This window comes from Mongoliitalea lutea, from assembly GCF_014652135.1.
GTDB classification, from domain to species: Bacteria; Bacteroidota; Bacteroidia; order Cytophagales; family Cyclobacteriaceae; genus Mongoliitalea; species Mongoliitalea lutea.
Genome location: NZ_BMYF01000020.1, coordinates 1 through 57,671 on the forward strand (window position 1 = coordinate 1; position 57,671 = coordinate 57,671).

54 protein-coding genes, 2 tRNA genes, 1 pseudogene and 1 CRISPR repeat array (1 of these 58 running past the window's edge) are annotated in these 57,671 nt (G+C 40.5%); of the genes and pseudogenes, 31 read left to right on the forward strand and 26 right to left on the reverse strand.

What is annotated here, in order from left to right; translation table 11 throughout:
- The 7 genes from IE080_RS14950 to IE080_RS14980 all read right to left on the reverse strand — a co-directional run.
- Positions 1-534 (reverse strand): carboxypeptidase-like regulatory domain-containing protein (locus IE080_RS14950; protein ID WP_189584356.1); only part of this gene is annotated, 534 nt, incomplete at its 3' end.
- Between the two features lie 37 nt (positions 535-571).
- Complete coding sequence (locus tag IE080_RS14955) at positions 572-1,717, reverse strand: hypothetical protein (RefSeq protein ID WP_189584359.1); 1,146 nt, start codon at positions 1,715-1,717, stop codon at positions 572-574.
- A 69-nt stretch (positions 1,718-1,786) separates the two neighbouring features.
- A complete protein-coding gene (locus IE080_RS14960) occupies positions 1,787-2,047 on the reverse strand; it encodes a hypothetical protein (RefSeq protein ID WP_189584362.1) in 261 nt (86 codons plus the stop codon).
- Between the two features lie 186 nt (positions 2,048-2,233).
- A complete protein-coding gene (locus IE080_RS14965) occupies positions 2,234-3,004 on the reverse strand; it encodes an ABC transporter substrate-binding protein (protein WP_189584381.1) in 771 nt (256 codons plus the stop codon).
- A gap of 191 nt (positions 3,005-3,195) precedes the next feature.
- Positions 3,196-5,664 (reverse strand): bifunctional UDP-N-acetylmuramoyl-tripeptide:D-alanyl-D-alanine ligase/alanine racemase, encoded by a 2,469-nt coding sequence (locus IE080_RS14970; protein WP_189584384.1) that lies wholly within the window; start codon positions 5,662-5,664, stop codon positions 3,196-3,198.
- Positions 5,665-5,672: 8 nt separating this feature from the next.
- Positions 5,673-6,728, reverse strand: coding sequence for a lysylphosphatidylglycerol synthase transmembrane domain-containing protein (locus tag IE080_RS14975; RefSeq protein WP_189584387.1), 1,056 nt, complete (start codon positions 6,726-6,728; stop codon positions 5,673-5,675).
- A 1-nt stretch (position 6,729) separates the two neighbouring features.
- On the reverse strand, positions 6,730-7,479 hold the full coding sequence (locus IE080_RS14980) for a segregation and condensation protein A (protein WP_189584390.1): 750 nt from the start codon (positions 7,477-7,479) through the stop codon (positions 6,730-6,732).
- A 178-nt stretch (positions 7,480-7,657) separates the two neighbouring features.
- On the opposite strand from IE080_RS14980, the gene dxs reads away from it, so the two are divergent.
- The 3 genes from dxs to IE080_RS14995 all read left to right on the forward strand — a co-directional run bounded on the left by dxs (position 7,658) and on the right by IE080_RS14995 (position 12,374).
- On the forward strand, positions 7,658-9,571 hold the full coding sequence (gene dxs, locus IE080_RS14985; protein WP_189584393.1) for a 1-deoxy-D-xylulose-5-phosphate synthase: 1,914 nt from the start codon (positions 7,658-7,660) through the stop codon (positions 9,569-9,571).
- A 10-nt stretch (positions 9,572-9,581) separates the two neighbouring features.
- Positions 9,582-9,650, forward strand: coding sequence for a DUF2442 domain-containing protein (locus tag IE080_RS19755; RefSeq protein WP_189584580.1), 69 nt, complete (start codon positions 9,582-9,584; stop codon positions 9,648-9,650).
- 138 nt (positions 9,651-9,788) lie between these two features.
- On the forward strand, positions 9,789-12,374 hold the full coding sequence (locus IE080_RS14995) for a M14 family metallopeptidase (protein WP_189584396.1): 2,586 nt from the start codon (positions 9,789-9,791) through the stop codon (positions 12,372-12,374).
- Between the two features lie 465 nt (positions 12,375-12,839).
- Here IE080_RS14995 and IE080_RS15000 read toward each other — a convergent pair whose 3' ends face one another.
- Both IE080_RS15000 and IE080_RS15005 read right to left on the reverse strand, forming a co-directional pair.
- Complete coding sequence (locus IE080_RS15000; RefSeq protein WP_189584399.1) at positions 12,840-13,343, reverse strand: hypothetical protein; 504 nt, start codon at positions 13,341-13,343, stop codon at positions 12,840-12,842.
- Positions 13,344-13,401: 58 nt separating this feature from the next.
- Positions 13,402-13,911 carry a regulatory protein RecX gene (locus tag IE080_RS15005; RefSeq protein ID WP_189584402.1) on the reverse strand — a complete coding sequence of 170 codons (510 nt, stop codon included), beginning with the start codon at positions 13,909-13,911 and terminating at the stop codon, positions 13,402-13,404.
- A gap of 75 nt (positions 13,912-13,986) precedes the next feature.
- Between IE080_RS15005 and tpiA the strand changes: the two genes are divergently transcribed.
- Genes tpiA through IE080_RS15030 form a run of 5 tightly spaced genes read left to right on the forward strand, consistent with a single transcriptional unit; the run spans position 13,987 to position 16,343 of the window.
- Complete coding sequence (tpiA, locus tag IE080_RS15010; RefSeq protein ID WP_189584405.1) at positions 13,987-14,748, forward strand: triose-phosphate isomerase; 762 nt, start codon at positions 13,987-13,989, stop codon at positions 14,746-14,748.
- Between the two features lie 41 nt (positions 14,749-14,789).
- Positions 14,790-15,041 carry a type II toxin-antitoxin system Phd/YefM family antitoxin gene (locus IE080_RS15015; RefSeq protein ID WP_189584408.1) on the forward strand — a complete coding sequence of 84 codons (252 nt, stop codon included), beginning with the start codon at positions 14,790-14,792 and terminating at the stop codon, positions 15,039-15,041.
- Positions 15,041-15,301, forward strand: a complete 261-nt coding sequence (locus tag IE080_RS15020; protein ID WP_189584411.1) for a Txe/YoeB family addiction module toxin — start codon at positions 15,041-15,043, stop codon at positions 15,299-15,301. The genes IE080_RS15015 and IE080_RS15020 overlap by 1 nt, the downstream gene beginning before the upstream one ends.
- 8 nt (positions 15,302-15,309) lie before the next feature.
- Entirely contained in the window at positions 15,310-16,140 is an 831-nt protein-coding gene (prmA, locus tag IE080_RS15025) for a 50S ribosomal protein L11 methyltransferase (RefSeq protein ID WP_189584414.1), read from the forward strand.
- Positions 16,137-16,343: a hypothetical protein gene (locus tag IE080_RS15030; RefSeq protein ID WP_189584417.1), complete on the forward strand. Its 207-nt coding sequence runs from the start codon at positions 16,137-16,139 to the stop codon at positions 16,341-16,343. The genes prmA and IE080_RS15030 overlap by 4 nt, the downstream gene beginning before the upstream one ends.
- Before the next feature lie 54 nt (positions 16,344-16,397).
- Here IE080_RS15030 and IE080_RS15035 read toward each other — a convergent pair whose 3' ends face one another.
- The gene (locus tag IE080_RS15035) at positions 16,398-17,180 is read right to left on the reverse strand and encodes a polyphosphate kinase 2 family protein (RefSeq protein WP_189584420.1); all 783 of its coding nucleotides are present in this window, start codon (positions 17,178-17,180) and stop codon (positions 16,398-16,400) included.
- Positions 17,177-18,022, reverse strand: coding sequence for a polyphosphate kinase 2 (ppk2, locus tag IE080_RS15040; RefSeq protein WP_189584423.1), 846 nt, complete (start codon positions 18,020-18,022; stop codon positions 17,177-17,179). Before ppk2 ends, IE080_RS15035 begins: the two co-directional genes overlap by 4 nt.
- 302 nt (positions 18,023-18,324) lie before the next feature.
- On the opposite strand from ppk2, the gene IE080_RS19680 reads away from it, so the two are divergent.
- Both IE080_RS19680 and IE080_RS19685 read left to right on the forward strand, forming a co-directional pair.
- Complete coding sequence (locus IE080_RS19680) at positions 18,325-19,374, forward strand: TonB-dependent receptor (protein ID WP_444543307.1); 1,050 nt, start codon at positions 18,325-18,327, stop codon at positions 19,372-19,374.
- 5 nt (positions 19,375-19,379) lie between these two features.
- Positions 19,380-20,345: pseudogene (locus tag IE080_RS19685) on the forward strand (TonB-dependent receptor domain-containing protein); the annotation flags it as partial.
- Positions 20,346-20,521: 176 nt separating this feature from the next.
- On the opposite strand, the gene IE080_RS15050 reads toward IE080_RS19685, so the two are convergent.
- Entirely contained in the window at positions 20,522-20,773 is a 252-nt protein-coding gene (locus IE080_RS15050; RefSeq protein ID WP_189584426.1) for a hypothetical protein, read from the reverse strand.
- Positions 20,774-20,843: 70 nt separating this feature from the next.
- Here IE080_RS15050 and IE080_RS15055 point away from each other — a divergent pair, with 70 nt between their 5' ends.
- Positions 20,844-21,629, forward strand: a complete 786-nt coding sequence (locus IE080_RS15055) for a cation efflux transmembrane domain-containing protein (protein WP_189584428.1) — start codon at positions 20,844-20,846, stop codon at positions 21,627-21,629.
- 129 nt (positions 21,630-21,758) lie between these two features.
- Here the strand turns inward: IE080_RS15055 and IE080_RS15060 are convergent, their stop codons facing one another.
- From IE080_RS15060 to mutS, 9 genes are all read right to left on the reverse strand, one after another.
- Positions 21,759-22,346 (reverse strand): hypothetical protein, encoded by a 588-nt coding sequence (locus tag IE080_RS15060; RefSeq protein ID WP_189584430.1) that lies wholly within the window; start codon positions 22,344-22,346, stop codon positions 21,759-21,761.
- An 83-nt stretch (positions 22,347-22,429) separates the two neighbouring features.
- Positions 22,430-24,040, reverse strand: coding sequence for a beta-helix domain-containing protein (locus IE080_RS15065; RefSeq protein WP_189584432.1), 1,611 nt, complete (start codon positions 24,038-24,040; stop codon positions 22,430-22,432).
- 35 nt (positions 24,041-24,075) lie between these two features.
- The gene (locus IE080_RS15070; RefSeq protein WP_189584434.1) at positions 24,076-26,889 is read right to left on the reverse strand and encodes a TonB-dependent receptor; all 2,814 of its coding nucleotides are present in this window, start codon (positions 26,887-26,889) and stop codon (positions 24,076-24,078) included.
- Between the two features lie 198 nt (positions 26,890-27,087).
- Positions 27,088-28,059, reverse strand: a complete 972-nt coding sequence (locus IE080_RS15075) for an AAA family ATPase (protein WP_189584436.1) — start codon at positions 28,057-28,059, stop codon at positions 27,088-27,090.
- A gap of 147 nt (positions 28,060-28,206) precedes the next feature.
- Positions 28,207-28,866, reverse strand: a complete 660-nt coding sequence (locus tag IE080_RS15080) for a pseudouridine synthase (RefSeq protein ID WP_189584439.1) — start codon at positions 28,864-28,866, stop codon at positions 28,207-28,209.
- 88 nt (positions 28,867-28,954) lie between these two features.
- A tRNA-Leu gene (locus tag IE080_RS15085) sits at positions 28,955-29,038 on the reverse strand.
- Between the two features lie 62 nt (positions 29,039-29,100).
- Positions 29,101-29,173, reverse strand: a tRNA-Gly gene (locus IE080_RS15090).
- A gap of 136 nt (positions 29,174-29,309) precedes the next feature.
- Positions 29,310-30,110 carry a LuxR C-terminal-related transcriptional regulator gene (locus IE080_RS15095; RefSeq protein ID WP_189584444.1) on the reverse strand — a complete coding sequence of 267 codons (801 nt, stop codon included), beginning with the start codon at positions 30,108-30,110 and terminating at the stop codon, positions 29,310-29,312.
- Positions 30,111-30,160: 50 nt separating this feature from the next.
- The gene (mutS, locus tag IE080_RS15100) at positions 30,161-32,764 is read right to left on the reverse strand and encodes a DNA mismatch repair protein MutS (RefSeq protein ID WP_189584447.1); all 2,604 of its coding nucleotides are present in this window, start codon (positions 32,762-32,764) and stop codon (positions 30,161-30,163) included.
- 85 nt (positions 32,765-32,849) lie between these two features.
- Here mutS and IE080_RS15105 point away from each other — a divergent pair, with 85 nt between their 5' ends.
- Positions 32,850-33,386: an RNA methyltransferase gene (locus IE080_RS15105; RefSeq protein ID WP_229800669.1), complete on the forward strand. Its 537-nt coding sequence runs from the start codon at positions 32,850-32,852 to the stop codon at positions 33,384-33,386.
- A gap of 48 nt (positions 33,387-33,434) precedes the next feature.
- On the opposite strand, the gene IE080_RS15110 is transcribed toward IE080_RS15105, so the two are convergent.
- A complete protein-coding gene (locus IE080_RS15110; RefSeq protein ID WP_189584450.1) occupies positions 33,435-33,803 on the reverse strand; it encodes a hypothetical protein in 369 nt (122 codons plus the stop codon).
- Positions 33,804-33,879: 76 nt separating this feature from the next.
- Between IE080_RS15110 and IE080_RS15115 the strand changes: the two genes are divergently transcribed.
- Positions 33,880-34,215 (forward strand): tRNA-binding protein, encoded by a 336-nt coding sequence (locus IE080_RS15115; protein ID WP_189584453.1) that lies wholly within the window; start codon positions 33,880-33,882, stop codon positions 34,213-34,215.
- Between the two features lie 143 nt (positions 34,216-34,358).
- On the opposite strand, the gene IE080_RS15120 is transcribed toward IE080_RS15115, so the two are convergent.
- Positions 34,359-34,688, reverse strand: a complete 330-nt coding sequence (locus IE080_RS15120; RefSeq protein ID WP_189584456.1) for a Rieske (2Fe-2S) protein — start codon at positions 34,686-34,688, stop codon at positions 34,359-34,361.
- 53 nt (positions 34,689-34,741) lie between these two features.
- Here IE080_RS15120 and IE080_RS15125 point away from each other — a divergent pair, with 53 nt between their 5' ends.
- Positions 34,742-35,485: a hypothetical protein gene (locus IE080_RS15125; RefSeq protein WP_189584459.1), complete on the forward strand. Its 744-nt coding sequence runs from the start codon at positions 34,742-34,744 to the stop codon at positions 35,483-35,485.
- 96 nt (positions 35,486-35,581) lie between these two features.
- Here IE080_RS15125 and IE080_RS15130 read toward each other — a convergent pair whose 3' ends face one another.
- Positions 35,582-35,884, reverse strand: a complete 303-nt coding sequence (locus IE080_RS15130) for a DUF4286 family protein (RefSeq protein WP_189584462.1) — start codon at positions 35,882-35,884, stop codon at positions 35,582-35,584.
- Positions 35,885-35,975: 91 nt separating this feature from the next.
- On the opposite strand from IE080_RS15130, the gene IE080_RS15135 reads away from it, so the two are divergent.
- The 12 genes from IE080_RS15135 to IE080_RS15190 all read left to right on the forward strand — a co-directional run bounded on the left by IE080_RS15135 (position 35,976) and on the right by IE080_RS15190 (position 47,800).
- Entirely contained in the window at positions 35,976-36,650 is a 675-nt protein-coding gene (locus IE080_RS15135; RefSeq protein ID WP_189584465.1) for a carotenoid biosynthesis protein, read from the forward strand.
- A gap of 31 nt (positions 36,651-36,681) precedes the next feature.
- Positions 36,682-37,128 carry a sterol desaturase family protein gene (locus tag IE080_RS15140; protein ID WP_229800670.1) on the forward strand — a complete coding sequence of 149 codons (447 nt, stop codon included), beginning with the start codon at positions 36,682-36,684 and terminating at the stop codon, positions 37,126-37,128.
- Between the two features lies 1 nt (position 37,129).
- Positions 37,130-38,026, forward strand: a complete 897-nt coding sequence (locus tag IE080_RS15145; protein WP_189584468.1) for a MerR family transcriptional regulator — start codon at positions 37,130-37,132, stop codon at positions 38,024-38,026.
- 215 nt (positions 38,027-38,241) lie between these two features.
- Positions 38,242-38,754: an RNA polymerase sigma factor gene (locus tag IE080_RS15150; protein WP_189584471.1), complete on the forward strand. Its 513-nt coding sequence runs from the start codon at positions 38,242-38,244 to the stop codon at positions 38,752-38,754.
- A gap of 4 nt (positions 38,755-38,758) precedes the next feature.
- Positions 38,759-40,240, forward strand: coding sequence for a bifunctional phytoene desaturase/3,4-desaturase (gene crtID / locus IE080_RS15155; protein ID WP_189584586.1), 1,482 nt, complete (start codon positions 38,759-38,761; stop codon positions 40,238-40,240).
- Positions 40,241-40,261: 21 nt separating this feature from the next.
- Complete coding sequence (locus IE080_RS15160; RefSeq protein ID WP_189584588.1) at positions 40,262-41,104, forward strand: phytoene/squalene synthase family protein; 843 nt, start codon at positions 40,262-40,264, stop codon at positions 41,102-41,104.
- 72 nt (positions 41,105-41,176) lie between these two features.
- Positions 41,177-42,022, forward strand: coding sequence for a 4-hydroxy-3-methylbut-2-enyl diphosphate reductase (locus IE080_RS15165; protein WP_189584474.1), 846 nt, complete (start codon positions 41,177-41,179; stop codon positions 42,020-42,022).
- Positions 42,023-42,045: 23 nt separating this feature from the next.
- Positions 42,046-42,753 (forward strand): fatty acid desaturase, encoded by a 708-nt coding sequence (locus IE080_RS15170; RefSeq protein WP_189584477.1) that lies wholly within the window; start codon positions 42,046-42,048, stop codon positions 42,751-42,753.
- 91 nt (positions 42,754-42,844) lie between these two features.
- Positions 42,845-45,253 carry a TonB-dependent receptor gene (locus IE080_RS15175; RefSeq protein WP_189584480.1) on the forward strand — a complete coding sequence of 803 codons (2,409 nt, stop codon included), beginning with the start codon at positions 42,845-42,847 and terminating at the stop codon, positions 45,251-45,253.
- A 45-nt stretch (positions 45,254-45,298) separates the two neighbouring features.
- Positions 45,299-46,432: a BamA/TamA family outer membrane protein gene (locus IE080_RS15180; RefSeq protein ID WP_189584483.1), complete on the forward strand. Its 1,134-nt coding sequence runs from the start codon at positions 45,299-45,301 to the stop codon at positions 46,430-46,432.
- 5 nt (positions 46,433-46,437) lie between these two features.
- Positions 46,438-47,082 (forward strand): TatD family hydrolase, encoded by a 645-nt coding sequence (locus IE080_RS15185; protein ID WP_189584486.1) that lies wholly within the window; start codon positions 46,438-46,440, stop codon positions 47,080-47,082.
- On the forward strand, positions 47,075-47,800 hold the full coding sequence (locus IE080_RS15190) for a tRNA threonylcarbamoyladenosine dehydratase (RefSeq protein ID WP_189584489.1): 726 nt from the start codon (positions 47,075-47,077) through the stop codon (positions 47,798-47,800). Before IE080_RS15185 ends, IE080_RS15190 begins: the two co-directional genes overlap by 8 nt.
- 39 nt (positions 47,801-47,839) lie before the next feature.
- Here IE080_RS15190 and IE080_RS15195 read toward each other — a convergent pair whose 3' ends face one another.
- Entirely contained in the window at positions 47,840-48,619 is a 780-nt protein-coding gene (locus IE080_RS15195) for a superoxide dismutase (protein WP_308428176.1), read from the reverse strand.
- A gap of 192 nt (positions 48,620-48,811) precedes the next feature.
- Here IE080_RS15195 and dapF point away from each other — a divergent pair, with 192 nt between their 5' ends.
- The 5 genes from dapF (at position 48,812) to IE080_RS15220 (ending at position 55,825) form a co-directional block, all read left to right on the forward strand.
- On the forward strand, positions 48,812-49,591 hold the full coding sequence (gene dapF, locus IE080_RS15200; protein ID WP_189584492.1) for a diaminopimelate epimerase: 780 nt from the start codon (positions 48,812-48,814) through the stop codon (positions 49,589-49,591).
- Positions 49,592-49,706: 115 nt separating this feature from the next.
- Positions 49,707-53,087, forward strand: coding sequence for a preprotein translocase subunit SecA (gene secA / locus IE080_RS15205; protein ID WP_189584495.1), 3,381 nt, complete (start codon positions 49,707-49,709; stop codon positions 53,085-53,087).
- A gap of 9 nt (positions 53,088-53,096) precedes the next feature.
- Positions 53,097-53,675, forward strand: a complete 579-nt coding sequence (locus tag IE080_RS15210; RefSeq protein WP_189584498.1) for a hypothetical protein — start codon at positions 53,097-53,099, stop codon at positions 53,673-53,675.
- Complete coding sequence (locus IE080_RS15215; RefSeq protein ID WP_189584504.1) at positions 53,635-54,828, forward strand: M20 metallopeptidase family protein; 1,194 nt, start codon at positions 53,635-53,637, stop codon at positions 54,826-54,828. Before IE080_RS15210 ends, IE080_RS15215 begins: the two co-directional genes overlap by 41 nt.
- Positions 54,829-55,045: 217 nt before the next feature.
- Positions 55,046-55,825, forward strand: a complete 780-nt coding sequence (locus IE080_RS15220) for a S1/P1 nuclease (protein ID WP_189584507.1) — start codon at positions 55,046-55,048, stop codon at positions 55,823-55,825.
- Positions 55,826-56,214: 389 nt separating this feature from the next.
- Positions 56,215-57,174: a CRISPR direct-repeat array (repeat unit 36 nt; unit sequence GTTGTGTTTACCCTTCAAACAAAAGGCAGTTACAAC).
- 146 nt (positions 57,175-57,320) lie between these two features.
- Here IE080_RS15220 and IE080_RS15225 read toward each other — a convergent pair.
- Positions 57,321-57,671, reverse strand: partial view of a hypothetical protein gene (locus tag IE080_RS15225; RefSeq protein ID WP_189584509.1) — the final stretch only. Its footprint extends 3,360 nt past the window's final position; only the last 351 of its 3,711 coding nucleotides appear in the window; its start codon lies off the right edge, out of view; its stop codon occupies positions 57,321-57,323.

A 57,671-nucleotide genomic window follows, 5' to 3' on the forward strand; every position in this document is an offset into this window, starting at 1 on the left:
AAACGTATTGTAATGAACATCCCCATCGCCAGAGTCTTTATTTTTTTCAAAAAAAGAAGGATCATAGCCCGCATAATGCATATATCCCGCAGCCCTTGCAAAACCAACGTACCTACCATCCTCTTCTATTACTTCCTGGTAAAAGACATCAAACTCTAACGGATCCGGGTAGAAGGTATTTGACATATTTTCCAAAAATTTTCTCATTAAGTCCTTCACCGGATACCCCAGTACAATGGCAGCATTTAAAACCTTTTCTGTTTTTTGTAATCGGATCTGTAAGTTGGAGTCTTTCTTTAAATTCCCAACTTGATAGACCCTCGATTCATATCCCATAAATGACACCCTTAAGGTATCTGTTGCCCTTACATCAGACGGAAGCATAAAGGAAAAGGCTCCCTGTGAATTCCCAACCGCTACCTTAGATTGCCGTACCAATACCAAATTGGCGTGTGCAAGTCCCTCTCCTGTCTCAGCATCCATCACAATCCCTCTTAGGGATACCTGCTGTCCTATGACTGGAAAAATCATCATAAAAGAGCATAATAGGAGAAAAGTGATTTTTATCAACTTAGAACGATAATACATAAAACCCTTGCTTTTCGGCTGTTTCATCATAAAATCCATCTGCTATGTAACGTCTGTCTGCAACTTTACCAATCAATCTAAATTTGACAGGAACAGCTATATCCGAAACCAACTGCTCTGCCTCATAAATCTGTAACCGAAGCGGATTTTCCGACTCTTCACCAATTGTCTGATTGTTGGTTCCTGTTCTATACGTGCGGAATACGAGATTTGCCTCTTCATCCACAAAAATATCCTTGTAAAAGCCGTCCTTAAATCGGGATTGCCTATACAGGTCAGTATCAAATGCCACATCCAAGGTCCTGGTCTCTGGATAGGATGTACGCATATTTACTCCTGGGACTCCAAAGGTACCAACTAGACTTTTTGATGCATCATAAACATAAATGGTAGGATCTATCTCAAAGGTCAACCAATGCTTGCCAGAACTCCCTATATGGAAATCAAAAAAGATATGAAAAGGTACAAAACGGTATTGCTGATAAGTTTCTGGAAAATGATACAGCAATTCCTCCATTTTACCATCTCTTCGACTGATTTTGGCCACTAAAAATGCCTCTTTATAAAATGATGGATTGATAAATGCATTGAAAGTAGGGTGTTCACAGTCCACCTTTGCATAAAAATAGTCTCCCGACACAGGAAAATGGTCATTGTAATGCTGCAGTTCATACATCATAGTGGAACTGGCTACAGGATTTTGAATTAATTGATCTACTTCATAGGCTGCATCCGCATAGACGGTGTACTTTCTCTGAAACTTCCACTCTTTATCATGCTCATAAAATGTCCAACCCTCTCCTTTGACTGTAAAACCATATTCATGGGCACTAACCGAACTGATACTAGCCAATTCCTCTGGTCCTTGAAGGATTCTCAGTTCACGCTTGATAAAATTGCCCTCAGGAGAATAGGATTCTATAAACCCGTACAAATGGTCAATATATAAGACTTCACTGCCTGTCCATTCAAATCTTCCTACTTGCGAACTTCTTGAAGGTTGGATTAAAACCGTATCCAACTTTACCGAAAATTGATCATCAACACCTGTGACTAAAGCTGTGTTCTCTTTTTTACCACATCCATATAAGAACAGAAACGCTATGATATTAATGAATACTTTTCTCATACTGACTAATAATTGAATCAGTGAAAGTGATTATCACCCTCACTGATCCATAATTTAGATTTTTTTAATTTATTTCTCACAATCTGATAAACTGCCGCATGCTTTTCTAAATGAAATACATGCAACTGGTATACAGTCAAGGTTTTTACAACGTTTCTGCAGAGCACCTGATTCTCGAAGATTGTCACAACCTTTATCAATACCCTCTGCAATCACTTTAGCGAGTGATATGGCATCACTCAATGGATTAGGATCAGCTTGAACTTGCTGACTTGGAAGGAACGCGGTAAAGAATACTCCCAAGACGATAAGAAATGATAGTTTTTTCATTTGAAACGATAATTTGGTTGAAAACTTGACGACAGCCAACCGTTGACTGCCCAAGAAAAATAATTTTTCGGCGCCAATCTTTATCTTTCTGAACTAAAAATACCCCCCCAAACTATAAACGCAAATGCAGTTTGAAAATTTTTTACACTATTTTATCAAGTTGCTAATTTTCAATGAAAAAAAATTTTACACAACCCTATTTACCACATAATCAACAAAATACCGTAACCTACTCCCATACCAGGAAAACATTTCTCCATCAACCAATTGTACATGCGTTTGCGGTAAATGAGCGGCAAATTCATCGATGTGTTTTTGTTTGAAGGGAAAGGGTTCGGAACTTAGCAAAAGAAAATCAGGGGAAAGGGTTTTTAAATCCTCCAAGGAAAGTTCAGGATAACGAGGCTCCTGTACCAAGTTGGTAAATCCTGCTCTTCCCAACATATCATGGATAAACGTTTGGGTTCCTGCTGCCATAACCGGATCCTTCCAAATTAGATACACAGCTGTACCCTTGTTTTGCGGAGCAAGAGCAGCCATCCCTTGAAAGATTTCATTAATCAAAATATCAGCCTGAACAGTAGTTCCAGTAATCTTCCCTATTCCCCTCATCATCTCCAAAGCATCCTCCAAGGTATAGATATCACTCATCCAAACGGGATACTTCTTTTCTAAAAATTCTATTCCCTCTTGATAATTCTCCTCTTTATTGCCGATAATCAGATCGGGTTGAAGAGCGTTTATTTTGTCAAAATGAAAATTCTTAGTCCCTCCAATAATGGTTTTTTGCTTTTTGAGCCCTTGAGGATGCACACAAAACTTTGTTACACCCACAATTCTATCCTCCAAACCTAAATCCACCAACAATTCCGTCTGCGATGGCACAAGCGAAACAATCCGCTGAGGATACGCAGGGATGTGGATGGAGCGCTTCATTTGGTCGGTATAGATAGGCATATGGAATTTAGAATGAAGAATGAGAAATTAGGAGTTAAGAAATTGGTTTATTGGTTGATTAAGTGATTTGTTAATTAGTTGATTCTTAACTTCACTCTTTGGACAGAAATTTTCTATTCGAGTTTTTTTGCGTTTTCCGTGTGTTCTGCGAGCTTTTCTCTATCTAAACTCTCGTTTCTCGTATCTCGCCTCTAATCTAAATAATACACCCGTTTTACCCTTGTACTGATATTAGTCAAGAGTTCATAAGGAATCGTGCCTATAGCATTGGCAAGCGCCTTAAGGGAAATATCGGGTCCATAGATGATGACTTCATCTCCCTCCTGTGCATCGATATCGGTGACATCCACCATACACATATCCATGCATACATTACCCACTACAGGTGCTTTTTTGCCATGGATCAAGACAAAGCCTACGCCATTACTGAAGCGTCGGTCATATCCATCTGCATACCCTATGGCAATCGTGGCGATCTTCCCGCCTTTTGGTAAAATACCCTTTCTACCATACCCTACACTTTCATCGGGAGCAATGCTTTTGATTTGGGAAATGGTCGTTTTAAGACTCGAAATGGATTTTAAGGAAGTATCGTACCGTCCATTGACCTCTACCCCATACAAACCAATCCCAAGCCTCACCATATCGAATTGATAATCCGGAAACCTTATGATTCCTCCCGAATTTAGCGCATGCCTGAAAGGTTGAGTTCCTGTCGAATGAGCTATTTCTTCTGCCATTGCTTGAAATAAGATCAATTGCATCCGGGAGAAATCATCGTGAACATCTTCATCTGTGCCCACCAAATGTGTATAAACACTTGCGATGGTCAATTCCTGAAACTCCTGAATCATCGCTATTAATTGCGGTAAGTCTTCCTTTTTAAACCCTAAGCGATTCATTCCTGTATCCAAATCCAAATGAATGCGGATACTCGCTTGCTGATGTCGGCAAAACAAGCCCAAGTCTCTCATAAATTGAGGACTGTACACTACGGGTTCTAAGTTGAACGCCAATAATTGCCCGAAAGATTCTTGTACGGGATTGAGCACCATGATAGGAAGACGAATACCTGCTTCTCTAAGCATGATCCCCTCATCGCTGTAGGCTACCGCTAGGTAATCAGCTCTCAGTTGCTCGAGATGGTTGGCAATTTCTACAGCCCCTCCTCCATAGGCAAATGCCTTTACCATAACCATGACTTTGGTACTTGGTTTCAGCAGGGTTTTGTAAAAATTATAATTATGTGTCAGGGCATTCAGGTTGATTTCCAATACAGTCCCATGCACGCGCTGTTGAAGGCGGGCAATGATCGTTTCAAAAGCAAAAGCCCTGGCTCCGCTCACTAAAATCAGATCGTTTTGAAATTCTACAGAAGGCAATGCCTGTAGAAAATCTTCTGTATTGGTATGCGTCAGCATTTTTCCCGCCCAAGAGCTCCTCACCGCCTGAATTTCTTTACCAATCGCAATGAAAAGATCAATTTGATAAAAGTCGAGCAATCGACCTACTTCCTCATACACAAGGCTCGGATTGCCAACTTGTAATAAATCCGATAAAATAACTATGCGTCGTCTTTTTTGACGTTGGGCAGCCATAAAATCCAAAGCCAAGCGGAGACCTGCCAGATCATTATTATACGTGTCATCAATCAGCAAACAGTCACGAATGCCTGCTTTCAAAGTCAATCGCATTTCAACAGGTCTCAAATGAGTCAATTCCTGTTGAATCTGACCTGCCTGCAACCCCAAAACCAGCCCAGCAACGATGGCATGTCGGATATTTTCCAGGGAAGCTTCATCTGTAAATGGCACGGAAAAAGTAAACATACTCATATCCGGCTTAAGCAGAATGATTTTTGAGGAATTGGATTCCTTTTTCACTGATAACGTATAATCTGTTCCAGGATAGTCCGACCACGCAATCAATCGCTCATGGGCCATCACTTGTTCGAGATAAGAGGCTATGGCAGCATGCTCCTTCCGATAGATAAGGAATTTTGATTCGGCAAAGAGACTGGCTTTCTCTTGTAATTTTTGTGCTTGGGAATCAAATCCTTCTTCATGAGCTGTGCCAATAGTGGTAAAAATCCCAATATCTGGCCGAAGCATCGACTGAAGGCGGCTCATTTCTCCTTTTTTGGAAATACCCGCTTCCATCACAGCTACCTGATGATAAGGCTTGATTCCAAAAATCGACAAAGGTACACCTACTTGAGAGTTGTAACTTTTGGGACTTTTGGCCACGGCATAGTGCGCACCTAGGAGCTGTCCCAACCATTCTTTAACGATGGTTTTTCCATTACTTCCCGTAATAGCAATTAACGGTTTTTGGAATAGTGCTCGTTGGAAAGCTGCTAATTGCTGCAAGGCTTGATGGGTATCATTCACAGCAAATAGATAGATATCTTCAGAAATTCCTGTTGGCACTTCTTCTCCATGCCTGACTAAAAAGCCTTTGACTCCTTGATTGACTAGCTGTTGGATAAATTGATGTCCATCAAATTTGGCACCTTTTAATGCTATAAATAAGGTTTCTGATGGCTGATGAATGGTTCTCGAATCTGTACTAACCTGTGAAAATCGGCCATTCATCCCACCATTAATGACAGTAGCCGAGGTAATTTGTACGATCTCTTGAACACTGAAATCCTGTAACATGCTGGAATTTAAGATTCTTTTTTGACAAAGAACACCTGCTTAATCCACCGAGGTAAGAAAATCGCTCCCAATAACAAATACGGATAATAGGACAGCAACCTCCACAAAATACTTGTGACGAAGGTATATCCACCCAAAAACTCGGTGAAGAATTGGGTGAAAAAGAATTCCGCAGTACCACTACTTCCCGGTGTAGGAGAAATCATCATCACAATCCACATGATTACTTGCCTAGCAAATACAATGACGTGTTCATAGAAAGTCAAGGAATCATATGCTGAAATCAGCGCATTCAACATTAAATATCGGGAAGACCAAATAAAGATAGTTGCTCCCACGATTGGCGCCCAGTACTTGATGGTTTTTCCCTTCAACTCTTTGGATGCCTCGATGATTTGATTTCCATATTCATGCGCATCATATTTCCACTTTCTTAACCATTTGATGGAAAATAGTTTCACCAAAATCCATTTGAATACCCGAGGGCGGTAGAATAAGGCCGCCGCCATGACAATGGAATAGATGGCATACAGGGCATAGCTTGACCAAAACAAGACTTCCAAACTTTTACCTAGACGCATTTCCATCAGTCTACTTTCAGGAAATATATTTCCTTGGGCGAAATAAAGAATAATTGGAGCACCAATGACAAAGAATAAATTATCCAAAATGGCCGTGACCATGACATAGGCCATTGCTTTACCCAATTTGATGCCTTCCTTATTGAGAATAAATACTGCTACCGCTGTACCTCCAACAATGGACGGAGTCACTGCAGAGGCAAATTCCCACAAAATAATGACATATAAGGCCCGAGTCCATGTCAACTGCCTGTCAGTAATTTCACGAATTCTATATATATAGCCAGCATCTCTCCCCAAAATCACCAGAATGGCCAGGAAAATCCCGATGGGCGCTGCATCAAATACCCCTTTCAGTGTTTTGGCATTCACATTGGGGTCAGCGTAAAAGAGTCCAAAGACAATAGCAATCCCTATCAGTACCGGCACCCAAACCTTATTAGGATTTAAGGTTTCGAAAATCTTTTTGTTATCCAACTTCATATTAAGCAGCAGGCACTGTTTCTATTTTTTCTACCCAGAAATTATTAAAACCCTCTCCAATCACGATAGTAACCAAAGAAAGTTGCAGGAGTTCAAGAATTGCTAAGAAGGTATAAATGACGAATATTTTATCGGGCTTATAGCTAATAAAGTCCGAAAATGGAATTTTATTTTTAAAACTGATTTTTTCCAACACAAATTCTTTTTGCTGCTCTATGGTGTAAGGGTATTGAATCACCGTATGTTTGGTTTCATCTGTCCGGGAAGCATACTTGGACATCACCCGTTGAAATACCTTGAGTAATTTATACAGATCGATATCCTGCATCTCCGCTTCCACATCCTCTACCTTTGATAATTCCTTGAGCTCGGCAGCTATATTTCCTCTTTTTTCTTTGGAAAGGCGTAGTTCTTCCAAATTTGCCAAGTCTCCAATGACAGATTTGTATTTTTTGTACTCCAATAAATGCCGCACCAATTCTTCCCGAGGATCTATTTCCTCTCCTTCCTCATTGAGTTCTGGACGAGGTATCAGCATTTTAGACTTAATTTTCATCAACGTGGCCGCAAACAAGATAAATTCACTTGCCACCTCTATTTCCAACTTTTCCAATTGATGGATATAATCCAAAAAATCCTGGGTGATTTTTGAAATAGGAATGTCATGTATATCCAATTCATCTCGCTCGATGAAGAAGAGCATGAGGTCAAAAGGACCCTCGAAAAGCGGTAATTTAATTTCGAAACTCAACTATTGAATATTTTTATGTTAATTTTGCACCATCTTGAATCCAAAGATATTCAATAAATAGTAAATTGCTGGACCATGTTTCAAATGGTTTGAATTAATTTACGATTGTCTGGAGAAATATTGACGAACAAATCAAGCTCCAATTTGTTATTTTCTTCTATAAAGAAATAGACCGCTGATGATAATCCAACCAGGTAAATTACTTGCTCAGATCAACACACCCGATGATCTTAAAAATTTTTCCAAAGACCAACTTGTTCAAATCTGTGATGAACTGAGACAGTTTATTGTAGACAATGTTTCGGTGTATGGGGGACATTTTGGAGCAAGCTTAGGTGTAGTGGAATTAACCGTTGCTTTGCACTATGTGTTGAATACTCCGGATGATCAATTGGTATGGGATGTGGGCCATCAGGCTTATGGACATAAAATTCTGACTGGTAGAAAAGAAAAATTTCATACCAATAGAATTTATGGAGGTATGTCAGGCTTTCCCAAAAGGAAAGAAAGTGAGTACGACACATTTGGCGTAGGTCACTCCAGTACATCTATCTCTGCTGCCTTGGGTATGGCAGTTGCTTCCAAATACAAAGGTTTATCAAGGAAACAGCACGTAGCCGTCATCGGTGATGGCTCTATGACCGGAGGAATGGCCTTCGAGGCCATGAACCATGCTGGGGTTTCGGACACTAATATGATCATTATCTTAAATGACAATTGCATGTCCATTGATCCCAATGTAGGTGCATTGAAGGATTATTTAACTGACATTACCACTTCACATACCTACAATAAGGTCAAAGATGAGGTTTGGAATATTTTAGGAAAATTCAGCAAGTTTGGATCTTCTGCACAGGAAATCATTTCCAAAGTTGAAGGTGCGATCAAATCTGCGGTTCTTAAACAAAGCAACTTATTTGAATCCTTGAATTTGCGGTATTTCGGCCCTGTAGATGGACATGACGTGCACCATTTAGTAGAAGTACTATCAGATCTAAGGGATATTCCCGGACCAAAAATTCTTCACTGTGTGACAGTCAAAGGCAAGGGCTATGCGCCAGCTGAAAACGGTAATAAGACTACATGGCATGCACCAGGATTGTTTGATAAGGTAACGGGTGAGATTTACAAGAAAACTCCGACGAAACCACAAGCGCCAAAATATCAAGATGTATTTGGACATACATTGGTTGAGTTGGCAAAAGAGAATGACAAAATCATGGGAATCACTCCCGCTATGCCATCAGGTTCATCACTGAATATCATGATGAAAGAAATGCCTGACCGCGCATTTGATGTGGGGATTGCAGAGCAACATGCGGTTACATTCTCCGCAGGTTTGGCAACTCAAGGTTTGATTCCATTCTGTAATATTTACAGTTCATTTATGCAGCGTGCTTACGATCAGGTCGTGCATGATGTAGCTTTGCAAAACTTACAAGTGGTCTTCTGTCTAGATAGAGCTGGATTTGCAGGGGCTGATGGACCTACGCACCATGGGGCTTATGATATTGCTTATTTCCGTTGCATTCCAAATATGGTTGTGACCGCTCCCATGGATGAGGAAGAACTGAGAAATTTGATGTTTACGGCAACGAAATTCGAAGGCCCATTCTCTATCCGTTACCCAAGAGGTCAAGGTGTAATGCCAGAGTGGAGAACACCTATGAGAGAGATTCCTATCGGACAAGGTAGAATCATCAAAGAAGGTGAAGACGTTGCGATTTTAACCATTGGACATATAGGGAACTACGCAGTCGAAGCAACTGAAATGCTCGTAAAAGAAGGGTTAAACCCAGCGCACTATGATATGCGATTTGTAAAGCCATTGGATGAATCCTTATTGCACGAAGTGTTTGGCAAATTCAAAAAAGTAATTACGGTAGAAGATGGATGCCTGATGGGTGGATTTGGTTCTGCTGTTGTTGAATGGATGATGGATAACGGTTACCAGGCACAAGTGAAGCGGTTGGGTATTCCCGATAGAATTGTCGAACATGGAGAGCAAATCGAATTGCACAGAGAGTGCGGCTTTGACCCTGAAGGTATAGCAGAGGCTGTCAGAGAGCTAGCTGTGGTTACTATAAGGTAATTACAGATTAATAGGACAGGGAGAGGGCATACACTGGGAAAGCCTTGATGAAGATATACTTATAGAAGCCTTACTGTGAAAGCAGTAAGGCTTTTTTAGTTAGACTTAAGAGGAATTTCAATCCCGAACTTCTTCAAAAAATTAATTTATCTGTTTAATGTGTTGATTCTCTGAAATCTTGGTGTCATATTGTCATGTGATACAATGAATGCCCACTATGAAAAAAATCATTTTAGTAATTTCTCTGGCCTGCTTTGCATATAGCAACGCTTTTGCCCAAAGATCTCCCGAAGGAACTGCTGAAATTCCCTTATCTTATTACCTGCCCGAAGGATTCACCTACAACCCGGAGGTACCCACTCCCAAGTCTTTTTTGGGCTATGAAGTAGGTGAATGGACGATTGATTATGGACAAGTAATCCGGTACTTTGAGGCTTTGGCTGCAAGCAGTACTCGTGTTAGCTTGGAAGAGTTTGGCAAGAGCCACGAAAAACGTCCACAAATCCTATTGACCATTACAGCCCCTGAAAACTTTGGAAAGCTGGATGAAATCAAAGAAGATAGGCAGTCTCTCCGAGATGCTAAAGCAAGCATAGATTATGCAGCAATGCCTGTAGTGCTTCAAATGGGCTACAGCGTACATGGCAATGAAGCGAGTGCCATCAACTCCGCTGTACTGGCAGCTTACCATTTTGCGGCTGCCAATGAGGTGGCAGACGATCTCGAAAATATCATCGTACTTATCGATCCACTGTTGAATCCAGATGGCTATGCCCGTTATTCTACTTGGGTCAATGCACACCGCTCGATGAATCTAAACGGAGACCCAAACAATCGTGAACTGAGTGAAGCTTGGCCAGGTGGTAGAGGGAATCATTATTGGTTTGACCTGAATCGGGATTGGTTGCTTGTGCAGCATCCAGAATCCCAAAACCGGGTAGCTAAATTCCAGGAGTGGTTACCAAATATCTACTTGGATTTCCATGAAATGGGTACGAATACCACCTTTTTCTTCCAACCGGCCATTCCTTCCCGTGACCACCCACTGATACCAAAAAATATCATTGACATGACCAAGCGCATGGCGGATTACCATGTGAAAGAGTTTGACCAAAGCAAAGGCTTGTATTTTGCCAAAGAGCGCTTTGATGAATACTACTTTGGGTACGGATCTACATACCCTGATATCCAAGGTTCAGTAGGTATTCTGTTTGAACAAGCGTCTTCAAGAGGACACCTACAGGAAAGCGATTTTGGCTTACTCACATTTGCACATACAGTTAAAAATCAATTCAAAGCAGCTTTAAGCTCTTTTGCAGCGGCAGCAGACATCAAAGGAGATTTCAACAAGCTTACCCATGAATTCTATAAAGACGCAGCCAATATCGCTGCTTCCGACCCTGAAAAGGCCTATATTTTTGGTTCAGAAGTAGATGCAGCAAGGGGATATCATTTAGCGGACATCCTTCGTCAACATCAGGTAAAAGTATTTGAATTGAACGAGGACATCACTGTCAACGGTGTAGCCTACAAGGGAGGAAAAGCTTATATAGTGCCTACAGATCAGCCGCAGTATCGCTTGATCAAGGCTATGTTTGAGGTACGGAATGAATTTAAGGACAGCCTATTTTATGATGTCTCGGCTTGGACGCTACCCATGTCTTTCAATTTGGATTATGCTGGTCTCAATAGCCGAATTTATAATTTGGCCAATGTTAGCCCTATTCAAGAAGATTTTGCATTGACCGCAGGAGAATTGATCGGAGAAGATGATGCGGTCGCATATGCTTTTGGCTGGGAGTCTTATTACGCTCCCAAACTCACATTTGAACTCATTTCCAAAGGCTACCTAGTACGTACATCTACCGAACCATTAACTATCCCAACTGGCAAGCGCTTGAATAGGGGTAGTATCTTGGTAGGTTTGAAAAAAGATGCTCCCAAAAGCGATTGGTCCAAGCTTGAAAACGATTTGGACAGTCTAGCTAAAGTTACGGGGATAAATATCCATAAAATCAGTACAGGCTATACCGCAGGCTATAATGTGGGTTCGCCGACCATGCCGGTATTAAAAAAACCTGAAGTAGCGTTGGTTGTAGGAACAGGTGTGAATTCTTTGGAGGCAGGTGAGATTTGGCATTTGATGGATAAGCGTATGGACATGACAATTACCTTGTTGCCTATTGAGCGCATTGCCGGTGCTGATCTTAGTAGATACAATGTATTGGTAATGCCCAATGGAACTTACAATGCCTTGAATAAATCTCAAGCAGAAAAAATCAAATCATGGGTGGGTCAAGGAAATACCTTAATCGCACGTGGTAATGCCTTAAAATGGTTGAGTGAGCAAGAAATTGCCACATTCAAATTCAAGGAGGAGGACGAAAAGAAAGAAGAAGGATTGAAGCCTTACGCAGACTACGAGAAAAATACAGGAGCTCGATTGACCAGTGGAACCATCTTCCATGGAAAAGTGGATACGACACATCCATTGGGCTATGGCTTTGATCAGGAGAAAATCTACTTATTCAGAAACAATAACCTCTTCTTAGAGCCCGCGAAAAATCCTTATGCCAATCCTGTAACCTATACCTCTGAAGGATTGGCATCCGGTTACGTACATCCTGAAAACTTAGCAAAAGTAAAAAACACTGCTTCCACGCAAGTGAAAAAAGTTGGCAGTGGTAGAGTTGTAGGGTTTGTTGATAACCCAAATTTCCGTGGAATTTGGTTTGGTACCAACAAGCTATTCCTAAATGCTGTGTTTATGGGGCAGATAATCCAAAGCGGGACGGCTGATTAGGCTCTAGCAGATCAAGGGGATTTATCGGATTCCCGCAGATTTTATTGAATAGCATTGCAAAATGGTTGAGGATATTTTAAGTTCTCAGCCATTTTTTTTTACGAGATGCCGAGTGCTATTTTGGATGGGGTGGATGCTGGCATTTGACTATTTCCTTTTCTACAGATCACAAAAAAAGCATGCACTAAAGCAACAGCAGGAGGAGAAATTGGGGAGCTAGGGATAACCTATTCGTATGGTAAGTAGTATGGTTACCCCAAAATTCTCAAAGTCTAACGCCAAAGCCCAAGAGGTCGGAATTAGAAACTGACATCCATTCAAAAGAATGATAGCACTATTTTAGAAAATCAAAATTTATCACGTCCACCCTTTGGAAGCATGCCAACATTCCTGTGATGCTCATTCGTGTACCTGTCAGGCGGCTGTGGGCGGCAATCAATCTTTAGTAAAAAAACCTAGGCTGTCCTATGCGAGCTTGAGCTTTAATTCGCCTTTTCTTTTGACGATTTTGAGTTCGAAGTGTTGGTTGATAAAGGATTTGCAGTGATTCTCGGACCACTCTGCCCTACCTTCTCCATCGTATAATAAGGTCATACGAAGCATGGTCTTTACGTATTGCTCATACTGACCGAGTTCTCTGCACCAAGCTTGCATTTGAGCGGTCCAGTCATCTTGAAACTTCTCCAAATGTGTACGCCCATCAAACAAGATTTCTAATTGGTTGTCCTTGTTTTTGAAGCGGTAAATTCCGCAAAGTTGACGGTAAATCAACCGTAAACGGTCCACTGGATAATCGTAGGTGTCCAAAATCTGAGCAAAAGTAGTATCCATTAGCATCAGAGGGTTGTAGAGCTGCGTATAAGATTTCCTCAACTCATACACCATCAAATCAAGCATTGCATCTTCCAATTGAGATTGCGCTTGTCTCAAAATGTAATTTTTGTCTAAAGGGAATAACTTTTGAATCATTTGACCGTCAAATATTTCGCAAATTAGAAGATTTCACGCAATAATTAAAGTGTTTGTTCTATTTTAACTCCTCTATTTCAGCAAATGCAGCCTGAATCAGGTCTTGTTCAAAGCCCCTACCCACTAAAAACTGTTGAACTTTCATTTTCCTTGGGAAAGGATCCAACTTCTCCAAGCTATTCCATTTCTTTTCCGCTTCCTGTTGGAGAATCTTAAAATACTCATCAGCTTCTATTTCCTTCATCCCTGTGGCAATGCAGCGATCTGATATTTTTTTGAATTTCAGGGCTTGACGAATCTTGATCCTGCCCCATTTTTTGAGCGAAAACTTCCCTCTTACAAAGGCCTGTGCAAAGCGTTCTTCATTCAAAAATCCTTCTTCAATCATCAGGGCAATCAGGTCTTCTGCCTGATCTCCATGAATTCCTCGCTCAGCTAATCGTACGCGCACTTCCTGCTGACAGCGTTCCTGATACGCACAAAAAGCAGCTATCTTCACTTTCGCTTCCGAGAGTGACCAGTACTTTTTAGCAGGCTCCGAACCGTATTCTTTTCTTGGGAAGGACATTTTGTGTAATTTAGCCATCCAAAAGTAAGGCCTTATGCCACTTTTTTCAAATCTTTCATTAAACCATTACATACCATGCGTAAGAAAATTGTAGCTGGAAACTGGAAAATGAACCTTGGCTTTGACGAGGGACAGAAACTCACTTCCGAGATTGTTAACATGCTGAAAGATGAGCAGCACAGCGATGTCACTGCCATCTTAAACCCTCCATTTGTTCATTTATACCCGGTCAAAAAGCTTATTGGAGATACTCCAAACTTATTTTTGGGAGCCCAAAATTGCTCGGATAAAGCCTCAGGTGCTTATACTGGAGAGATTGCCGCATCAATGCTAGCATCATTTGGAGCTTCATTTGTGATCTTGGGACACAGTGAGCGCAGAGAATATTTCAAAGAATCCAACGAGCTACTGACAGAAAAAACCAAGCAAGCCCTGGCAAATGGTTTGACTCCTATCTTCTGTTGTGGAGAACCTTTGGATATCCGTGAAGCAGAAACGCATGAGGAGTATGTGAAAAATCAACTAACGGAAAGTTTATTTGGATTTTCTGCCGAAGAAATCTCCAAACTCGTGATTGCATACGAGCCTATCTGGGCTATCGGTACGGGTAAAACTGCCTCTTCTGATCAAGCACAGGAAATGCATGCTGCCTTGAGAGGTCATTTTGCTTCGAAGTATGGACAGGAAGTTGCCGATAATCTATCCATCCTTTACGGTGGCAGCTGTAATCCGGGCAATGCCAAAGATATCTTCTCCAAGCCTGACGTGGATGGAGGGTTGATTGGAGGCGCTTCTTTGAAATCAAGAGATTTTGTGGATATTATTAAGTCCTTTTAAGTACGGAAAAAAGTACGTAATTTTGTCCAAAATAAACTTCCATGATAGCAGCAAACTATTCCGAATTCAGAACAGGTTTAAAAAATTTTCTTGATCAGGTAGAACAGGAAAATGAGATTTTGATTATCAAACGAAAATCAGGTAAAGGGGCTGTTGTGATCTCTCTTGAAGAGTATAATGCTATCATGGAAACTCTTCATTTATTAAGCTCTAAGAAAAACGCCGATAGATTGTATGAGTCTATCGAACAAATGAAAGCAGGCAAAATCTTACATCCTACCTTAGAAAGCTGATGAAACTAGCCTTCACCTTACACGCTTGGGAAGATTATAATTATTGGCAAAAAGTAAATCCCAAAATGGTGAAGAAAATTAATGAGTTAATCAAAGTTATTCTCCGAACGCCCTTTGAAGGAATAGGGAAACCTGAACCTTTAAAACATGATTTAGCAGGTTTTTGGTCCAGAAGAATTGATCAAGAACATAGAATTGTCTATCACGTAGATGGCTTAGGGATTACAGTCATTTCGTGTAGATTTCATTACGATAGTTAATACTCCCCATGCAATACCTAGAATTTAAAATTTCCTGCGCTGAAGATTTTCGTGAAATATTGATAGCGGAACTGTCTGAAGTTGGCTTTGATTCTTTTTTGGAGACTGATACGGGCTTTGACGCTTATATTCCAGAAGATCAATTAGACCGCAGTACCTATGATGAGGTGATTGCTCGCTATACTTCGGTGGCGGCTATCGAGGTAATTGAAGGAAAGATGGCAAAAGTCAACTGGAATGAGGAATGGGAAAAACACTATGACCCAATCATGGTGGAAAATCAAGTATACGTACGGGCTTCTTTTCATGAGGAAAAACCCGAGTTTCCTTACCAAATCCTGATCAACCCGAAAATGTCTTTTGGGACCGGTCATCACGCGACAACCTATTCTATGATTGCCCATCAGCTGGAGACACATCACCAAGGTAAGCGAGTACTGGATATCGGAGCTGGAACAGGTATTTTGGCCATAATGGCACATTTGCTGGGAGCATCTGAGGTGGAAGCTTTTGATATCGATGAATGGTGCGTGGAAAATGGTGATGAAAACTTTACCCTCAATGGCATGTCCCATGTAAAAATGGGTAAAGGCACCGTAAGAGACGTAAAACCTCAAGGAACCTACGACATTGTCTTGGCTAACATCAATAAAAATGTACTTTTAGATGAAATGGAAGTGTATGGCACGCTGGTAAAACCTACTGGATTCCTTTTGCTAAGTGGTTTTTACGAACACGACATTGCAGATATCCAAGCAAGTGCTGAAAAAGAAGGCTTCAAACTTCTGGGCAAAAAAGTAAAGGATAACTGGACTGCCTTAAAGCTTCAAAAACTATGAATGAACTGATCATTTACGGGATCTTATTTTTGGCTTTGATCGGACATACACTATTAGCTGGTAAAATGTATCGAGCAGTACATGCGGATAAAAGTCTAAGCCTCCATGAAAAGAACGACTGGAAGCTTAAAGCACTGATATTCCCTGGGTATTTTTGGGGGAAGTATAAAAGCTCGCAAAAGCGCGGAGACGCAAGGAAATGAATAGTTAAATCCCCTTTTTATCAGCAATTAAATGCTTAACAAAGCCTTATGAAATCACCCCTCCTTATAAGGAAACAAAGAAAGCAAATGCTTAGCTGCTAAGGTGATTTCTTCTTGGCGCCTTTCTACGGAGATTTCAACCCATGGGGCGTGAAGGGTGTCGGTCTGTTCAAACATGGCCTTTTTGTAGGACTCAAACTGATCCCACAGATCATAGGACTCAAAATCCAAGGGCAATAGTTTCCATTTGGCTAAAGGATCTTTTTGGATTTCAGCCATTCGCTTTTGCTGCTCTTTTTTGCTGACTGAGAAATAGAATTTCACCAGATGATAGCCGGATTCCACCAACATCTGCTCGAAGCCATTGACTTGCTTGATGAATAATTCATACTCTTCCTCGGTACACAATCCATGAATGGGTTCAATCAAGGCCCGGTTATACCAACTACGATCCCAAAAAACCATTTCGCCCGGTTGAGGCAACTTAGCAACAAACTTTTTGAAATACCACTCCCCCGTCTCCAATTGTGTGACATGCGGAAGATTGACCTCAATCCGGTAATGTCTTGGATTATTATGGGACAAAATCTTACGAATAATCCCACTTTTCTCAATGGAAACACCTCCGTGGAAAAGTAAAATCAGCTTTTTACCTTGTTCGATAAGCCATAGTTGGAGCCTTACCAACTCGGCTTGAATTTCCCGAAGTTGGATTTCTGCTTTTGCAGCTTCCAATGCCTGTTGAACATCTACCTTTTTATGAGCGAGTAAGTGCTTCAACCCAATCTTGCTATTGAGTATTTGTAGGTCTTCTTCTGTCAATGCTAGCTTACTCATAGGTCAAGTTTTTTGGATTTTCTGAAATATTTATAGACCACATTCGGGTCGTGCTGCAAGGTGGCTTTCGTGCTGCCCTTGCCTTCGTAGTCAAACTGAGATAACACATACCTCAAACTTTCCAGCCTTGCTAATTCTTTATTGTTCGTTTCCACGATCACCCATGGACTATAAACCGTATGCGTATCCGTAAACATTTGCTCCTTGTAATGTGTGTTTTCATCCCATAATTCCTGCCCTTTCAAATCCACAGGGCTGAATTTCCAGTTCTTTAAAGGGTTTTCTAATCGGGAATCGAAGCGCTTTTTTTGCTCATCCTTGCTGATATCAAACCAAAACTTGATCAACTTAATACCGTCTTCGTGGAGCATGTATTCAAAACTAGGCACCTCCGACATAAAAATATGGTACTGCTCTTTCGTACAGAAACCCATCACCGGCTCTACTACTGCACGGTTATACCAACTTCTATCAAAAAACTTGATTTCCCCCCTGTTGGGTAACACTTCTATGTATCGCTGAAAATACCATTGACCTTTTTCAATATCCGTTGGCTTGGTCAATGCGACCACACCTGAGGCATGTGGATTCAGATGCTCTACAAAACGCTTGATGGAACCACCTTTTCCGGCGGCATCCCTACCTTCAAAAATCACAGCCACCCGCAATTGATGCTGAATGATATGTTGGAGAAGCAAAGCCAACTCCGTCTGCAACTCCCGCAGCTCCTCTTCATAGGCAAGTTTTTTCAAGGTTGGTTTTAAATTAACGCCTTCTGACTTGGCCAAAGCTATCAATTCCTTCCGAGTTTGGACTTTCTCCAAATGTTTGAGTTTAAACATAGTACTTAGGTTTGACTAAATTTATAAAAAAATTTCAATAATCAATCAAGATTGATCAAAGTGCGATTCATTTGATGAACTAGCAACTCCAAAATCAAGTTATGCTTCTAAACTCTTTGAACTATCAAGTTTTGAAAAGCGTCCAATCCTTCAAGAAATATTTCCTGCTAGCTTTAATCCTCACTTGCTTCCAAAGTGTGGCTCAGCAAACCATTCAAATTTTAGACAAACAATCCCAAGAGCCCCTTCCTGGTGTTTTTGCAAAAGCAGGTCAGCAAGTGCTGATTTCTGACAGTGACGGGATGATTCATTTCAACTTCCAAGAAGGCGATTGGATATCGTTGAATCATTTGGGATATGAAAGCCTGATTGTCAAGTTTCAAAAAGACATAGACCAAATTTTTCTTGTCCCCTCCGTCACTGGATTATCAGAAGTTGTGGTGAGGGGATTTGATTCTGAACGTCCCTTACTTGAGCAAGCCGGAGCAATTGTTCAGGTAAAAGAACATGAACTGTACCGATTCAATGAAAACTCCATCTTAAGTGCCTTCAACACCAAACCAGGGATTCGGGTAGAGCAGCGGGCACCTGCCAGTTATAGAATTTCTATTCGGGGTAGCTCCTTGCGCTCCCCATTTGGTGTGCGAAATGTAAAAATTTATTGGAATGACATCCCTTTTACATTCGCTGACGGAACTACAGACCTGAATATTTTGGACTTGACCAATATCCAGCAATCAGAAGTCATCAAGGGTCCATCGGGAAGTATCTTTGGGGCAGGAAATGGGGGCGTTGTTCGCTTTGAAAGCAAGCAGCAAGTCTCCGAAAACTATATTTCCTCAGATGTGGGAATAGGAGACTTTGGGCTTTTCCGCTATCGTGTCGGCATAGAGCAGCAATTGGAAAAGGGCAGCATTTCCGCTTCTTATGTACATCAACAATCCGATGGATATCGAGAGCATAGTGCGATGGACCGAAAGGTCGTGCAAATTGCTTATAACACTGCTATTTCTAATAAGCAATCCATCCAAACCCAAATCCTATATTCTGACCTCAATTATCAAATTCCCGGCGCATTGACGCCTGCACAATTGGAAGCTGATCGCAGACAAGCAAGGCCTGGTTCGGTGGATCAGAATAGCTCCATTGCCCAACAAACGCTATTTGCGACCTTTAGACACGAAGCTACACTGAATAGTCGCTGGAAAAAAACTACTGCTTTGTATGTCAATACCAAAGAATTTGAAAACCCATTTATTTTGGATTACAAGCGGGAAACAACCTTTAGCTATNAGGAGAATATCAGTATGGGAATACTGTTGCCCAGAATTTTGGGAATAGAAATGGGGTAGCGGATACCGTTAGGTTTTCGGATGACTTGATTACCACGCAGGCATTTCTATTTCAGCAACTAGAGTTGGACTGGACTTCCAAATTACGGATGACTATAGGCCTTTCTGAGAACTTTAGTCGCTATGATATCAACCGAAGCATCGATGCCAGTACTAATGACCCATCATCCAATGTAAGAAGATTTAATCCATTGATAATTCCACGTGTAGCATTGGTCTATCGGGTAAATGAAAATTCCGGAATTCATGGCAGCATCAGCTCTGGCTTTTCGCCACCAACTATCGCAGAAGTGCGAACCAATGAAGGCAGTATCAATTTAGATCTAGAGGCAGAGAGAGGAGTCAATTATGAAGTTGGCTACCGCACCCAATGGGGAATTTTTAACGTAGATGTAACCGCTTTCTACTTCCAGCTGGATCAAACTATTACTACGTTTACCAATGAGCAAGGAGTAGTGCTTTTTCGCAATGCAGGAGCTACCGACCAAAGAGGTTTAGAGGCTAGTCTGGATTATGTACCATTTAGAAATCAAAACACTTGGATTCGTGAAATAAGGCTCAATCATGCCTATACAGGACATTACTTTGAATTTGCGCGATACGAAAGCAGGGGTATAGATTTCTCAGGCAATCAGCTCACAGGCGTTGCACCGCACACTTTGGTAAACCTTTTAGATATTCGGAGCAAGTCAGGAATCTATTTGAATTTCACCCATCAGTTTGTGGATGAAATACCTTTGAATGATGCCAATACGGTATTTCAAGAGTCTTACCACTTAGTGGGTTCACGGATAGGTTGGAGAAATACTTTTAAGGGTAGATGGGATGTGGAAGTCTACGGAGGAGCCGATAATTTGCTAGATGAGACTTACAGCTTGGGAAATGATCTGAACGCTTTTGCCAATAGATTTTACCAGCCAGCACCTGGGAGGAATTTTTATGGTGGGCTGAAAGTGGGTTTCCGGTATTAAAAGAACCACGTAGGGAACATAGGTTTAGGGATAAAACATCTTAGATTGAAAAAATAGATCAAGTAAATAGCTGGTATTTACAAAGCTATGGTGATGGAAAATAAAAAGTAAAAATTGTTAGTTCGGGGAGCTCACTTTTTGGAAGAACATCTAGATTGAATGAAAAAACAGAGAAATCAACCTACTCTGGACTCGGAGAAGAGGTCGTAGGCGGCGATAAGGGATTGTCTTTCAGGAGTAGTACCGTATTTATTGTATGAATTGATTTCGAAGCGGTTTTCTACATAGACAGGGATATAGCGATGTTCTAATTCATCCCAAATGATTAACAAATAAACATAGGGCATGACGGATGCACGGCCTTTTTCCAGCCAAGCATCGAATTGATCTTCATCTAAGGGTAAAGGGTAATCAGGGCTATCAAACATGATAAAATCATTAATTCGTCAAATATAATCCGAGGCAGCGTGTATATTGCTAAAATTACGATTGATTTCCATGTATAAAGCAACATTTATCATCACAAAAATGGATTGTCCTTCGGAAGAAACGCTTATCCGAATGAAATTAGCTTCTTTTGATACGATTCAACAGTTACACTTTGATATTGCCCAACGTAGATTGGAGGTATTTTTTACTGGGGATATCGCACCTATTGAGAAGGCAATCGACGAATTGGGCCTGGGAAGTACATTAGCAGAAACCCTTGATATTTTAAGTTCGGAAGTCCCTCAAGAAAGTCAAGAGCGAAAACTGCTTTGGACTGTTTTAGGAATCAATTTCGGTTTTTTTGTCATTGAAAGCATTACCGGTATCATCTTTAAATCTATGGGTTTAATTGCCGATAGTTTGGACATGTTAGCAGATGCGGTTGTGTATGGGCTAGCTTTAATAGCAGTAGGAAAAGCAGCAACTACCAAAAGAGCTGTTGCAAAAGTGGCAGGAGTTCTCCAAATCATGTTGGCTGTCCTCGGATTTATGGAAGTAGTCAGGCGCTTTTTTGGAGTGGAGACCATTCCTGATTTTCGATGGATGATAGGTGTTTCTTTCTTTGCTTTACTTGCAAATGCCTATTGCTTATATCTCTTACAAAAAAGTAAAAGTCAGGAGGCACATATGAAGGCTAGCATGATATTTACTTCCAATGACATCATTATCAATTGTGGGGTAATGCTAGCGGGCATTGCTGTAATTTACTCTGGTTCAGCTATTCCTGACTTGATTATAGGTGGAATTGTATTTTTACTCGTCTTGCAGGGAGCTATCCGTATTTTAAGGCTATAAAAAAAGAGCCGAAAAACGCTGGCCCTTCTATATATCTACGAAAAAATTGCTTATTCACCCGTTGCAAACATACCGAAACTCCCTAAACCAAAAAATACCTAAAAATAGGTATTTTTCACTTTTTCGAACTTATTCTTCTTCCTGTTCTAGTGAAGTCTCTGGGTCTGAAACGGTATATAATTTCCACCTTCTCTCCTCCGTATCAAAGTACGTTCGCTCATCTGGAAATTCGATAAATTCCTCTTTACCAGAATTTTGAGGATAGTAAGGACTGAGGTCCTCACCTTTGATCATTAAGTCAAAAAGCATCATACTCTTTTCGAGCATTTCAGGAATTTCAAATTTCCATGTTCTAAAAATTTCTTCGTAATACGTAATGTTTTTTTCTGCATCTCTTTGTACACGGATGGCTAAAGCTACCTTTTTCTGTTTCAAAGAAGGTGCAATTCTTGAAATCATGTAATATTCGTAACCATCATGCGGGATATACGCCTCAAGGGTGTAATCCAATACCAGTTTGGAGTAATACTCATCAAATACCTCGTCAAACTTATTTTCATGTGTCCCTTTTTTAGGCAAATGACCAAAGTAACGAACTGTAGATAAGAGAAGCGCCTGCTGTTCCTGTTTGGAAAGATGATTGGAAGGGTCGTAAGGCTCCTTCGTTTGACAGGCAACGAGTACAAATAATAACAGAATGGATACGTAAAGCTTCATGTGTGTAGTAGTGATCTAATGAAAAAGCTTGCCGAACTGACCTTTAACAATTCGGCAAGCCTCGTATTTATAAAGAACTCAAATTAACGTTGAGAATAATCTCTGTTCAAAGGATTGAAATCAACCCATCCGTCAGTCCAGTCAGTAGCACCGAACCCACCGATATACTGAACAGTTTTATCAAAGAAGTCACCCAACTTAGGATTTGAGAAATCAGCACCTGTTGCTAAGGTTCCGTTTGGTAACAAAGCGAAATTAGGATTGCTCGGGTAGGTTTGAAGTGTAAATCTTGCGAAGAAGTTCTCAGGATTTAGACCATAACCTCTGTAGAAACCTTCCCAGTCTGCATCTACACCAGGAACCTGAACAGTCTGGTTTTTAGCTCTCCAGATATCTTCTACGTCAGCAAGGACAGCACCACCGCCAGCTGCAAAAGGAGTATTCGGGTGTAACATGATGTTATTTTCCAAAGCACCTCTACCAGCTCTGTACTGCTCAGTAACAGAGGCAGTATTGAATCTCAAACCAACTGGAAACCCAGTGAATACAGAGTTGAAAATGGATACAGCTGTTCTTCTTCTCAAATCGATCATTTGAACGTTGTTGGCAGAAATAGATCTGTTGACGCGGTCTCTTGGTCCATAAACAGTAATGTTAGAGAATGTAGCCGTCGTGTATGGCTGTACATCGTTGTCATTTGGTCCATTGTCACACTCAAACGCATTTGATTGAGACTGATCTGCAAAGAATGGATTTCTAACAACCAAACCGAATTGAATATTTCCAGAGTGACCGAAATCAACATCCATGTCATCATCCCAAGTAGAAATGGATACTAGGTATTTACCATCTACGCTACCACCAAACCACTCAAAGCCGTCATCACCTCCGTAAGAAACCACTAAGTGCTCCATTTTGGTACCTCTTCCGACACCACCCATGGTAATGGAGTTAGTTTCGTTATTTGGAGTCAATTCGATACCTGCATACTCTACTCTTAAGAACTCGTATTCACCAGAATTATCATTGTCATCATCACCACCAAAGTTTCTCAATGGCTCAATCCCTTCAATCGCTGGATTTGCTTGGTTGGTTCTTGCTCTACCTAAGATTACCAATCCACCCCAGTCACCTCTATCTCTTTCACCAGGCTCTTGGGCAGAAGTCATTACAATTGGGTTCTCTTTAGTCCCCTTAGCAATCAATTTGCCCCCTCTGTCTACGATAAGCGTACCTCTAGTACGTTTTTCACCGTAAAGAACTGTACCTGGCTGAATAGTTACTGTAACACCGTCTGGAATGAAAACCTGACCAGAAATCAAGTACTGACGATCATTTGTCAATGTTCTAGTAGTTAAGTTACCAGAAAGCACTACGATATTACTTTCCTCTTCAAATACTGCAACTACTGCTTTATTTGAAGTCATGGTAATGGAAGTACTTGCATTAGTACCGGAAGCATCCCCTTCCCAACGAACGAATTTCCAGCCTGCTGCTGGAGTAGCAGTAAGGGTAACATTGGCATTCTCAGCTTGCTGACTAGTACCTGGCTCTACTGTACCTCCCTGGGAAGGAAGGGAAAGTACGCTAAGCGTAAAAGTGGTTGTAGGAGTTTCATCCTCCCCACAAGAGAACATAACTAAGGCAATTGCCAAAGCTAAAGCTGTTCTCAAGAGTGTGTTGAAATTTTTCATGGTTTTGTAATTAATTATAAAGTTTAGTTTGTTGCTTATTTGATTCTATAATTCAAAGAGATGCTGTATAGAGACCCTTTTCTCCAAAGGAACATTGGGTCATCGATGGAGCGATCGATCTTAGTATCAAAGTTGGAGTCCTGATAAAATCTATATTGGTAGTTAAACAAGTCTTGAATGCCAAACTTCAAGGTTGTTCGATCTCTAAATGTTTTACTCACCGTCAAATCCACTACATGTCTTTCCAATTCATAGATGGAAGGAAAGTTGGTATTGCCCGCTACAAAAATTCTTGGCCCTTGAACATTATATGCGATACTAGCAGAGAAATCAGTTATGGGATCAATGTAATACATTGCCGCATTGACCATGTACGGAGATTGGCCTTGGAGTGCTCGTCTATTGGCTTCAAAGACAACATCCTCACCTAGAAACACTTCAGACCATACCAATGAAGCATTTACATTGAAGGCAAGGTTTCTCAGAATAGGAGCTGAGGTTACCGTACCCAATGATTTTCTCGCCTCTACTTCTACGCCATAGGTAGTTGCATCTACAGCATTGTCATAGGTAAATAACAAGGTTTCTGTTACGTTCCCTTGCACCATTTCAATTGGGTTTTTGAAGTACTTGTAAAAACCACCTACTGAGAATGTCTCACCTTCATTTGGATAAAACTCGTATCGTAGATCAAAATTGTCGATTCTCGCCATTTGCAGATTGGCATTTCCAAACATCCCTGCAATCATCTCAAATGAGTAATACAGGAATGGGGCATATTCACGGAACTCAGGTCTATTGACAGTCTTTCCGTAACCTGCACGGATCAAAGATTTTTTGTTGAAATTGTAATCGATGTTTAAAGAAGGCAAATAGGCTAGTTCGATGTTTTCCACATTGACAGGACCGGCATCGTTACCACTGGCAACTGTCTGTACAGAATATTCTGTACGAAGACCACCAGAGAAATTAAAATCTCTAATAGGGTAAACAGCTCCAATGTAACCGGCAGTGACTAAGGTGCTCGCATCGTAAGCATCTGAAGGGCGAGTACCTTCTTGGATCAACCAACCATCTCCTTGTCTGTAATTTTCAGGAGCAAAAGCTTGATAGATAGGCTGCCTCAATAACTGCTCTCCAACTTCTTGGTTGTGGAACCCTGGGAAGAACGTTGTGATGTATCGGGCAGAAAAATCTCTCCACTTGTAATCCACCAAGTATCCTGCTCTGATGATTCGAGGTCTGTCTTTTTCAACACCTGCAAATTTCTTTTCAAAATTCACCCCATTGACCAAACCAGATTCATTGACATAGCCATAATACCTACCCAAATCCTGAGGACTGGAGCTTGGAGGAGCAATAATTACGAATTCTTGTTCAGCACCTGATTGAACTACACGTGTTCTCAATCTTCTGAAATCCGGCTCTTCGTGATACAAATGATTTGCACCAAGCACCCAGTTCAATTTGGCTGTTTCATCGCTGAACAAATGTGTACCTTCCAATTGACTGGAGAATAATCTTTTGGATTCATATCTGAACGAATAATCCTGAGCACCTTCTGGTCTTTGAACGAAATCAGCACCGGTTCTTACAATGGTTTCATTCTGACCACTGATGTTAAAAAGATTTCTAAATTCTATCTTGTTGGAAGCATTCAGTCGTAACATCCAGTTGGACATCAAGCCTACTTCGTTCATTTTTTGGTAAGTATTGTCAAAATACTCATCACGCTTTTCAGTAGGTCTTCCTGGTTCGGGAAAGAAGTATCGGCTTCTATCCGCCAAAAAGTATTGATATTCCTGAGAAATAGAACCACTCGTAATCGTGGATAATCTCTTACCAAAGACATTCCAGTTCTTACCCAAAGCGAAACCAAAACTTGCATTGGGAGCAGCATTGGTCGTATCCATGCGGTAGTTATTGTCCAACTGTTGCCCAGCTGTGGCTCTTAGGATATTACCAGTACCAGTGGAAAGTAATTGATCTGTGGTAGGGAAAGTTTCAGGCAAGCCGCGACTGCTATCAAACCCCAACCAATCCGTGCGAGAACCTCTAGTCTGTGCATACTGTCTAAAAGTAGTGTTCTGTCTGTAGGCAGTTCCGATACTAATATTGAAAAAGTCTTCATCAGGTGCATTTTTAGTAAATACCTTGATAAGCCCTCCAGCAAAATCACCAGGAACTTCGGGAGATGAAGATTTGTAAATCATCATTCTATCCAGGTTATCACTTGGAATCAAATCAAAAGAAAAGGTTCTTTTGTCAATTTGTGTGGTAGGAGCCACAGAGTTATTGATCATTACAACATTATAGCGATCATCCACACCTCGTACTCTCACAAATTTGTTATCAACTATACTCACACCTGATACCCGCTTCATTACTTGAGCAGCGTTTCCATCCTGTGAAAGCTTAATTTGATCGGCAGAAATACCGGAAACTACTTGGAGGGATTTCCTGATTTCAGAAACCACAGCTACATTAGAGCCTGTCTCACGGGAAGCTACCACCACAACTTCTCCTAAGTCTCCCAAATCCTCATCTAATTCCACATCTAAAACAGTAGCCTTTTCAGAGAAAATTTGAATGTCTTCAAACTTGATAGACTTATAAGAGATAAATGAGATTAGAACCGTGTATTTTCCAGGTTCAACTCGGGTAATTTCAAAGTCTCCATCTAGGCCTGTGGCAACTCCATAAGAAGTTCCTTCTAAGCGGACATTTGCACCGATAATGGTCTCTCCCGTTCGGGCATCTTTTACTACTCCTCTAAGTGTACCTGACTGGGCTATTGCAGCAGATCCTATCAGGACGAGTAGAAATGTTATGAGTAAATTCTTTTTCATTGGATGTTCTCTTTGTACAGCGTGTTTTTACGAACGCCACAAAGGTCTTCACCAAATGTTACTTGAGTGGGTATGAAAAATTATGAATTCATTAATTAGCCAACTCTATATAAAAATAGCCATTACAATTTTTTAACATTGTAATGGCCAGTCTAAATAAATTTTGAAATAAATCAGGCAATTAAAGCCCAATACTACTTATTTGATTGTTACGGATTTGTTAATAGGAATTTTATCCAAGAATCGCTTCACTAAGTCTCTCGTGCTTACATTGTCGGCTTCCGCTTCATAATTCAAAATAATACGGTGGTTAAGCACATCTTCAGCAATCGCCTTGATATCTTCCGGCAGGACATAATCGCGATTATCCATGTAGGCAACAGCTCTTGCTGCAAGATTGAGGTTGATGCTGGCCCTAGGAGACACCCCAAATTGAATGTATTTGGCTTCTTCTTTCAATCCGTACTTCTCAGGGAATCGGGTAGCAAAAACCAGTTCAATGATATAATGCTCCAATGGCTCTGCTATTTTGACTTCATTGATTTGATTTCTGATAGCAAAGATATCCTCCTTTGAAAGGATTGCCTGAACATCCGAAGTAAAGGTCATATTGGACATTCTTCTCATGACCTCCATCTCATCTGCTTTGGAAGGATAATCTATATGAACTTTCATCATAAATCTATCCACCTGCGCTTCAGGAAGTGGATAGGTACCTTCTTGGTCTACTGGGTTTTGGGTTGCCAATACTAAGAAAGGTCGGTCCAATTGGAAAGTGGTTTCTCCAATGGTTACTTGCTTTTCTTGCATCGCTTCCAACAAGGCAGATTGAACTTTTGCTGGGGAGCGGTTGACCTCATCCGCTAAGATAATGTTGGCGAATATGGGACCTTTCTTCACCTCAAAGTTAGCCTCTTGCTGATTATAAATCATGGTTCCGACCAAATCGGCAGGCAACAAATCAGGCGTAAACTGGATACGTTTAAAATCAAGATGAAGTACCTTTGCTAAGGTATTTACCGTCAAGGTCTTTGCCAAACCTGGCACACCTTCCAAAAGAATGTGCCCATTGGTAAATAACCCGATCAATAGTCTATTGATCATCCGATCTTGACCTACGACTACTTTTTTCACTTCCTCTATTGCCTGTTGGATCTTCTCCTGATGCATGAAATTTATATTTTCTTCGATGAATAGCTCTTTAACTAACTGCTCGTTTGTCCATTTGTCCAAACAATCCGCCTAAATTAGGATAATTTGATTTTTTTGACAACGTGCCGGCCTTCTTCTTGATAAAAGGTAAGAATAATTAACATTTCAACGTCTTCGCTTGACCGAAGGGTTATAAGTAATCTTTTTTTCTGAGCCTTTTTTGGTGTTTTGTATTTTTTTCTCGGAGGTATTCAAAAGCTTATAGATTTCTTCTTGCGTAAACTCGCGAACCTCACCTACTTCATAACCTTCAATTGTTAGGTTTTCCATGGACCACCGAACCAATCTCAAGGTTGGGAATCCAACTGCTGCAGTCATCTTTCGTACCTGTCTATTTTTACCTTCGACCAAAGTCAGCGAGATCCAAGCATCGGGAACTGACTTCCTATAACGAATAGGAGGATTTCTCTCTGAAAGTACCGGTTCCTCTTCCAAAAGTTTAGCAAAAGCCTTTTTTGTCTGGTACATTTTGCCGTCTACATTGATAGAAACCCCTCTTTCCAGAGATTGAATAGCTTCACTTGTGGGAATTCCTTCCACTTGGGCCAAATAACTGCGCTTATGACCAAAGACTGGATGCAACAAAAAATTATTCAATGCTTTATCATCGGTAATCAGCAACAACCCCTCACTATCCTTGTCCAAGCGACCTACTGGATAAACATCCGGTGGAAAGTTGAACACATCTTTTAATGTCTCCTGATCCCCACTAAACTGGCTCAGAATTCCAAAAGGCTTGTAGATGACGAAGTAGCGGTAGGGCATGCAGATAAATATAATTAGAATACAAAACTAAAAAAAAGGATGAGAATGCCATTAAACAAAAAAGCCTCACATTGCTGTAAGGCTTTTGTACCAGGAGCGGGAATCGAACCCGCACGGCCTAGTGGCCACAAGATTTTAAGTCTTGCGTGTCTACCAGTTCCACCATCCCGGCTTACTCTACTGCTAGAGTGTATGCTTTAAAATACGAAAGCCCTTTATCCAAGGGCCTTTTTGAGCGAGAGACGAGATTCGAACTCGCGACCCCGACCTTGGCAAGGTCGTGCTCTACCAACTGAGCTACTCTCGCTTTTGTGACGTTGACCGTGTGTTTCCGTCATTTGTGAGCACAAAGGTATACCAGTTTTCTAAATTTGCAAAAGGTGCTAACAAAAAAAAATTCAATTTTTTTCGCAAAACCTGCCTTGAATTTGATTTTCAAGACCTTACTTTACTCCATTTGCAAAAAGAATTTTCAACATCTCTGGTGTATTTTTAGCACCAACCTTTTTTAAGATATTTTTTCGATGGGTATAGACAGTATTGACGGATATATGTAGGCGATCTGCGATCGCTTCCGAAGTAAGTCCATCCATTAACAAACGCGCTACTTGTTTTTCTTTTTTTGTCAAATTGACATTCATCTTCATGGGTTCAGTACGAGTACTTAGGATTTTAGTCCCATCCTCTAAGGTATAAGACAAACTCCAATCATAGCTAGATGTCTGTGGTACAGTCGTAAGCTCAACTATCAAATGCAAATCAAAGACAATATTCCCATTCTTATCCACCAAATACGGCCTTACACGCGCAAAAAACCACTTTACTTCCTTTGTCTCCTTATGAATCCAGCGTACCGTATATGTCCATTCAAATGTTTCTTTTTGTTTGGGAGTCAGGGAATGCCAAGTGTCAAATACAATCTTTTGAAAACGAAATAATTCAGGCAAATCCTCTGGATGAACCATGCCCAAACCTGCTTCCATTCCCTCATTTTTTAGAAAGGATGCAGAAAAGCCGGAAATCTCCTCTACATTATCCGTGTAAAAAGCCAACTTCAGCGCACGGTAATCAAAGCAGGCAATCACCAAACCCTCTTTTAAGCCAATATTTTGGGCAGTCAATTCCAAATTAGCTAAAAGCTTGTCTTCATTCGGATTCGGAACAAACTCCCTAGCCTGCCATTCTTTAAAGTAAACGGCATATTTATCCTGCCTTTGCAGGTCTTGAATCAACGACTCCTTCATAAAATGTTCAAAAACTAAATCTAAGAAATTAAAAAGAATAAATTGCTCATTTAGTCAAGTTTTTTCTTGATTTCATTTAATTTTAAAAGGGCCTCAATAGGTGAAATCGTATTGATATCAATCGCTTGGATGATTTCCTGAGCCTCTTTAAACTTGGGGTCAATTTCAAACAAGCTCAATTGATAATTGTTTTTGGGAACATCTTTCATTTTATCTGCAGCATGATGCATGGCCTTGTCCTTTTCCAAGTGTGCCATTATCTCCGATGCACGCAGCACTACCGGATTAGGCATACCTGCCATTTGAGCTACATGTATACCAAAACTATGTTCACTACCACCTTCTTTTAATTTCCTCATAAAGATGACTTTGTTCCCCACCTCTTTCACAGATACATTGAAGTTTTTGATCTTCGGAAAGTCACTAGCCAATTGGTTCAATTCATGATAGTGGGTAGCAAACAGCGTTTTGGCTCTGTATTTTGGATGATTGTGTAAGTACTCCACAATAGACCAAGCAATACTAATCCCATCATAGGTAGAGGTCCCACGGCCTATTTCATCCATTAAAACCAAACTTCTATCCGAAAGGTTATTCAAAATGCTGGCTGTTTCCGTCATTTCAACCATAAAGGTAGACTCCCCTTTGGAAAGGTTATCAGAGGCACCCACACGGGTAAACACCTTGTCAATAATTCCAATCCGGGCATAACTTGCAGGTACAAAACTTCCCATTTGAGCCATCAATACGATCAAAGCCGCTTGTCTGAGTAAGGCAGACTTACCGGCCATATTAGGACCTGTAATGATGATGATCTGTTGGGAGTCATTATCTAAGTATATATCATTAGGAATGTAAGCCTCGCCCACTGGCAATTGCCGCTCAATAACTGGATGCCTACCGTCTTTAATTTCCAGGGTATCTGTATCTGAAATTTTTGGCATCACATAATTATTTGTACGTGCCACGGTAGCAAAAGAAAGTAGACAATCAACAGTGGCTAAAATCCGTGCATTTTGCTGAATATTGACCACATATTCAGAGGCATCCTGCACTAATTCAGCAAAATACTTTTGCTCTATGGCAATCATCCGATCTTCTGCATTCAGGATTTTTTCTTCATACTCCTTCAGTTCCGGAGTGATATAACGTTCTGCATTGACAAGGGTCTGCTTACGTATCCACTCTTGAGGAACTTTGTCTTTATGAGCATTAGTGACCTCTAGATAGTATCCAAACACCTTATTATAGGCAACCTTCAAAGAAGATATCCCGGTGCGCTGGGTTTCTCGCTGCTGCAATGCCACCAAATAGTCCTTTCCTTGATTGGCAAGGCCCCTGTACTCATCCAACTCCGCATCCACGCCGGATTTGATTATATTTCCTTGATGCACCAACATAGGAGCATCCTCCATCAATTCCCGTTCGATTTTATCCAATAAAAATTCGCAACTATGAAGTTGATCAGCTAACTTTTTCAAAGAATCATTCGCGGAATTTTTCAGTATTTCTTTGACAGGTAAGGTGTTTTTCAGCGCCTTTTTCAACTGATTCATCTCCCGAGGATTGATCCTAGCCACAGCGACTTTGGAAATCAATCGCTCCAAATCTCCGATTTGCTTCAAATATTGCAGAATATCATCCACTACTTCCCCATGCTGATAAAAGTAATCCACGATACGTAAACGCTCTTCAATCGGCTCCTTTTCTTTTAAGGGAAGTACAAGCCATTTACGCATCATTCGAGACCCCATGGGCGTGATGGTCTGATCTAAAATAGTGATCAATGGAATACCACCATCTTGTGGTGAATACACCAACTCTAAATTGCGGACTGTAAATTTATCCAGCCACACATATTTTTCCTCTGCTATGCGTGCTATGGAAGCAATGTGTTTGACCTCCTTATGCTCTGTTTCTTCCAAATAATATAAGATCGCTCCCGCAGCAATAATTCCTTGCGAAAGATTCTCTATTCCAAAACCTTTCAATGAAGTGGTTTCGAAGTGATTGGTTAGTTTTTCATAGGTGTAATCGTACTGATAGACCCAGTCCTCACAGTGAAAGGTTGAGAAGTTTTCTTTAAGCATCTCCTGAGCTTTTTGCTTGAAAGCTTTCGAGTAAATCACTTCTGAAGGGGCAAAAGACTGTATCAATTTTTCTACGTAGGCCTCATTGCCTTCGGCCACCATAAACTCACCAGTCGATAGGCCCAAAAAAGCAATCCCAAAAAGATCCTTTGAAAAAGCAATAGAGGCTAAATAGTTGTTTTTCCGCTTATCGAGGACATTATCATTAAAGGAAAGTCCCGGTGTCACGAGTTCAGTCACTCCTCTTTTGACGATTCCTTTTACTTCCTTGGGGTCCTCCAATTGATCGCAAATAGCCACTCTGTTACCGGCACGAACCAATTTGGGCAAATAGCTATCCAAGGAATGGTGTGGGAATCCAGCCAATTCAATATGAGCAGCGGCACCATTGGCCCTTTTGGTCAGGACGATATCCAATACCTTGCTCGCAACAATTGCGTCTTCTCCGAATGTCTCATAGAAATCCCCTACCCTAAAAAGCAATAATGCTCCGGGATGCTTTGCCTTAATGGTATTGTACTGCTTCATCAATGGGGTTTCTTTTGCGTCCTTTGCTTTGGCCATTTCAACCTGATTAAAATCTTTCTGCTATTTTTGAACTGGAATAAAGCCTGAAATTAACGCATATCATCAGCCTAAACAAAAACACATGAAAAAATTAAGCATGGATGAACTCAACCGACTCAGTGTAGAGGAGTTTAAAAAGGTAGAAAAGATTCCTCTAGTGATTATTTTGGACAATGTCAGAAGCCTCAACAACGTGGGGTCAGCATTCCGAACATCCGATGCTTTTTTGGTTGAAAAAATTTATTTGTGTGGCATTACTGGCACTCCTCCACATCGGGAAATCCAAAAAACCGCACTGGGAGCCACAGAATCTGTTGCATGGTCTTATGTAGAAACTACCCTTCAGGCAATCAAGGAATTGAAGGCGTCAGGCTATACCATTTGCTCAGTAGAGCAGGTGGATAAATCTATTCCCCTCCATCAATTTGAGGTCAATAAGTCGGAAAAGTACGCCCTGGTTTTTGGAAATGAAGTATTTGGCGTAGAAGAAGCCGTCATCAAAGCCTCGGATAACATAATCGAAATCCCTCAATTAGGAACAAAGCATTCACTCAATATTTCTGTTTCTATGGGGATTGTTATTTGGGATCTACTATCCAAAATGAATGTACTACCATAAAAAAAAGAGGCCATTAGCCTCTTTTTTTGGGTTTATTGGTATTTGCATTTAATCTTCTCTGAATTTGTCTACGATGTATAAAAATAAATTGAAGGATAAGGTAGACATACTTTCTTTTTTCACTTGCTCTTTATCACTCCCCTGCTTAAACAAAGGGTTTTCTTTCCGCTGAGCTGGAACTGCAGGACTTTGAACCGGCCTTGCTGGGGCAGGTTTCACACCTACCATATCTCTAGACTCCATATAAGAAGCATCCGAGGCTTCAAAATTGACCACATCAGCAGTCCTTGGAACATCCGGCATATTTCTATCTTTATCACTTTGGGCTTGGGCATTACCGGAAACTAAAAAACCGAAAAAAACCAAGCTGGATAATGCTAAGAAATATTTAAATTCGATTTTATTAAGAGAGTTCATATGATTGATGGCTTATACAATCTTTTAACACCTATCTTGATGTAAGGTTTCCAAAAGTATAAAAATATATTATAGAATGCAAACGATTGACTATAGTGATTTTCAAAGAATTGAGCTCCGTGTCGGTACAATCGAGCGGTGTGAAATCTTCGAAAAAGCCAAAAAACCATCATTTAAATTATGGATTAATTTAGGCGAACTTGGAATTAAAAAATCTTCTGCACAAATCACGCAAGTTTACCATCCTAAGGACCTGATTGGTCGGCAAGTATTATGCGTATGCAATTTTCCTCCGAAACAAATCGCAGATTTTATGTCAGAGGTACTTGTTACGGGAGTGAATAATGAAGAAGGCCATGTGGTTCTAATGAGCGTAGATAAACCGGTACCGAATGGAAATAGACTTTATTGAAAGAAGCAAGAGACAAGAGGCAAGAATCAAGAATCAAGAGTAAGATGACCATCGTGTCATTGGTGAACTTTTTTGCTTTTAGAGATTTGTATGTAAATGTAAGAATCTCATGAGGGAGTTGCGTGGAGCAGTTGAACTTAAACTCAATTTTGTGGAACGTCAATTTCCAAACCGCTATCCAACAAACGACAGGGATATACCTTCAAATCAGGACAGGATCCTGCTTTTACTTCTCCAGATTGGAGGTCGAATCTATACTCGTGTAACGGACAGACTACTTCTTTTAAATGTGTGACACGGCCTTGTGTAAGGTCTGCTTTTCTATGGGGGCACTGTATTTCAAATGCAAAAACCTCCTCTTCCATCCGTACAATTCCCAAGTGCATTTCTCCAACTTTAATTTTTTTTACCCGTTGATTGGGAAGGAAGCTGTGAACCTCTTCTTTGCTCCGTCCAAGGAAATATGTTTTCATAAGCATAAATTAACCTCTAATTTAGTATTTAAACATCTATCAAACTACTCTGTATGAAAAAGCTATTGATACTACCGTTTCTATTTCTAGGTTCCATCCTAGTAGCTCAAAGCATCGAAGGAGCCTGGAAATTGACCCATCAAAATGGACAAGAAATCACCAATGCTGAATACATTAAACTGATTCAGGATGGTTATTTTGCCTTTGGAGCCAAATTAATGGATGGCAACAAATTTCTAGGTGCAGGAGGTGGAGACATTAAAGTAGAGGGAAATCAATATACAGAATCTCTTGATTTCTATACATTAGACCCTGAACTTGTCGGTACCGCTTTGACCTATACCTTCGAATTAAAAGGGGACCAACTAGTGCTGAACAAAACAGTGGACGGTCAGCCGGTACAAGAAACTTGGCAGAAAGTGGGTAGTCGTAAGGATGCATTGACTGCCAACTGGGTATTTACAGGAAGACAAGCGGATGGCGAAATTCGCAGAAGTACCCCAGGAGATAGAAGAACTGTCAAGATTTTGTCCGGAGGAAGGTTTCAATGGATTGCTTTCAACTCTGCTACCAAGGAATTTATGGGTACAGGTGGGGGAACATATACGGCTGAGAATGGAAAATACATCGAAAACATTACCTTTTTCTCAAGAGATGACAGCAGAGTAGGAGCTTCTTTGAGTTTTGACTTTGAAGTAAAGGATAACGAATGGCATCACTCAGGCTTGAGCTCTACCGGGAATCCAATTTATGAGATCTGGAGCAAGTATCGCGACGCTTACAAACCGACCAAATAAATTAATGATCCATTTGGTTCATTAAAAAAACTAGCTTGGTGTCTTTAAGAACATTCTTCAAAAAGATACCAAGCTTTCGTTTATTTCAAGGATCTATTAAACAAGCTTTAACAAGGTTCTGAATATAACCAGTCGATCCCCATACTTCTTTTGGGTTTCAGCCTGAAGTTTGGGAGCAAAATTCTGTTGGTAATTCATGATATGGTCCATGCTTTCTGCGAAGTATTGCACCGAATAATTTAGACTACCATCCTCAGAGTCATGCATGATTTTGAACAGCTTGTTTTCAACAAACATCCCTGTGGCCAAGACATCGGGGATATGGACAGCCTTCATCCAGTCCAACCACTCTTCTTCCATTTCTTTCTCTACATTGACGGTCACATTATATAAATACATATTTTTACGCGTTGAATGAGTTAATATACTAAATACGTCAACAAATATAGGGTAGTCTTGTTAATTGTCAGGGAAAAATAACTCAACAACCATGTCTACTAGTACGCTTACCGATAAACTTACTATGCTCGATACCATCAGACAAAGGCAATCGCTTGTCAAACTCGTACTATCCATTGTATATATAGTGGGAATAGTGGGCATGAGTATTCCCGCTGTCCGTCCCATATTTCAGGCATTGACTCCCCTGCACTTATTATTCAGTCTGGGGATACTTTTATTATTCCATTCAGATTGGAGTAAAGCATTTATCGGTTTTGCAGTAGCAGCATTTGGAATTGGGTTTCTATCTGAAGTGTCTGGTGTCCATACAGGGTTTCCATTTGGCAACTATATATATGGCCCTGTATTAGGACTGAAGCTTTGGGAAGTACCTTTAATGATTGGAGTCAATTGGTTTTTGTTGATTTATACAAGTGGAGAACTTCTAAGGAGAGTTATTTCCAATAAGATCTTGGCTTCCTTGGCGGGTGCTTTGGTGATGACTGGAATTGATTATTTGATCGAACCAGTGGCAATTGCTCTGGACTTTTGGACTTGGGAGGGAGGCATTATACCCCTATCCAACTATTTAGGTTGGATTGGTGTATCTTTTTTGATTCAACTAATTTACCATTATGCACCATTTAAGAAAGATAACGCTTTGGCAAGTTACTTACTGGTCCATCTGATTATTTTCTTTGCGGTACTGAATTTTATACTTTGAGATATTTGAACAATCTAATTATTTCCAAGTTATGACTGTAATGTATGCTGTAATATTTACAATTTTAGGTTTTTTGTCCATGGAATTGGCAGGTTGGTTCATCCACAAGTACATTATGCATGGACCTTTATGGTCTATTCATAAGACGCATCATGAGCCTTCCAAGTCTTTCTTTGAGCTAAATGACCTCTTTTCCTTCATCTTTGGCTCGGTGGCCATTGTTCTGATTTTTTTGGGAGTTGGAGAATTGGATTACCGATTCTGGATGGGTGTTGGTATCAGTATTTATGGGATGAGTTATTTCTTCATCCATGATGTACTGGTGCATAGAAGGTTCAAGTGGTTTGATAGACCCAAGAGCAAATGGCTTCTTGGAATATTCAAGGCACATCAAGCGCATCATGCGACTAATAAAAAAGATGACGCGGTATCCTTCGGTTTATTTATAGTTCCAAAGAAATACTTTAAAGGTAACTAACGTGAGTACCTATTCTATCAAAGATCTTGAACAGCTTTCTGGTATTAAAGCCCATACCTTGCGCGTATGGGAACAACGGTACAATCTTTTGCTGCCAAAGCGAACGGATACCAATATCCGATACTATGACGATGACGACCTGAAGTTGATTCTTAATGTTGCCCTTTTAAATGATAATGGTTACAAGATCAGCAAAATAGCGAACATGTCTGATGCAGAAATGCGGGATGAAGTAATGAAACTCACAGATCGTACACTTACGCACGACGATCAAATCCACGCATTGACACTCAGCATGATTGAAATGGATGAAGAGAGATTTGATAAAATCCTATCCACTAACATCCTCAAGCTTGGTTTTGAACAGACCATGATGACCATCATCTACCCATTTATGTCCAAAATCGGTGTTTTGTGGCAAACAGGCGCAATTAATCCCGCACAAGAACATTTCATGAGTAATTTGGTGCGACAGAAACTTATTGTGGCTATCGATGGGCAGTTATATAAAGGAGGAGGTAAAAAATTCTTGTTATTTCTTCCCGAAGGCGAACTACACGAAATTTCCATACTATTTGCTGCGTATTTAATCAAACTCAGCGGTCATAAAGTAATTTACCTTGGTCAAAGTACCCCAAGTGCTGATTTGGTTTCAGTCTACAATCTGCACAAACCAGATTTCTTAATGACAGTAATTACGACATCACCATCATCTGAGTTTGTTCAGGACTACATGGATCATCTGGCAGAAAATTTTGCCGATGCTAAAATCATTGTTTCAGGGTATCAGATCGTAGGACAAGACTTCAAGTTTGCTAAAAACGTAACTCCCTTGTATTACTTGAGAAGTCTAAAGGAATATTTATCCGAAATCAACGAGGTTCTTCAAGAGAAATAGTTGAGTATATTCGACAAAATGTTCAACAAGGCAGATTTTTACGAATCTGCCTTTTTTTGTTTTAAACTGCCCCAAAACGTGTATAAACTGACATTTTTAGACCCATACAGGTCCATAATCTTAATTTTGTTTAAGAATTTGAAAAAATAATTAGACAAAATATTTGTAAGTTGTTTAAGTTTTACTACATTTGGTTAAACAAAATGATAGAAGCCATGACAACTCTAGAATTCAGTTACTCGTTAAACAAATTATCAAGTTCCTTGAAACCTTTTGCACTCAAACTTACAAGAGATGCAGATGATGCTAATGATTTGCTTCAGGACACCATGGTAAAAGCTTTTACAAATAAGGATAAGTTTACAGAAGGTACTAATCTAAAAGCATGGTTGTACACTATCATGAAAAATACCTTCATCACCAACTATCAAAGAATGGTCAGAAGGGGTACATTTGTCGATACCACTGACAATTTGCACTATCTTAATTCAGGAGATACATTGGTAGAAAATGGTGCTTACGGTGATTTTACAATGGACGACATCTACAGCGCTATCGAAAAATTAGATGATGTGTATAAAGTCCCTTTCATGATGCATTACAAAGGATTCAAATATCATGAAATTGCAGAAAAACTAAACATTCCAATAGGAACTGTTAAAAATAGAATCCATATTGCTAGAAAACTACTAAAAGAAGATTTACACGTGTATCAACACAAGAACTGATATGATGCCTAAAAAAAATGTTGTGGTGATAGGTGCTGGATTTGCAGGCTTATCTACCGCTACACATTTGGCGCACAACGGATATCAAGTTACGCTTCTGGAGAAAAATGATACCCCCGGTGGGAGAGCGAGAAAGTTCGAAGCCGAGGGTTTTGTTTTTGATATGGGGCCTAGCTGGTATTGGATGCCAGATGTTTTTGATAATTACTTTGGCCACTTTGGGAAAAAGCCATCGGATTATTACAACCTACTACGCTTAGACCCTTCTTACACTGTTGTTTTTGGAGAAAACAAATTCATTCCTATCCCGGCCGACCTTCAAAAATTCCGAGGTTTACTGGAAAGTATGGAGCCTGGGGTAGGTCCTAAGTTTGATGAATTTATGGACCAGGCTGCTTACAAATATAAAGTAGGCATTCAGGACCTCGTATATAGACCTAGCAGATCGCTTTTTGAATTTACCAGTCCGGGTTTATTGGTGGATATCATCCGTATGGATGTGTTCCAATCCATGGCGAAGCATGTGCGCAAATTCTTCAAAAACGAAGAAATCATACGTTTAATGGAGTTTCCTGTAATCTTCCTTGGTGAAACAGCTGAAAACATACCAGCACTCTACAGCTTGATGAATTATGCTGATATCAAACTGGGGACTTGGTATCCTATGGGAGGTATGCATGAAATTATCAAAGGAATGGTCACTCTTGCAGAGGAAAAAGGTGTAAAGATTCACTTAGGAGCCGATGTTTCTCATATCAATGTGAAAAACGGAATAGCTACTGATGTAGTCTTAAAATCAGGGGAAAAATTTGATGCAGACGTAGTAGTAGCAGGTGCAGACTATCATCATGTTGACTCTAAACTGTTGGCTCCAGAATTCAGAAATTATGATGAAAAATATTGGGATAAGCGTGTAATGGCACCGTCTAGTTTGTTGTTTTACCTAGGTATCGACAAAAAACTAGACAATCTCACCCATCACATGTTATTCTTTGATGAACAAATGGGCCCGCATGCTGATGCTATCTACACTAACCCTAGATGGCCTGAGCGACCATTGTTCTATCTTTCTGCAGCATCTAAGACAGACCCTAGCGTAGCACCTGAAGGAAAAGAGAATTTGGTGATTCTTATACCTTTGGCTCCGGATTTGAATGATGAGGAGGACATCCGAGAGAAATACTTCAACATTGTGATGGACAGATTAGAGAAATTAACGGGTCAGGAGATTCGCAGTCATATTGTCTACAAACGCTCCTATGCACACAGTGATTTCAAAAAAGATTACAATGCATTTAAAGGAAATGCCTACGGATTAGCCAATACTTTATTTCAAACAGCTATCTTGAAGCCTTCACTTAAAAATAAAAAAGTGCGAAATTTGTACTACACAGGTCAGTTAACTGTACCAGGTCCTGGAGTGCCTCCAACACTTATTTCAGGACATGTAGTATCAAAAGAGGTGATGAAGGAAAACAAATTATAAACTAATTGGTATATTATGGGTATGGATGCAAAAAAACTCTACGATGACACTACTTTCGAGTGTAGCAAACTGATTACCCAGCGGTACAGCACAAGCTTTACTTTGGGCATCAAAACACTCGACAAGAAGTTTCATCTTCCCATTTATGCCATTTATGGCTTTGTCAGGTATGCAGATGAGATTGTGGATACCTTTCATGACCAAGATAAAAAAGCGTTATTGGCCGACTTCAAAAAAGATACGTACGAGGCCATCGCAAAAGGCATCTCCCTGAACCCAGTCCTCCATGCATTTCAGCTAATCGTCAATCAGTACCAAATCGACTTGGATTTGATTGAAGCTTTCCTGAAAAGCATGGAAATGGATCTAGACTTTAAAACTTACAACGACTCCAAATACAACGAATACATCTATGGCTCTGCGGAAGTTGTGGGGCTTATGTGTTTGAAAGTATATGTGGAGGGAGACCAACAAGAATACTTACGCTTAAGAGAGCCTGCATGCAAACTAGGAGCTGCATTCCAAAAGGTTAATTTCCTGAGGGATATCAAAAGTGACTACGAAGAGCGCGGAAGGGTCTATTTTCCAGGTGTAGACTTCATGTCCTTTGACAAATCTGCCAAGCAACTGATTGAAGAGGATATACAGAAGGATTTCGATGAAGCGCTGATTGGCATCAACCAATTGCCAACGGGTGCCAAACTGGGAGTGAAAGTAGCTTATTTATATTATCAAAAACTCTTTGACAAAATCAAAGGGCTTCCGGCAGAAACCATTACGCATGAGCGGATTAGAATTCCAAATGCCCGAAAAATATCGCTATTAGTGGGCACTTATTTTGGAATGAAATTAGGCTTTAGTTAACTTACATTCGTAGAACTGTCCCATCCAAAAAGAATTGTCAAACAATTTCTAAAAAACCAAAGTTTCTAGCGTATGATGAATCTGAGAGTGCATATTGACCAACATTCCGGCTTCTGCTTTGGCGTTGTTTATGCAATTGAAATGGCCGAAGAAATCCTTGATGAGCAAGGTTACTTGTATTGTCTTGGGGATATCGTCCATAATGATGAAGAAGTTAATAGACTGACCAATAAAGGTCTTCGCATCATTGACCATGAAGAACTTAAGACCTTAACAGATGAAAAAGTTTTGATTCGTGCGCACGGAGAACCCCCTTCCACGTACGAATTGGCTATCAATAATAACCTTACCTTAATCGATGCAAGCTGTCCTGTAGTACTGAAATTGCAGAACAGAATTAAAAACTCTTACGACAAAGATGAGACCATCTATATCTATGGGAAGCATGGGCATGCAGAGGTAATCGGTTTACTAGGTCAGACCAGTAACAATGCTGTTGTTTTTCAGGATATCAATGAGTTAGATTTGGATACGTTGCCAAAAAACTTAACATTGTATAGCCAAACGACTAAAAGCACCGACAAATTCTATGAAATCAATGATATTCTTCGTGAAAAAGGGATAACAGTAAACACGAATGATACCATCTGTCGTCAAGTGTCCAACCGCGATAAAGAATTGAGAGATTTTGCAGATAAATTTGATAAAATCGTATTCGTCAGCGGAACAAAATCTTCCAATGGAAAGGTATTGTACAATGTCTGCAAAGAGAAAAATCCAAATACATACTTCGTATCAAATGCCGAACAAGTAGACCCTGCATGGTTCAATGAAAATGATAGTGTGGGTATTTGCGGGGCAACTTCCACGCCTATGTGGCTAATGGAAGATGTAAAAAACAGGCTTGAGACCTTCTAAGCCAAATTGCGTATATTTGAAGTATGGCTAATCATACAAGTATTTCTTCCGATTCCCTTGGTTCCAAAGGTATAATAGTGGCAGTTACCATTATAATCTCTTGGGCGACATTGTTGGTTTTTTTGCTGAATTGGGAGTTGTCTTGGGACAATCCACTTGTGTATGTGGCTATCCTATTGCAGATGCATTTGTACACAGGCTTATTTATTACTGCCCATGATGCCATGCATGGGGTTGTTGCTGCCAACAAAAAAGTAAATCACACCTTAGGATGGATTTCGGCAATACTTTTTTCATATAATTTCTATTGGAAATTATTCCCCAAACATCACGAGCACCACCGCTATGTGGCCACCGATAAAGATCCTGATTATCATCCTTCGGGCAATTTCTTTATCTGGTATTTGAGTTTTATCCGTCAGTATGTCAATATTTGGCAGATACTATTGATGGCCATCACCTTCAACATCCTAAAACTCTTCCTCCCCACGGAGAATTTGATTATCTTTTGGATGGTGCCAGCTGTACTTTCCACCCTGCAGCTATTTTATTTTGGAACCTATCTCCCACATAGAGGGGAGTCTGATAACAAGCATCACTCCCATTCACAAGATAAAAATCACTTATGGGCATTTATCTCTTGCTATTTTTTTGGCTATCATTTTGAGCATCATGACTCTCCTGGCACTCCTTGGTGGAGATTGTGGAAAGTGAAAGAAAATAACCACTGATCACTTTTAACTAAATTCCCCTAAAATATCCTCTTTTTGATTGAACAATTCTTCATTGGAATGCATTTAGCATGTATGTTAAGCTAAACCAATGAGACGTTCATTTACAATTTTAATTTGTTTGTTCCTATCTTTCCCGATTTTTGCACAACAAGGAGCAGAAATCAGAGGACGTGTATTTAACCCTATAAACAATGAAGGGATTCCATTTGCAAATGTGGTCATCCTAGGTACAGACTACGGCACTGTCACAGATGTTGATGGAAATTATTCGCTTACTAATCTGGAGCCAGGTCTGTACAATGTCAGAGCTAGTTTTATAGGCTACAGGTCCCAAACCCAATTTGAAATCCAGGTTACTCGAGCACGTGCCGTTCAATTGAATTTTGAACTTAGAGAAGAGGCTTCAGACTTGACAGAAGTTACCGTAAACGCTGATTTTACAAGGTCTGATGAAACACCTATTTCTGTAAGAAGACTGAATACCAATGAAATCGAGCGCTATCCTGGTGGTAACAGAGACATCAGTAGAGTAATTCAATCATTACCAGGTGTGGCAAGTACAGCTGCTTTCCGTAATGACATTATTATCCGAGGAGGCGCACCTAATGAAAATAAATTTTTCATTGATGACATTGAAGTGCCTGTAATTAATCACTTCGCAACCCAAGGATCCTCAGGAGGACCTGTTGGAATTCTTAATGTGAATTTGATTAAGAATGTGGATGTAATTACGGGAGGATTTCCTGCTGATAGAATGAACTCTCTAAGTTCTTTCTTCAATTTTGAATTGAAAGAAGGAAGAAGTGACAAAATGTTTACCCAAATGACTATCGGAGCCAGCGAGTTCACAGTTTCCAATGAAGGACCTATAGGAGAAAAAACCACTTATTTGATTTCAGCTAGAAGATCCTATTTGCAATTATTATTCAGAGCCATTGGCTTGCCTTTTTTACCAGATTTCTATGATTTTCAAGTCAAAACTGTCACAAAAATAAATGACAAAACTGAGTTGACATTCTTAGGTGTTGGAGCGATAGATTTATTTTCGCTGAATTTCGATGAACCACGCAACGAAACAGTTGAAGAGCGTGAAAACAGATTATTCTTATTAGACAACTTACCTATTTCAACGCAATGGAACTATGCTACAGGCTTACGGTTAAAAAGGTTTCGTGAAAATGGATTCTGGACATTTGTTTTGAGTAGAAACATGTTGAACAACCGCTCCTTCAAATATGCAGGAAATGATGAATCGAGCAGAGACAACCTGTTATTTGATTATCTTTCCCAAGAAAGTGAGAATAAATTCAGAGTTGAAAACTCCATTTTCAAAGGTTCATTTACCTTAAAATACGGGGTGAATTATGAGTTTTCAAGATTTACCATCAGCAACTTTGACAGACAAACCTTAGCGCCGATAGGTCAAATACTAGACGTGAGTGCTAAATCATTTTTTAATAGTTATGGTGCATTCGTTTCAGGTAGTAAAAACTACCTGAATGAACGATTATTAATCTCCGGTGGTGTGCGAATTGATGGCTCGGACTTTGGTCAAACAGCACAAAATCCCCTCAATCAGATTAGCCCAAGAGTGAGTGTTTCATACCAATTTAAACCTAATTTATTTTGGACATCCAATGCGGGAATTTATTATCAAAGACCTCCTTACACTGCTCTTGGATTTAGAAATAATGAGGGAATTTTGGTCAACCAAGAAAACAACATTCAATTTATCCGTTCATCCCAACTCATTACTGGTATAGAAAAAGTCATTCCAACTAAAAGCAGAAGATTCAGTATGGAGGCTTTCTATAAACACTACAACAATTATCCATCTTCTGTCCTAAACGGGATAGCCTTAGCAAATTTAGGAGCTGATTTTGGTGTAATTGGAAATGAAGAAGTAAGGTCTGATGCCGAAGGTAGAGCTTATGGTTTAGAGTTTTTGGCTCAGCAACGATTCTTCAACAACTTTTATGGAATTGGTTCAGTGACCTTGGTAAGGAGTGAATTTACTAACCCCAACACAGAAGGATTTGTACCTTCTGCTTGGGACAACCGGTTTATCGTCAGCTTAACTGCCGGAAAGCGATTCGGTAAGAACTGGGAAGTCGGAGCACGTTGGAGATATCTAGGAGGAACTCCTTATACTCCTATTGATATTGAAACATCTTCCCTAATTGAAGTATGGGACTTAAGAGGTCAGGAACTCTTGGATTTCAATCAAATTAATGCACTTAGACTAAGGGCATTCCACCAGTTGGATGTGCGAATCGATAAAAGATACTTCTTTGATAAATGGAATTTGAACTGGTATTTTGATGTACAAAATGCCTACAATTTTCTAGCGGAGCAACCTCCACGCTTAATCCCTGTCAGAAATGCGGATGGAAGTATTCAAGTCAATCCAAATGATCCTAGCAGATACAATATGAGGCTCATCGACAATCCGGCTGGTACAATTTTACCAACTGTAGGTTTGATCGTGGAGTTTTAAAAAGGCTTCTCTATTTATCAGGCTTATTTAACTACTTTTGTCCCCATGAAATTATTACTGATTTCTTGGGGGCTTTTCTTTTTGAGCTTTGGTGTATTTGCGCAGGTAGCTGATACGATTGAGGTAATCAAAAAACCGCTTATTGAACAGGCATTTGATTTTGGAGATAAGGTCATAGATTTGATTTCCGGTGAAAAATGGGCAGTTATCCCAGCGTTGGTTTATAGCCCTGAAACTAGTTTAGGACTTGGAGCACGGGCGCTCCGAATTTTTAGGGATCAAGAAAACCCCAATTTACGCCCTTCCACACTTCCCATTACCTTTTTATACACACTGAATAACCAACAAATTTTTACTACAGAACTGGAATGGTGGGCGGATGATAACAAATTCTATACGAATGCCCGACTGGAGCTATCCAATTTCCCCTTCAAATACTTCGGTATTGGCAACAACCCCATCTCAGGTGAAGGAGAATCCTACACCACCCAATATGCTTACTTCCATATCAATTATGAACGTATGCTATTCAAAGGCGTGTATTTGGGTCCTCGTTATGAATTCAGAACTGATCGCATTTCCAAGCGGATAGAAAATGGGATTTTGGAAACTGATAGGCCTTTGGGCTTTGATGGGCAATTGATTTCAGGATTGGGACTAGCACTCAATCATGATACAAGGGACAATATTTTCCAACCCGAGAAAGGTTGGTTTAATCGAATTGCATGGATGCAATTTTCTCCAGCTTTTGGAAGCAGGTTTGAATTCAGTCAATTGACCTTGGATTTGCGTAAATATATCGCTACTAGGCCTCAACAAGTTTTAGCTTTGCAGTCTTGGTGGAGCTTCACCCAGGGAGATGCTCCGTTTCAACACATTTCCTTAATCGGAGGAAGTGAGCGTATGCGTGGTTTTTTCGAAGGGAGATTCCGTGATAAACATGCCATGGTTCAACAGGCGGAATATAGGTTTCGGGTACACAGAAATCTAGGCATGGTGGCTTTTGCCCATACCGGTCAAGTAGCTCCTAATTGGAGCGATTTTTCGAGAAATCAGTTACGATTTGGGGCAGGACTTGGGTTTCGATACCGATTGACTCCCGATGGTTTGAATATTCGATTAGACATAGCCGTGGGTGATCAGCGGGCATTTTATTTTGGACTTAATGAGGTAATTTAATGCAGATGAGGCTCATCGATTTCCATACCCATCAATCCCCACAGTCCAATCGGTTATATAATTTACCTAACTTAGACCCCGTATCATCCCCCTTTTCCATAGGCATCCATCCATGGTACCTGAATGAAAACTGGCAGCAACAACTAGAGACAATCGAGTCGCATTTAAAGTTACCACAAGCTTTTGCTCTTGGAGAAATAGGATTTGATGGTATCAAAGGGCCTTCGGAAAGCATACAGCAAGCAGCATTTCAAGCACAGGCTGATTTAGCCAAAACACATGAATTACCTATTATTTTGCACTGTGTCAAAGGACTTCATTTGCTCCAAGTCTATTTGAAAAAAAATCCTGACACTGCCCCCATCATCTGGCATGGTTGGAACCTCAAGCCAGCAATTGCAGCGTCATTAGTAAATTATCCAGTGTATTTTTCTTTTGGCAAACAGCTCTTGTATGCTGATTCGAATGCTCAAAACTGGCTGAAAGCATGCCCAATGGAAAAAATATTCTTCGAAACAGACGATTCAGCTGTAGCCATTGAAGAGATTTATCAGCAGGCTTCTGTAATTTTGGGCCGCTCTTTGGAAGAGTTGGGTGCTTTGACAGCATCAAATTGGAAAACTATCTCAAAAAAACATTGGTATGAATGATTTTGCATGGTTGTCCCGGACCGAATTGATTGTAGGGAGAAGCGGATTGGAAAAATTGGCCCAAAAACATGTATTAGTGGTAGGCCTCGGTGGGGTTGGTTCATTTGCGGCTGAATTTATCTGTCGCTCCGGTGCAGGAGAGATGACCATCATCGACGGAGATACCGTAGACATCTCCAATTGCAACAGACAATTACCCGCAACACAAAAGAATGTGGGACAATCCAAAGCAGAATGGATGGAAGAGCGACTGCTTAGCATCAATCCAAATTTAAAAATCCATGTCATCAAAGAATTTTTAAATCCAGAACCGATGAACGAACTCTTGGAAAAAAATAGGTTTGACTACGTAGTGGATTGTATTGATAGCATTACACCAAAGTTGGTCTTAATCCAAAGTGCCCTTCACAAAGGCTATCCAATAGTGAGTTCAATGGGCGCAGGAGGAAAAGTCGATCCTACTAAAATAAGGATTGCTCCTATTGAAGAAACTTATAATTGCAAATTAGCCCGCTATGTACGCAAATACTTACAACGCATGGGTATCAGGAGTGGGTTCAAAGCTGTATTTTCTGAAGAACTACCGAAGAAAGAAAGTTTGATGCTAACAGATGGTAAAAACTACAAAAAGTCTGCATATGGCACCATGTCATTTTTACCCGCTGCATTTGGATGTAGCTGCGCATCGGTAGTTGTCAATGACCTCTTAGCCAGTTAATCATAAAAAAAGGCCAGCTTTGAAAGCCGGCCTTTTTCATTAACCCTGCATGAGGGTATTATATCTTTTTTCTACTTCAGACCAATCGATGATATTCCAGAATGCGGAGATATAATCCGGTCTTCTGTTCTGATAGTTCAGGTAGTAGGCATGCTCCCACACATCGATCCCCACTAATGGAATACCCTGGAAATCGGAAATGTCCATCAAAGGGTTATCCTGATTTGGGGTAGAACCGATTTGAAGCAGGTTATTTTTATCCAATACTAACCAAGCCCAACCTGAGCCAAATCTGCCTTTAGCAGCATCTTCAAACTTTGTTTGGAATTCTTCAAAACTTCCAAAGGCTCCATTGATGGCTTCTGCAAGGTCCCCACCTGGCTGTCCGCCTCCATTAGGAGACATGATTTTCCAGAATAATTCATGGTTGTAGTGACCACCACCATTATTTCTCATTTTGGTGGAATACTTGGACATATTCATCAAGACTTCTTCCAAAGGCTTGCTCATGTCCACCCCTTCTTCACCGGCAGCCTCTACTGTATTTTTAGCATAAGCAGCTGCATGCTTGGTGTAGTGAATTTCCATGGTCATGGCATCAATATGCGGTTCCAAAGCAGTATAGTCGTAGCCCAAAGGCATTTGCTCAAAACCCGTACTCAAAATGGATTTAGCAGATTCCCCACCTTCAGATCCACCTGCACAGGCTGTCAAAAAAGCAGAACCCACTAAGCTACTCCCAATTCCCAAAGCCAGGGTAGCTTTTCCGCTTTGGCTTAGAAATGTTCTTCTGGATACGCGATAGTTTGTTTTTTTCATAAGTTATATGGTTTTCTTTTGACTGGTTATTTAACAAAAGATACTTCCAAGTTAACCAATTCGTCTTGAATACAAAACCTAAATACGACAATACGTCGCATTTTGTGACAAGATGGTTATGTTTGCAAAACTATATAAACTTGGATTGGTTTTTGAATAAGACGAAAGAAATCCCAAAAGGGATGAATTCTTATGGAAATTTTATTTTACAAGTATCAAGGCACAGGGAATGATTTCGTCATGATCGATGATAGAAATGAAGAATTTCCCATTACTGATCTTGAATTGATACGTTCCTTATGTGATCGAAAATTTGGAATTGGTGCAGATGGCTTGATTGCACTTCGGCACCATCCTTCATACGATTTTGAAATGATCTATTTCAATGCCGATGGAAGCCAAAGCATGTGTGGCAACGGTGCCCGTTGTGCTGTAGCTTTTGCTCATTTCCTAGGCATGATTGGTAAAGAAACGCATTTTCTAGCCATCGATGGCCCCCATCAAGCAACAATCAATGAACAAGCTTGGGTAGAACTGCAAATGAGTAAGGTAGCAAAGCTAAAACAAAAGGACTCTGACTATTTTGTAAACACAGGTTCGCCCCACCACGTACAGTTTGTTGAAGATATTCATGAGTTCCCAGTAGTAACAGAAGGCGCTAAAATCCGCTACGATGCTAGCTATAGTCCCAGGGGAACGAATGTGAACTTTGTAAGCCCCATCAGCACGGAGGAAATTTATGTTCGTACCTACGAGCGGGGAGTTGAAAATGAAACCCTGTCCTGCGGAACGGGAGTTACTGCATGCGCACTAGTTTATGGGGAACGCATAGGCTTATCCAAAGTGGGGATTCAAACCTTAGGAGGAAGCTTAGAAGTATCCTTCTCAAAACAGGCTGACGGGAGTTTTGACCGCATCATCTTGAGCGGCCCAGCCAAACAAGTTTTCAAAGGAAGCATAGAAATAGCCTAGTTTGAAAAAGGAAATTTGGTAATCAAGCATTGGAAAGCTGCCTTTATCTAAAGAAGGTTACAATTATTCATAAAAAGGGCGTAATTTTAAGGCCCTGAATTATACAAAAGGAGATATGTTAGAATTTATTGCCAAAGGATTGGCCAAAGTTTTTGGAACGAAATCCGATAGAGATATAAAAGAGTTGAGGCCTAAAGTTGCCATCATCAATGCCGCTTACAGCAAATTGCAAGGCCTCAGCGATGATCAACTACGGGATAAAACTGCAGAAATCAAGGGTATCATCAATGCAGAATTGAAATCCTTTGATGAAAAAATTGAGCAATTACGTGCTCAAATCGATGCGCTTGACCCGGAAAAAGTCCATGAGAAAGATGCCCTTTTCAACGAGATAGACAAAACTGAAAAAGATAGAGATGCTGCCTTGGAAGTTGTGTTGGATAAGGTGATGGCAGATGCTTTTGCCGTGGTAAAAGAAACTGCGAGGAGATTCAAAGAAAACGGTAAATTGGTCGTCAAAGCTACTTTGAAAGATAAGGAGATGGCCGCCCGTAAGCCAAACGTGGAAATCCAAGGTGAGCAAGCCATTTGGCATAACAAATGGATGGCAGCAGGCAATGAAGTCGTATGGGACATGGTTCACTATGACGTGCAGTTGATCGGTGGTATGGTGCTTCATTCAGGAAAAATTGCCGAAATGGCCACAGGTGAGGGTAAAACTTTGGTATCCACTTTACCTGCTTACCTCAATGCCCTTTCTGGACGAGGAGTTCACATCGTAACGGTCAACGATTACTTGGCCAAAAGGGACTCCGAATGGAATGCTCCCTTATTTGAATTCCATGGCTTAACCGTGGATTGTATCGACAAGTATCAGCCTAACTCTGATCAGCGTAAAAAAGCCTATCAGGCAGATATTGTTTACGGAACCAATAATGAATTTGGCTTCGACTACCTGAGAGATAATATGGCAAGAGATGTCAATGATTTGGTGCAAGGCAAGCATCACTTCGCCATGATTGATGAGGTTGACTCCGTATTGATTGATGATGCCCGTACGCCTTTGATTATCTCAGGTCCTGTACCAAGAGGGGATCAGCATGAATTTATGGAAATGAAGCCAAGGGTATCAACCTTGGTGGAAGAGCAAAGAAAGTTAATTCAAGGTTACTTGGCTACCGCTAAGAAACTGATTGCAGAAGGAAATGAAAAAGAAGGTGGATTGGCATTGTTCAGAGCTTACAGAGGTATCCCGAAATACAAGCCTTTGATTAAATACCTATCTGAGCCAGGTATCCGTGTCATTCTTCAAAAAACAGAGAATTACTATTTACAGGATAATAAGCGGAACATGCATGAAGCTGATGAACCGCTATTATTTACCATTGATGAAAAAACCAATGGTGTAGAACTGACTGATAGAGGGATTGAATCCATCACATCAAAAAATGAAAATCCGAACTTCTTTATCCTTCCCGACATCGGTGTAGACATCGCGGAGATGGAGAAAAACCCAGATATCGACGATAAAGAAAAGCTTATCCGCAAAGAGGAAATCATCAAAGATTACTCTGTCAAAGCGCAGCGTATCCACACAGTAAACCAGCTTTTGAAGGCTTACTGTATGTTTGAGAAAGATACGGAATACATCATCGTCGATGGAAAAATCAAAATCGTAGATGAACAGACAGGTAGGGTAATGGAAGGCCGTAGGTATTCCGATGGCCTACACCAAGCTTTGGAAGCGAAGGAAAATGTGAAAGTAGAAGATGCTACACAGACCTATGCGACCATCACCTTGCAAAACTACTTCCGTATGTACCACAAATTGGCGGGTATGACGGGTACTGCGGAGACAGAAGCTGGAGAGTTCTGGACCATCTACAAATTGGACGTAGTAGTAATTCCTACCAACAAACCAATTGTCAGACAAGACCGAGAAGATAAAGTATATAAAACTGTCCGTGAAAAGTTCAATGCTGTAGCAGACGAAATCGTGGAATTGACCAATCAAGGCCGTCCGGTATTGGTAGGTACGACATCGGTGGAGATTTCTGAGGTATTGAGCCGTATGCTCACAATCAAAAAAATCAATCACCAAGTATTGAACGCCAAGCAGCATGCCAGAGAAGCAGATGTGGTAGCCGAAGCCGGTAAACCAGGTACGGTGACCATCGCTACCAACATGGCAGGTCGTGGTACAGATATTAAGCTGACTCCTGAGTCAAGAAAAGCAGGTGGATTAGCCATTATTGGTACCGAGCGTCATGAATCCAGAAGGGTAGATAGACAGTTGAGAGGTCGTTCGGGTCGTCAAGGAGATGTGGGTTCATCCCAGTTCTTTGTTTCCTTGGAAGACAGCTTGATGCGTTTGTTTGGTTCTGATAGAATCGCCAAGTTGATGGACAGAATGGGCTTGGAAGAAGGAGAGGTTATCCAACACTCCATGATTACCAAATCCATCGAGCGTGCCCAAAGAAAAGTTGAAGAAAATAACTTCGGTATCCGTAAGCGTCTCTTGGAGTATGACGATGTCATGAACTCCCAAAGAGAGGTAGTATATAAAAGAAGAAGAAATGCACTGAAAGGTGAACGTTTGGAGTTAGATATTCTGAATGTGATGTATGATGTGTCAGAAGGCTTGGTCAATATGGCCAAAACCACCGATGACATGGAAAACCTTCGCATGAATATCTTTACCTCCTTGGGTATTGATTACCAATTCTCTGAATCAGACATCAGTACCAAAGATACGGCAACCTTAACCTCTATGTTGTTCAATGCTGCTTACCAAAACTATACCCGCAAAAACAGTGGGATTTTGGAAAAAGCCATGCCAGTATTGAAAGATGTATATGCACAAAGAGGTGCTACAGTAAAAGAAATCATGGTACCGATCACCGATGGTATCAAACAAATCGGTGTGGTCATCAATCTAGAGTCTACACTGCAGCACGATGGCAGAGATTTGATCCGTGCAATCGAAAAGAATGTGACCTTAGCCATCATTGATCAAAACTGGAAAGAGCATCTGCGTGATATGGATGACTTAAAACAGTCTGTTCAAAATGCAGTATACGAGCAAAAAGATCCATTATTGATTTACAAGTTTGAAGCATTTGAGATGTTCAAGCGCTTCGTGGGTAAACTCAACGAGGATACGATTTCATTCCTTTCCAGAGCAGAGTTGCCTACCCAAGACCCGAATCAGGTACGTGCAGCACAAGCACCAAGAAGAGAAGAAGCACAGGTCAAAGCCTCTAAAGAAGAAGTGGGCAGCAGCTTAAATCCTGGTGCAGGCAGACAGGCGGCAGCGGCTGTAGCCAACAGAACAGCAGCGCCACAAGTGGTAGCCCCAAGAAAATCAGAGAAAGTGTACGGTCGAAATGACCGGGTAAATGTACAATATGCCGATGGCAAGCTTGTCAAAGATGTAAAGTACAAGAGTGTAGAGCAAGATGTAGAAGCAGGCAAATGTATCATCATTGAAGATTAATTGATAACTATGAACAAATCATCCCTTTTTCTGATCCTAGGATTGGGATTTTTGTCCTCTTCCTGTGCCCTCTTTGCCCCAAAGCAAGGGAGCACAGGTTCTCCTTTTGATACCTATACAGAAGACCTCAGTGTCAACAGAATCACTTTTACAGATTTGGATGACATCCAACTGACCCAGCCCGAAGTCGTTCCATCCGCTAGTTCGGGTAGTTTAGCTGTGGATGGGGACTTAGCAGTAGCCATTCAACGAAACATTGATAAAAACAGATCAGAGCGCACTTGGAGTGGATTCACCGTACTTGTGTACAGTGGAGTCGACCGTGAGCAAGCCTTTAAAACGAGGAATGAATTGTTCACACAATTCCCTGATTTAAAACCTGATTTACAATACCAGCAGCCCCGTTACCTTCTAAAAGTGGGTAAATTCCTCAACCGCATTGAGGCGCAAACGCATTATTACCAATTAAGAGAAAAATTTCCCATGGCTAGAATCATTCAAGATCGGTTCCAGCGTGAGGGATATGTCAACCCTGACCCAATAGATGATGGTGAAAGACCTAATCAAGTCACTGGCGGCAGACTATAAAGCATCAATTATCGCCCATAGAAGGCACCTCCACGCCCATCCCGAATTATCCTTTCAAGAATTTGAGACTGTTTCTTATGTAGAGCAGGAGTTACGGGATATTGGAATTACTGACATAGAAACCAAGGCAGACACCGGACTTGTTGCACACATCCAAGGTAAAAATCCAGACAAAAAAATTATTGCCCTACGTGGTGATATGGATGCCTTACCCATTCATGAGCAAAACGAGGTCCCTTACAAATCTACCAAAGAGGGAATCATGCATGCCTGTGGGCATGATGTGCATACCTCATCCTTGTTGGGTACTGCTAGAATTTTGTTCAATTTACGTGAGCATTTTGAAGGCACGGTCAAACTTATTTTTCAACCCGGAGAAGAATTGATTCCTGGAGGTGCATCCTTGATGATCAAAGATGGAGCCCTTCAAAATCCAACACCTGCAGGTATTATTGGCCAACACGTGATGCCCTTGATCCCGGTAGGTCAAGTTGGTTTCCGAAAAGGTATGTACATGGCAAGTGCCGATGAATTATACATCACCGTCAAAGGAAAAGGTGGTCATGGTGCCATTCCCGAGTCCTTAGTGGACCCTGTGTTGATCGCCTCCCACTTGATAGTTGCTTTGCAACAAGTCATCAGCAGAAATGCTTCTCCTAAAATTCCTTCTGTACTTTCCTTTGGAAGGGTAGAGGCTTTGGGAGCAACCAATATCATCCCGAATGAAGTAAAAATACAAGGTACCTTCCGTACGCTTGATGAAGCATGGAGAGCCAAAGCCCATGAACACATGACTACCATTGCTAAAGGCTTGGTGGAAGGTATGGGGGGAACGGTGGACTTTGAAGTGAGAAAAGGATATCCATTCTTGAAAAATGCAGAGGCCTTAACAAGCAGAGCGGAGGAAGCAGCAATTGAATACCTTGGACATGAAAATGTATTACCATTAGATATCTGGATGGCGGCAGAAGATTTCTCCTATTACACTCAAGAAATCGATGGTTGCTTTTACAGATTAGGAACCCGTAACGAAGCTAAGGGGATTACTTCAGGAGTACATACCCCAACTTTCGACATCGACGAAGACGCCTTGGAAATCGGAGCTGGATTGATGGCTTGGATTGCGGTGAATGAATTGAAATATACTAAGTGAAATGAATGGAAATACGCTGAAGCGAAATACGGTTGAAATAATAGTTGATATTGGTGGACAACGGATATTGATTGATATTTAGATATTATTTGATATTGGTCCTGAAGCGAAATAAAGTGGAAATACGCTGATGCGAAATAATAGGGGATACTAGGTGATATTGGATAGTATTCGATATTGTGGTAATCCGTAGAGAATAAAATTAATAGCAAGATATATGAAAACAACAAAACACCTGACGCTGGCCATTCTGATGGTTTTTTCCTTTCAGACGAGTTCGTTTGCTTGGGGGGCGATTGGACATTATGTGATTGGTAAAATTGCTGAATGGCAGATGCAGCAAGAAACTGTCAAAAAAGTAGAGGCTGTATTGAAGCAAGAATCTATCTCGGGAGTAGGCGTGTGGATGGATAATATCCGCTCGGATAAAAACTACAACTATACCAATACTTGGCATTGGGTCACCACCGTGGAAGGAGAATATGATCCAAGCATTCAGGAACCAACCGGTGATGCCTATTCCGCATTTTTACAGTTGAAAGAAAACTTGAAAAAAGGTGGCCTAACTCCAGAAGAAGAGCGCGATCAGTTGCGTATGTTGATCCATATCGTGGGTGACCTACACCAACCTTTTCATGTGGGCAAGCCAGGCGATAGAGGTGGAAACGATGTCAAAGTAAGTTATTTCAATAAAGAAACGAATATACATGCGGTTTGGGATTCAGACTTGATCGAAAACAAAAAAATGAGCTACACCGAAATCGCCACCGAACTTCAAAAGAGAATCAACGGAGACGTATTGAAGCGTTACCAAGCAGCAACTCCTTTGGACTGGTTGAAAGAAGCTGTGGCCATCCGTCCAGCGATGTACGATATCCCTGCCAATAATAGAATTGGCTATGAATACATCTACAAGCATTATCACCATGTGGAAGAGCGCCTGATGGCCGGAGGAATCCGATTAGCACAGGTGTTGGAAGAGATTTATGGGAAGTAAAGAATTTATAGATACAAAAAGACCGACAAATTTCTGTCGGTCTTTTTTTTGTCACTAATTTTTATAATCACAATTAGTCTAAAAGAATAGTTTTTTTGCGATTCAATCAAGTATTGCTACAAAATACCCATAATTACACTGGGTATGATTAAGTTGTTTTTACCCTTCAAATAAAAGGCAGTTACAACTTCTTGGGTTAGAAACCCTGATTGGTTGCCGTTGTGTTTACCCTTCAAATCACTTTCAAGAACGACTGTACTAGCTGGCAAAAGGGTTTGCCAGTTCCTTCTCTAAATTGCTCAATCGCAATTTTGCTAAAGCACCGTTCAGTCATCCTTCAAACAAAAGGCAGTTACAACAACGAGGCCAAAGCAACTCGCGAGAGCTACGTTGTGTTTACCCTTCAAACAAAAGGCAGTTACAACAGCAGTAATAATTGAAGAAACAGCATCAAGTTGTGTTTACCCTTCAAACAAAAGGCAGTTACAACTTTTTCACAACGCCTAACCATTAGTTAAGAGTTGTGTTTACCCTTCAAACAAAAGGCAGTTACAACCTTTCAAGAAAACTATCCAAGAAGTTGGGCGTTGTGTTTACCCTTCAAACAAAAGGCAGTTACAACATTTGGATTATGGTTACTACTAGTGACTATGTTGTGTTTACCCTTCAAACAAAAGGCAGTTACAACAAATCGGCACAACCTAGAGCCGGATGGATTGTTGTGTTTACCCTTCAAACAAAAGGCAGTTACAACGACAATAACCTGAAAAATGAAATCAAAGACGTTGTGTTTACCCTTCAAACAAAAGGCAGTTACAACTCCACCACTCAAAATCAGTGGCAATACCTTGTTGTGTTTACCCTTCAAACAAAAGGCAGTTACAACGCCTTCATTTTCACGTAGCCTCCATGCCGGGGTTGTGTTTACCCTTCAAACAAAAGGCAGTTACAACTCTGATAGGTTTAATATTCATAGTCATTTAGTTGTGTTTACCCTTCAAACAAAAGGCAGTTACAACTGTCTTCACACGCTCCGCCGTGCCTCGTGTGTTGTGTTTACCCTTCAAACAAAAGGCAGTTACAACCAAGTAGCGATGGAAATAATCAAATCGCTAGTTGTGTTTACCCTTCAAACAAAAGGCAGTTACAACAACAAGGCAAAAAATCTACTATTTTGCTATGTTGTGTTTACCCTTCAAACAAAAGGCAGTTACAACTCGATTACTGACACAAATTCAAAGTACGTTGTTGTGTTTACCCTTCAAACAAAAGGCAGTTACAACAGCCGCTGCAATACCAATCGGCCCCGCTAAGTTGTGTTTACCCTTCAAACAAAAGGCAGTTACAACATAATAGTTGTAAAGCATTAATAATGATAGGGTAAAGCCCATTTTCAGCAATTAAAAACAGGCAAATCTCTTCTATTTTGTTACGAAAATTGTCATTTTTTGGATTGTAAGCTTCATGATGTCAAAGAGCGGTTTTATTTAAATATCTATTTAATTAAATCTTCAAACATTTTATCTTCAGCCTTTTTCCTTTCAATTACTTTTTGCTTATCAGTCATTTTGGGATGAAAGTTCATTTTGGCCTCTTCATGCATTTGTCCAATAAATGACTTAATAGTTCGCTTTAGCATAGAGGGACAATTATCCAAGGTTTTATAATTATTAGCTTTTACCTCACTTGCTATAAACTGCTCTTCAATCTTCAAAAACGCTTGTTTGTAGGTTTCCTCTAATGGTAAGTTAAAGTGAAATGCTGTGTTTCTTATTTTACTTCCAACAAAATACGACTCAAGCGTCGGTATTTCATTGATAACAATTCTATTTTTAGGTTTAAACGT

Bases quoted from the DNA above. Each gene is read 5' to 3' on its own strand.
- IE080_RS15050 (WP_189584426.1), bottom strand. From the start codon at position 20,773: ATGTTTGATAGCCCTGATTACCCTTTACCCTTAGATGAAGATCAATTC.
- IE080_RS15215 (WP_189584504.1), top strand. From the start codon at position 53,635: ATGGTGAAAGACCTAATCAAGTCACTGGCGGCAGACTATAAAGCATCA.
- IE080_RS15125 (WP_189584459.1), top strand. From the start codon at position 34,742: ATGAAAAAGCTATTGATACTACCGTTTCTATTTCTAGGTTCCATCCTA.
- ppk2 (WP_189584423.1), bottom strand. From the start codon at position 18,022: ATGTTTAAACTCAAACATTTGGAGAAAGTCCAAACTCGGAAGGAATTG.
- tpiA (WP_189584405.1), top strand. From the start codon at position 13,987: ATGCGTAAGAAAATTGTAGCTGGAAACTGGAAAATGAACCTTGGCTTT.
- IE080_RS15210 (WP_189584498.1), top strand. From the start codon at position 53,097: ATGAACAAATCATCCCTTTTTCTGATCCTAGGATTGGGATTTTTGTCC.
- mutS (WP_189584447.1), bottom strand. From the start codon at position 32,764: ATGGCCAAAGCAAAGGACGCAAAAGAAACCCCATTGATGAAGCAGTAC.
- IE080_RS15160 (WP_189584588.1), top strand. From the start codon at position 40,262: ATGGATGCAAAAAAACTCTACGATGACACTACTTTCGAGTGTAGCAAA.
- IE080_RS15055 (WP_189584428.1), top strand. From the start codon at position 20,844: ATGTATAAAGCAACATTTATCATCACAAAAATGGATTGTCCTTCGGAA.
- IE080_RS15195 (WP_308428176.1), bottom strand. From the start codon at position 48,619: ATGAAAAAAACAAACTATCGCGTATCCAGAAGAACATTTCTAAGCCAA.
- IE080_RS15130 (WP_189584462.1), bottom strand. From the start codon at position 35,884: ATGTATTTATATAATGTGACCGTCAATGTAGAGAAAGAAATGGAAGAA.
- IE080_RS15070 (WP_189584434.1), bottom strand. From the start codon at position 26,889: ATGAAAAAGAATTTACTCATAACATTTCTACTCGTCCTGATAGGATCT.
- IE080_RS14955 (WP_189584359.1), bottom strand. From the start codon at position 1,717: ATGAGAAAAGTATTCATTAATATCATAGCGTTTCTGTTCTTATATGGA.
- IE080_RS15115 (WP_189584453.1), top strand. From the start codon at position 33,880: ATGCAAACGATTGACTATAGTGATTTTCAAAGAATTGAGCTCCGTGTC.
- IE080_RS15180 (WP_189584483.1), top strand. From the start codon at position 45,299: ATGAAATTATTACTGATTTCTTGGGGGCTTTTCTTTTTGAGCTTTGGT.
- IE080_RS14975 (WP_189584387.1), bottom strand. From the start codon at position 6,728: ATGAAGTTGGATAACAAAAAGATTTTCGAAACCTTAAATCCTAATAAG.
- IE080_RS15120 (WP_189584456.1), bottom strand. From the start codon at position 34,688: ATGAAAACATATTTCCTTGGACGGAGCAAAGAAGAGGTTCACAGCTTC.
- IE080_RS15165 (WP_189584474.1), top strand. From the start codon at position 41,177: ATGATGAATCTGAGAGTGCATATTGACCAACATTCCGGCTTCTGCTTT.
- IE080_RS15035 (WP_189584420.1), bottom strand. From the start codon at position 17,180: ATGAGTAAGCTAGCATTGACAGAAGAAGACCTACAAATACTCAATAGC.
- IE080_RS15000 (WP_189584399.1), bottom strand. From the start codon at position 13,343: ATGATTCAAAAGTTATTCCCTTTAGACAAAAATTACATTTTGAGACAA.
- IE080_RS14965 (WP_189584381.1), bottom strand. From the start codon at position 3,004: ATGCCTATCTATACCGACCAAATGAAGCGCTCCATCCACATCCCTGCG.
- IE080_RS15135 (WP_189584465.1), top strand. From the start codon at position 35,976: ATGTCTACTAGTACGCTTACCGATAAACTTACTATGCTCGATACCATC.
- IE080_RS15175 (WP_189584480.1), top strand. From the start codon at position 42,845: ATGAGACGTTCATTTACAATTTTAATTTGTTTGTTCCTATCTTTCCCG.
- IE080_RS14995 (WP_189584396.1), top strand. From the start codon at position 9,789: ATGAAAAAAATCATTTTAGTAATTTCTCTGGCCTGCTTTGCATATAGC.
- IE080_RS15150 (WP_189584471.1), top strand. From the start codon at position 38,242: ATGACAACTCTAGAATTCAGTTACTCGTTAAACAAATTATCAAGTTCC.
- crtID (WP_189584586.1), top strand. From the start codon at position 38,759: ATGCCTAAAAAAAATGTTGTGGTGATAGGTGCTGGATTTGCAGGCTTA.
- IE080_RS15190 (WP_189584489.1), top strand. From the start codon at position 47,075: ATGAATGATTTTGCATGGTTGTCCCGGACCGAATTGATTGTAGGGAGA.
- secA (WP_189584495.1), top strand. From the start codon at position 49,707: ATGTTAGAATTTATTGCCAAAGGATTGGCCAAAGTTTTTGGAACGAAA.
- IE080_RS15060 (WP_189584430.1), bottom strand. From the start codon at position 22,346: ATGAAGCTTTACGTATCCATTCTGTTATTATTTGTACTCGTTGCCTGT.
- IE080_RS15140 (WP_229800670.1), top strand. From the start codon at position 36,682: ATGACTGTAATGTATGCTGTAATATTTACAATTTTAGGTTTTTTGTCC.
- IE080_RS14960 (WP_189584362.1), bottom strand. From the start codon at position 2,047: ATGAAAAAACTATCATTTCTTATCGTCTTGGGAGTATTCTTTACCGCG.
- IE080_RS15185 (WP_189584486.1), top strand. From the start codon at position 46,438: ATGAGGCTCATCGATTTCCATACCCATCAATCCCCACAGTCCAATCGG.
- IE080_RS15110 (WP_189584450.1), bottom strand. From the start codon at position 33,803: ATGAACTCTCTTAATAAAATCGAATTTAAATATTTCTTAGCATTATCC.
- IE080_RS15020 (WP_189584411.1), top strand. From the start codon at position 15,041: ATGAAACTAGCCTTCACCTTACACGCTTGGGAAGATTATAATTATTGG.
- IE080_RS15095 (WP_189584444.1), bottom strand. From the start codon at position 30,110: ATGAAGGAGTCGTTGATTCAAGACCTGCAAAGGCAGGATAAATATGCC.
- IE080_RS14970 (WP_189584384.1), bottom strand. From the start codon at position 5,664: ATGTTACAGGATTTCAGTGTTCAAGAGATCGTACAAATTACCTCGGCT.
- IE080_RS15075 (WP_189584436.1), bottom strand. From the start codon at position 28,059: ATGCATCAGGAGAAGATCCAACAGGCAATAGAGGAAGTGAAAAAAGTA.
- IE080_RS15015 (WP_189584408.1), top strand. From the start codon at position 14,790: ATGATAGCAGCAAACTATTCCGAATTCAGAACAGGTTTAAAAAATTTT.
- IE080_RS15005 (WP_189584402.1), bottom strand. From the start codon at position 13,911: ATGTCCTTCCCAAGAAAAGAATACGGTTCGGAGCCTGCTAAAAAGTAC.
- IE080_RS15065 (WP_189584432.1), bottom strand. From the start codon at position 24,040: ATGAAAAATTTCAACACACTCTTGAGAACAGCTTTAGCTTTGGCAATT.
- IE080_RS15080 (WP_189584439.1), bottom strand. From the start codon at position 28,866: ATGCCCTACCGCTACTTCGTCATCTACAAGCCTTTTGGAATTCTGAGC.
- IE080_RS15030 (WP_189584417.1), top strand. From the start codon at position 16,137: ATGAATGAACTGATCATTTACGGGATCTTATTTTTGGCTTTGATCGGA.
- IE080_RS15220 (WP_189584507.1), top strand. From the start codon at position 55,046: ATGAAAACAACAAAACACCTGACGCTGGCCATTCTGATGGTTTTTTCC.
- IE080_RS15105 (WP_229800669.1), top strand. From the start codon at position 32,850: ATGAAAAAATTAAGCATGGATGAACTCAACCGACTCAGTGTAGAGGAG.
- IE080_RS15170 (WP_189584477.1), top strand. From the start codon at position 42,046: ATGGCTAATCATACAAGTATTTCTTCCGATTCCCTTGGTTCCAAAGGT.
- dapF (WP_189584492.1), top strand. From the start codon at position 48,812: ATGGAAATTTTATTTTACAAGTATCAAGGCACAGGGAATGATTTCGTC.
- dxs (WP_189584393.1), top strand. From the start codon at position 7,658: ATGATAATCCAACCAGGTAAATTACTTGCTCAGATCAACACACCCGAT.
- prmA (WP_189584414.1), top strand. From the start codon at position 15,310: ATGCAATACCTAGAATTTAAAATTTCCTGCGCTGAAGATTTTCGTGAA.